Source organism: Sphingomonas sp. OTU376 (assembly GCF_038440415.1).
GTDB lineage: Bacteria > Pseudomonadota > Alphaproteobacteria > Sphingomonadales > Sphingomonadaceae > Sphingomonas > Sphingomonas kyeonggiensis_A.
The window spans coordinates 1-49068 of record NZ_JASATQ010000039.1 but is presented as its reverse complement, the minus strand read 5'-3'; the positions used below and the strand labels follow the sequence as shown (position 1 = coordinate 49068).

46 protein-coding genes and 1 pseudogene are annotated in these 49068 nt (G+C 67.9%); 34 read left to right on the top strand and 13 right to left on the bottom strand.

The features are described from left to right. Positions 1–94: 94 nt before the first annotated feature. Together AAHM44_RS16010 and AAHM44_RS16005 are read right to left on the bottom strand one after the other, a co-directional pair. On the bottom strand, positions 95–1891 hold the full coding sequence (locus AAHM44_RS16010) for an IlvD/Edd family dehydratase (protein ID WP_342250605.1): 1797 nt from the start codon (positions 1889–1891) through the stop codon (positions 95–97). A gap of 21 nt (positions 1892–1912) precedes the next feature. Further along, positions 1913–2194, bottom strand: a complete 282-nt coding sequence (locus AAHM44_RS16005; protein ID WP_269576601.1) for a hypothetical protein — start codon at positions 2192–2194, stop codon at positions 1913–1915. A 133-nt stretch (positions 2195–2327) separates the two neighbouring features. Between AAHM44_RS16005 and AAHM44_RS16000 the strand changes: the two genes are divergently transcribed. Then, positions 2328–3617 (top strand): sugar MFS transporter, encoded by a 1290-nt coding sequence (locus tag AAHM44_RS16000; RefSeq protein ID WP_342250604.1) that lies wholly within the window; start codon positions 2328–2330, stop codon positions 3615–3617. Between the two features lie 13 nt (positions 3618–3630). Here AAHM44_RS16000 and AAHM44_RS15995 read toward each other — a convergent pair whose 3' ends face one another. After that, positions 3631–4392 carry a FadR/GntR family transcriptional regulator gene (locus AAHM44_RS15995; RefSeq protein WP_342250603.1) on the bottom strand — a complete coding sequence of 254 codons (762 nt, stop codon included), beginning with the start codon at positions 4390–4392 and terminating at the stop codon, positions 3631–3633. A 131-nt stretch (positions 4393–4523) separates the two neighbouring features. Here AAHM44_RS15995 and araD1 point away from each other — a divergent pair, with 131 nt between their 5' ends. Beyond that, on the top strand, positions 4524–5519 hold the full coding sequence (gene araD1, locus AAHM44_RS15990) for an AraD1 family protein (RefSeq protein WP_342250602.1): 996 nt from the start codon (positions 4524–4526) through the stop codon (positions 5517–5519). A gap of 13 nt (positions 5520–5532) precedes the next feature. Here the strand turns inward: araD1 and AAHM44_RS15985 are convergent, their stop codons facing one another. Together AAHM44_RS15985 and AAHM44_RS15980 are read right to left on the bottom strand one after the other, a co-directional pair. After that, positions 5533–7128 (bottom strand): alpha-N-arabinofuranosidase, encoded by a 1596-nt coding sequence (locus tag AAHM44_RS15985; protein WP_342250601.1) that lies wholly within the window; start codon positions 7126–7128, stop codon positions 5533–5535. A 232-nt stretch (positions 7129–7360) separates the two neighbouring features. Continuing rightward, a complete protein-coding gene (locus tag AAHM44_RS15980; RefSeq protein ID WP_269575903.1) occupies positions 7361–9724 on the bottom strand; it encodes a putative bifunctional diguanylate cyclase/phosphodiesterase in 2364 nt (787 codons plus the stop codon). 385 nt (positions 9725–10109) lie between these two features. Here AAHM44_RS15980 and AAHM44_RS15975 point away from each other — a divergent pair, with 385 nt between their 5' ends. Together AAHM44_RS15975 and map are read left to right on the top strand one after the other, a co-directional pair. Then, positions 10110–10334 carry a ParD-like family protein gene (locus tag AAHM44_RS15975; RefSeq protein WP_342250600.1) on the top strand — a complete coding sequence of 75 codons (225 nt, stop codon included), beginning with the start codon at positions 10110–10112 and terminating at the stop codon, positions 10332–10334. Then, positions 10318–11106, top strand: coding sequence for a type I methionyl aminopeptidase (gene map / locus AAHM44_RS15970; protein WP_269575902.1), 789 nt, complete (start codon positions 10318–10320; stop codon positions 11104–11106). Before AAHM44_RS15975 ends, map begins: the two co-directional genes overlap by 17 nt. Before the next feature lie 324 nt (positions 11107–11430). Here map and AAHM44_RS15965 read toward each other — a convergent pair whose 3' ends face one another. Next, entirely contained in the window at positions 11431–13203 is a 1773-nt protein-coding gene (locus tag AAHM44_RS15965; RefSeq protein WP_269575901.1) for a fatty acyl-AMP ligase, read from the bottom strand. 120 nt (positions 13204–13323) lie between these two features. Here AAHM44_RS15965 and AAHM44_RS15960 point away from each other — a divergent pair, with 120 nt between their 5' ends. From AAHM44_RS15960 to AAHM44_RS15940, 5 genes and pseudogenes are all read left to right on the top strand, one after another. Continuing rightward, the gene (locus AAHM44_RS15960; RefSeq protein WP_269575900.1) at positions 13324–13857 is read left to right on the top strand and encodes a regulatory protein RecX; all 534 of its coding nucleotides are present in this window, start codon (positions 13324–13326) and stop codon (positions 13855–13857) included. A 66-nt stretch (positions 13858–13923) separates the two neighbouring features. After that, a complete protein-coding gene (locus tag AAHM44_RS15955; RefSeq protein ID WP_184170978.1) occupies positions 13924–14508 on the top strand; it encodes a cold-shock protein in 585 nt (194 codons plus the stop codon). 13 nt (positions 14509–14521) lie between these two features. Then, positions 14522–15004, top strand: a complete 483-nt coding sequence (locus AAHM44_RS15950) for a DUF192 domain-containing protein (protein ID WP_269575899.1) — start codon at positions 14522–14524, stop codon at positions 15002–15004. A 38-nt stretch (positions 15005–15042) separates the two neighbouring features. After that, positions 15043–15435, top strand: a complete 393-nt coding sequence (locus AAHM44_RS15945) for an NADH:ubiquinone oxidoreductase subunit NDUFA12 (RefSeq protein ID WP_184170984.1) — start codon at positions 15043–15045, stop codon at positions 15433–15435. Continuing rightward, positions 15432–15872: pseudogene (locus tag AAHM44_RS15940) on the top strand (DUF2155 domain-containing protein); the annotation flags it as partial. The gene AAHM44_RS15945 and the pseudogene AAHM44_RS15940, both read left to right, overlap by 4 nt. A 35-nt stretch (positions 15873–15907) precedes the next feature. On the opposite strand, the gene aat reads toward AAHM44_RS15940, so the two are convergent. The 3 genes from aat to AAHM44_RS15925 form a co-directional block, all read right to left on the bottom strand. Continuing rightward, positions 15908–16663 carry a leucyl/phenylalanyl-tRNA--protein transferase gene (aat, locus tag AAHM44_RS15935; protein WP_342250599.1) on the bottom strand — a complete coding sequence of 252 codons (756 nt, stop codon included), beginning with the start codon at positions 16661–16663 and terminating at the stop codon, positions 15908–15910. Beyond that, positions 16660–17394, bottom strand: a complete 735-nt coding sequence (locus AAHM44_RS15930) for a ParA family protein (RefSeq protein ID WP_342250598.1) — start codon at positions 17392–17394, stop codon at positions 16660–16662. The genes aat and AAHM44_RS15930 overlap by 4 nt, the downstream gene beginning before the upstream one ends. Positions 17395–17480: 86 nt before the next feature. After that, entirely contained in the window at positions 17481–17828 is a 348-nt protein-coding gene (locus AAHM44_RS15925) for a hypothetical protein (RefSeq protein WP_342250597.1), read from the bottom strand. A 390-nt stretch (positions 17829–18218) separates the two neighbouring features. Between AAHM44_RS15925 and AAHM44_RS15920 the strand changes: the two genes are divergently transcribed. Continuing rightward, on the top strand, positions 18219–18728 hold the full coding sequence (locus AAHM44_RS15920; protein ID WP_342250596.1) for a hypothetical protein: 510 nt from the start codon (positions 18219–18221) through the stop codon (positions 18726–18728). Positions 18729–18744: 16 nt separating this feature from the next. On the opposite strand, the gene AAHM44_RS15915 is transcribed toward AAHM44_RS15920, so the two are convergent. Then, positions 18745–19242 carry a DNA-deoxyinosine glycosylase gene (locus AAHM44_RS15915; protein ID WP_342250595.1) on the bottom strand — a complete coding sequence of 166 codons (498 nt, stop codon included), beginning with the start codon at positions 19240–19242 and terminating at the stop codon, positions 18745–18747. A gap of 22 nt (positions 19243–19264) precedes the next feature. Here AAHM44_RS15915 and AAHM44_RS15910 point away from each other — a divergent pair, with 22 nt between their 5' ends. Further along, entirely contained in the window at positions 19265–19600 is a 336-nt protein-coding gene (locus AAHM44_RS15910; protein ID WP_342250594.1) for a DUF962 domain-containing protein, read from the top strand. Here AAHM44_RS15910 and AAHM44_RS15905 read toward each other — a convergent pair. Further along, positions 19597–20064 (bottom strand): hypothetical protein, encoded by a 468-nt coding sequence (locus tag AAHM44_RS15905; protein WP_269575893.1) that lies wholly within the window; start codon positions 20062–20064, stop codon positions 19597–19599. The genes AAHM44_RS15910 and AAHM44_RS15905 overlap by 4 nt on opposite strands. A 133-nt stretch (positions 20065–20197) precedes the next feature. Further along, positions 20198–20401 carry a hypothetical protein gene (locus tag AAHM44_RS15900; RefSeq protein WP_269575892.1) on the bottom strand — a complete coding sequence of 68 codons (204 nt, stop codon included), beginning with the start codon at positions 20399–20401 and terminating at the stop codon, positions 20198–20200. Positions 20402–20569: 168 nt separating this feature from the next. Between AAHM44_RS15900 and AAHM44_RS15895 the strand changes: the two genes are divergently transcribed. From AAHM44_RS15895 to AAHM44_RS15800, 20 genes are all read left to right on the top strand, one after another. Beyond that, positions 20570–21562: a cysteine synthase A gene (locus AAHM44_RS15895; RefSeq protein WP_269575891.1), complete on the top strand. Its 993-nt coding sequence runs from the start codon at positions 20570–20572 to the stop codon at positions 21560–21562. Positions 21563–21619: 57 nt separating this feature from the next. Further along, a complete protein-coding gene (locus AAHM44_RS15890; RefSeq protein ID WP_269575890.1) occupies positions 21620–21928 on the top strand; it encodes a hypothetical protein in 309 nt (102 codons plus the stop codon). A gap of 799 nt (positions 21929–22727) precedes the next feature. Continuing rightward, complete coding sequence (locus AAHM44_RS15885) at positions 22728–23213, top strand: division/cell wall cluster transcriptional repressor MraZ (RefSeq protein WP_269575889.1); 486 nt, start codon at positions 22728–22730, stop codon at positions 23211–23213. A 32-nt stretch (positions 23214–23245) separates the two neighbouring features. After that, positions 23246–24163, top strand: a complete 918-nt coding sequence (rsmH, locus tag AAHM44_RS15880; protein ID WP_221416629.1) for a 16S rRNA (cytosine(1402)-N(4))-methyltransferase RsmH — start codon at positions 23246–23248, stop codon at positions 24161–24163. A 1-nt stretch (position 24164) separates the two neighbouring features. After that, positions 24165–24737 carry a hypothetical protein gene (locus AAHM44_RS15875; protein ID WP_184171021.1) on the top strand — a complete coding sequence of 191 codons (573 nt, stop codon included), beginning with the start codon at positions 24165–24167 and terminating at the stop codon, positions 24735–24737. Then, on the top strand, positions 24734–26449 hold the full coding sequence (locus tag AAHM44_RS15870) for a peptidoglycan D,D-transpeptidase FtsI family protein (RefSeq protein WP_269575888.1): 1716 nt from the start codon (positions 24734–24736) through the stop codon (positions 26447–26449). Before AAHM44_RS15875 ends, AAHM44_RS15870 begins: the two co-directional genes overlap by 4 nt. Continuing rightward, entirely contained in the window at positions 26446–27864 is a 1419-nt protein-coding gene (locus AAHM44_RS15865; protein WP_342250593.1) for a UDP-N-acetylmuramoyl-L-alanyl-D-glutamate--2,6-diaminopimelate ligase, read from the top strand. Before AAHM44_RS15870 ends, AAHM44_RS15865 begins: the two co-directional genes overlap by 4 nt. Next, positions 27861–29234 (top strand): UDP-N-acetylmuramoyl-tripeptide--D-alanyl-D-alanine ligase, encoded by a 1374-nt coding sequence (locus AAHM44_RS15860; RefSeq protein ID WP_269575886.1) that lies wholly within the window; start codon positions 27861–27863, stop codon positions 29232–29234. Before AAHM44_RS15865 ends, AAHM44_RS15860 begins: the two co-directional genes overlap by 4 nt. Then, on the top strand, positions 29234–30304 hold the full coding sequence (gene mraY, locus AAHM44_RS15855) for a phospho-N-acetylmuramoyl-pentapeptide-transferase (protein WP_342250592.1): 1071 nt from the start codon (positions 29234–29236) through the stop codon (positions 30302–30304). The genes AAHM44_RS15860 and mraY overlap by 1 nt, the downstream gene beginning before the upstream one ends. Beyond that, on the top strand, positions 30301–31641 hold the full coding sequence (murD, locus tag AAHM44_RS15850; protein WP_342250591.1) for a UDP-N-acetylmuramoyl-L-alanine--D-glutamate ligase: 1341 nt from the start codon (positions 30301–30303) through the stop codon (positions 31639–31641). The genes mraY and murD overlap by 4 nt, the downstream gene beginning before the upstream one ends. Then, complete coding sequence (locus AAHM44_RS15845; RefSeq protein WP_260396327.1) at positions 31638–32867, top strand: FtsW/RodA/SpoVE family cell cycle protein; 1230 nt, start codon at positions 31638–31640, stop codon at positions 32865–32867. Before murD ends, AAHM44_RS15845 begins: the two co-directional genes overlap by 4 nt. Then, entirely contained in the window at positions 32864–34015 is a 1152-nt protein-coding gene (gene murG, locus AAHM44_RS15840) for an undecaprenyldiphospho-muramoylpentapeptide beta-N-acetylglucosaminyltransferase (protein WP_184171038.1), read from the top strand. Before AAHM44_RS15845 ends, murG begins: the two co-directional genes overlap by 4 nt. Continuing rightward, positions 34012–35418 (top strand): UDP-N-acetylmuramate--L-alanine ligase, encoded by a 1407-nt coding sequence (gene murC / locus AAHM44_RS15835; RefSeq protein ID WP_342250590.1) that lies wholly within the window; start codon positions 34012–34014, stop codon positions 35416–35418. Before murG ends, murC begins: the two co-directional genes overlap by 4 nt. After that, on the top strand, positions 35373–36317 hold the full coding sequence (murB, locus tag AAHM44_RS15830; protein WP_342250589.1) for a UDP-N-acetylmuramate dehydrogenase: 945 nt from the start codon (positions 35373–35375) through the stop codon (positions 36315–36317). Before murC ends, murB begins: the two co-directional genes overlap by 46 nt. Then, positions 36314–37237: a D-alanine--D-alanine ligase gene (locus tag AAHM44_RS15825; RefSeq protein ID WP_311768534.1), complete on the top strand. Its 924-nt coding sequence runs from the start codon at positions 36314–36316 to the stop codon at positions 37235–37237. The genes murB and AAHM44_RS15825 overlap by 4 nt, the downstream gene beginning before the upstream one ends. Next, positions 37234–38127 carry a cell division protein FtsQ/DivIB gene (locus AAHM44_RS15820; protein ID WP_184171047.1) on the top strand — a complete coding sequence of 298 codons (894 nt, stop codon included), beginning with the start codon at positions 37234–37236 and terminating at the stop codon, positions 38125–38127. The genes AAHM44_RS15825 and AAHM44_RS15820 overlap by 4 nt, the downstream gene beginning before the upstream one ends. Positions 38128–38209: 82 nt before the next feature. Then, positions 38210–39472: a cell division protein FtsA gene (gene ftsA / locus AAHM44_RS15815; protein WP_184171050.1), complete on the top strand. Its 1263-nt coding sequence runs from the start codon at positions 38210–38212 to the stop codon at positions 39470–39472. A 115-nt stretch (positions 39473–39587) separates the two neighbouring features. After that, entirely contained in the window at positions 39588–41117 is a 1530-nt protein-coding gene (gene ftsZ / locus AAHM44_RS15810) for a cell division protein FtsZ (RefSeq protein WP_269575878.1), read from the top strand. 89 nt (positions 41118–41206) lie between these two features. Continuing rightward, positions 41207–43108 (top strand): SPOR domain-containing protein, encoded by a 1902-nt coding sequence (locus AAHM44_RS15805; protein ID WP_342250588.1) that lies wholly within the window; start codon positions 41207–41209, stop codon positions 43106–43108. Positions 43109–43252: 144 nt separating this feature from the next. Continuing rightward, the gene (locus AAHM44_RS15800) at positions 43253–44419 is read left to right on the top strand and encodes a deoxyguanosinetriphosphate triphosphohydrolase (RefSeq protein ID WP_342250587.1); all 1167 of its coding nucleotides are present in this window, start codon (positions 43253–43255) and stop codon (positions 44417–44419) included. A gap of 65 nt (positions 44420–44484) precedes the next feature. Here AAHM44_RS15800 and AAHM44_RS15795 read toward each other — a convergent pair whose 3' ends face one another. After that, the gene (locus AAHM44_RS15795) at positions 44485–44760 is read right to left on the bottom strand and encodes a hypothetical protein (RefSeq protein ID WP_184171063.1); all 276 of its coding nucleotides are present in this window, start codon (positions 44758–44760) and stop codon (positions 44485–44487) included. 227 nt (positions 44761–44987) lie between these two features. Here AAHM44_RS15795 and AAHM44_RS15790 point away from each other — a divergent pair, with 227 nt between their 5' ends. The 3 genes from AAHM44_RS15790 to AAHM44_RS15780 all read left to right on the top strand — a co-directional run bounded on the left by AAHM44_RS15790 (position 44988) and on the right by AAHM44_RS15780 (position 48996). Continuing rightward, positions 44988–46523, top strand: coding sequence for a DUF1800 domain-containing protein (locus tag AAHM44_RS15790; RefSeq protein ID WP_342250586.1), 1536 nt, complete (start codon positions 44988–44990; stop codon positions 46521–46523). A 4-nt stretch (positions 46524–46527) separates the two neighbouring features. Further along, complete coding sequence (locus tag AAHM44_RS15785; RefSeq protein ID WP_342250585.1) at positions 46528–47685, top strand: DUF1501 domain-containing protein; 1158 nt, start codon at positions 46528–46530, stop codon at positions 47683–47685. 339 nt (positions 47686–48024) lie between these two features. Continuing rightward, complete coding sequence (locus tag AAHM44_RS15780) at positions 48025–48996, top strand: poly(ethylene terephthalate) hydrolase family protein (RefSeq protein WP_342250584.1); 972 nt, start codon at positions 48025–48027, stop codon at positions 48994–48996. The last annotated feature ends 72 nt before the right edge of the window (positions 48997–49068 follow it).

Genomic DNA, 49068 nt, shown 5'->3' with positions numbered 1-49068 from the left:
GGGCCCCCCCCCCCCGCGGAGCAGCCATGGGAAGCGCGACGACGGCGGCGCGCATCCGCCGGCCGTCGCCGCATCCTTGCTGCAGGGCAGGGGGCTAGTGATTGTCGCGCGGCAGCCCCATGGTCTGGGCGATGCGCTGGAACTGCTCCGACCCTTCCAGGATCGCGCCGGTATCCAGCTGGCCCACCAGCGTGCGCTGGATCTGCTGCCAGGGCGTCTGCGCCGCGGGATAGGGATAGCCGCCCTCCGCCTCGAGCGCGGCGCGGCGCTCCGCCAGTTCCTCCGGCGGTACCAGCATCTCGGCGGTGCAGCGGCCCAGGTCGACGCGCACCCGGTCCCCGGTCCGCAGCAGCGCGAGGCCACCCATCGCCGCCGCTTCGGGCGCGGCATTGAGGATCGAGGGCGAGGCGGACGTGCCCGACTGGCGGCCGTCGCCGATGCAGGGCAGGGCATGGATGCCGGCGCGGATCAGATAGGCCGGCGGGCGCATGTTCACCACCTCGGCCGCGCCCGGATAGCCGATCGGCCCGGCCCCGCGCATCACCAGCAGGCTGTGTTCGGTGATGCCCAGCGCGGGATCGTCGATCCGGGCATGATAGTCTTCCGGCCCGTCGAACACGACGACCGGACCTTCGAACGCATTGGGGTCCTGCGGGTTCGAGAGATAGCGCCCGCGGAATTCCTCGCCGATCACGCTGGTCTTCATGATCGCGGCGTCGAACAGGTTGCCGCGCAGCACCAGGAAGCCCGAGGCTTCGGAAAGCGGACGGTCGAACGGCCGGATCACCGCCTCGTCCTCGATCTCGGCGGCGCGGCAATTCTCGCCGATTGTCTTGCCGTTGACGGTAAGCGCGCTCTCCGTGATCAGGCCGCGGCTGATGAGCTGCGCCACCACGGCGGGAACGCCGCCGGCGCGATAATAGTCCTCGCCCAGATATTCGCCGGCCGGCTGCAGGTTCACCAGCAGCGGCACGTCATGGCCATGTTCCTGCCAGTCGGCGATATCGAGCGAGACGCCGATATGGCGGGCGATCGCGTTGAGATGGATCGGCGCGTTGGTCGATCCGCCGATCGCCGAATTGACCACGATCGCGTTGAGGAACGCCTCGCGGGTCAGGATGTCGGAGGGCTTCAGGTCCTCGGCGACCATCTCCACGATGCGCTTGCCGGTGTGGTAGGCGGCTTCCTGCCGGTCGCGATAGGGGGCGGGGATGGCGGCGCTGCCCGGCAGCATCATGCCCAGCGCCTCGGCCAGGCTGTTCATCGTCGTCGCCGTGCCCATCGTGTTGCAATAGCCGGTCGAGGGCGCCGACGAGCTCACCAGCTTGATGAAGCCTTCATCATCGATCTCGCCGGCGGCCAGCATCTCGCGCGCCTTCCACACGATCGTGCCCGATCCGGTGCGCTCGCCGCGATGCCAGCCATTCAGCATCGGCCCGACCGATAGCGCGATCGCCGGGATGTTCACCGTCGCCGCCGCCATCAGGCAGGCAGGCGTGGTCTTGTCGCATCCGGTGGTGAGCACCACGCCGTCGATCGGATAGCCATAGAGCAGCTCGACCAGGCCCAGATAGGCAAGATTGCGGTCCAGCCCCGCGGTCGGTCGCTTGCCGGTCTCCTGGATCGGGTGCACCGGGAATTCGAGCGCGATGCCGCCCGCCTCGCGGATGCCTTCGCGGATGCGCTCCGCCAGCACCAGATGGTGGCGGTTGCACGGGCTCAGGTCCGATCCGGTCTGGGCGATGCCGATCACCGGCTTGCCCGAGCGCAGTTCCTTCAGGCTCAGTCCGAAGTTGAGATAGCGCTCGAGGTAGAGCGCGGTCATGTCGATATTCTCGGAATTGTCGAACCAGGCGCGGCTGCGCAGCTTGGGGAACGCGGAATCGGTCATCGGTAAGCCTTGTGTGCGTGCTCAATCCCGGCCCGAAGGCGCGGGGGTCGAGAAACGATAGAGGATCGGGTTGCGATAGGTCTGGCCGGGATCGAGCCGGGCGGAGCCGAATGCCGGCGGGTTCGGCGTGTCGGGAAACAGCTGCGGCGCGAGCGCGATGCCATGGGCGTTAGGCAGAGTTATTGCCTCGACCGCGCGCCCGTCCGACAGGGTGCCCAAGGCCTTTCGCTCCGCGGTGGCGGCATGCGCCACGCCCGGCATGGCCAGGGGAAGCGCCAGTGCGAGCGCGATGATCGGCTTCATTGCTCTCTCCGTCGGGCATATTCGCGATATGCGGCGCCATCGGTTGTTGACGCCCGATTGGCTAATCAATACTCCGACTAGAAAGCAAAGAGCAACCCGCGCCGGACAGGGCGGCATGAGAGGAATGAGAGCCATGGCATTGCCGCCGGGATCAACCGCGACCGTTGCGCATAACGACGTGGCGGGTGCGCCGCGCTACGGCCCGGCGCTTACGCTGCTCGCCTCGCTCTTCTTCATGTGGGGCTTCATCAGCGTCATCAACGGCACGCTGCTGCCGCACCTGCGCAGTGTGTTCGCGCTCAGCTATTTCGAGACCGGCCTGATCGAATCGGTATGGTTCATCGGCTATCTCCTGGCCTCGATCCCCGCGGCCAGGCTGATCGAGCGGATCGGCTATCAGCGCGCGCTCACCACGGGTCTCGCGGTGATGACGATCGGCTCGCTGGGCATGATCCTCGCCGCCTGGCAGGTCTCCTACTGGATCACCATTGCCTCGCTGTTCATCGTGTCGTGCGGGATCGCGCTGCTGCAGGTCGCGGCGAACCCCTATGTCGCGGTGATCGGCCCGCCCGAGAGTGCTGAATCCCGTCTCACCCTGGTGCAGGCGTTCAACACCACCGGTGACGTTCTGGCGATCCTGTTCGGCAAGTATCTGATCCTCGCGCGCACCACCGGCGGCACCACCGCGCAGGGCACCGAGCTCACCCACGCCCAGCGCATGGCCGACGCGCAGGCGACGGAATTGCCCTATCTGATCGTGGCGATCGTGCTCGCGATCCTCGCCTTCCTGATCGCACGGGCAAAGCTCCCGGCGCTCGGCGCCGCCACCCGGCGTGTCTCGGCCGAGGAGCGCCGCAGCCTGTCGCTCTTCCGCCACCGCAACCTCATTCTCGGTTGTGTCGGCATCGCGCTCTGCGTGCTCGCCGAGATCGGCGTCGGCAGCTATTTCATCAACTTCGTGTCGCAGCCCAGCGTCGCAAACCTCACCCAGGAGCATGCCGCCACCTATCTCACCCTGTTCTGGGGCGGGATGATGGTCGGTCGCTTCCTCGGCGCCGGGCTGATGCGCAAGATCGCGCCGGAGCGCGTGCTGGCGCTGTTCGCGCTGATCGCGATGGGCGGCTCGCTGGTCGCCGTGTTCGTGCCGGGGCCGGTGGCGATGTATGGCCTGATCACGGTCGGGCTGGGCATTTCGATCATGTTCCCGGCGATCTTCGCGCTGGCGATCCGCGGGCTCGGGCCGCTGACGGAGGAGGGTTCCGGGCTCCTCATCATGTCGATCGCGGGCGGCGCACTGGCCTCGATCCAGGGCAAGATCGCCGACGGCTATGGCCTGCACTGGGGCTTTCTCGTCACCGCCGCGTGCAGCCTCTATGTGCTCTTCTACGCGCTATGGGGCTCGCGCCCCACGCCGAGGGCCTGAGCCGGGCGCGGGCTTACATCGCCGAGCGTGTATCCTCGAGCGCCAGGTCGACCAGCGTGCGCATCGCCTGGCTGGCCGCATCCGCATCGCCCGCGACGATCGCGTCGAACACGCGGGCATGGTCGGGCAGCGGGTCGCGGGGCAGGGCGCGGGCGCGCTGCTTGAACTGGGTCGTCCAGTTCACCGCCGCGCCGATGCTCGCGCTCAGCGCGATCAGGGTGCTGTTGTGCGTCGCCTGGAGCAGCGCGTCGTGGAAGTCGCGGTCGGCGGCGCGGCCGGCTTCGGTCGCCAGCGTGTAGCGGCGCATCTTGGTCAGCGCGTCCTTCATCGCCTTGATGTCGGCCTTGTCGCGGCGCTCGGCCGCCAGGCGCGCGGCATTGGGCTCCACGATCGCGCGAAGCTCGAACAGGTCGCGGACGAAGTCGAGATCGGGCTCGCCCGAAAAGGCCCAGGCCAGCACGGCGGGGTCGAGCATGTTCCAGCGGCTGCGCGGCAGGACGCGCGTCCCGGCCTTGGGGCGGCTTTCGACCAGGCCCTTGGCCGTGAGCACCTGCACCGCTTCGCGATAGGCGCTGCGCGACACGTCGAGCGCCTCGGCGTTGGCGACTTCGCCGGTCAGCCGTTCGCCCGGGGCGATCCGTCCGGAGACGATCGCGGTGCCGAGATAATGGGCGACTGCACCCCGCAGGCGGCGGCCGGAACCCTTGGGAGACGGCGTCAATTGCACCGCGGAAGCCGCCGCGGGCGCTTGGGCCTCCTCCTCCTTCGATGCCATCCGGCGCATGCTCCCTTGTGACTGGCCGGTCTTATCCGCGCACATTCCGGCGCATGCAAGTTGCCTTTGGTGCGCGCCAATAATATGTCGGACTAATTATTGCCGCCCGCAGCGGTTGAAAGGGAGAGGACATGGCATTGCGACTGTTGCAGCATCGGGACCAGGACGGCACCCGGCGGGTGATCGCGGCGCGGCAGGACGGGGCCGGGTTCGTCGCCGGCGTGTCCGATGTCCGCGCGCTGGCGCTGCGGGCGATCGAGAGCGGCCGGTCGCTGGCGGAGGCGGTCGATGCGCTCGGCATTTCCGGCCAGGTCGATCTCGCGGCCGAGCTGGCGGCGGGGCGGCTGGTGGCGCCGATCGACCATCCCGATCCCGCGCACCTCGTCCTGGCCGGCACCGGCCTCACCCATCTCGGCTCGGCCGAGGGGCGCGACAAGATGCACCGCGATGCCGCCGCGGCCACCCACAAGACCGACAGCATGCGGATGTTCCTCGAGGGCGTCGAGGGCGGCAAGCCCGCCGCCGGCGCGGTCGGCCAGCAGCCGGAATGGTTCTACAAGGGCAACGGCACGCATCTCGCCGGCCCCGGCGAGGCGCTCGACATGCCCGGCTTCGCGCAGGACGGCGGCGAGGAGCCCGAGCTCGCCGGCATCTACCTGATCGGCCCGGACGGCACTCCCTGGCGGCTCGGCATCTGCCTCGCCAACGAGTTCAGCGACCATGTGACCGAGCGGCACAATTATCTCTGGCTCGCCCATTCGAAGCTGCGTCAGGCCGCACTTGGCCCGGAGCTGCTCGTCGGCGCGGTGCCCGGGGATGTGCGCGGCACCAGCCGGATCCTGCGCGACGGCGCGACGCTCTGGGAGAAGCCCTTCCTCTCGGGCGAGGCGAACATGTCGCACACGCTCGCCAATCTCGAGCATCACCACTTCAAATACCCGCTGTTCCGCACCCCCGGCGACGTCCACGTCCATTTCTTCGGCACCGCCACCCTCTCGTTCAGCGACGGTATCCGCACCGCGCCGGGCGACGTGTTCGAGATCGAGGCGGCGCCCTTCACCCTGCCGCTGCGCAACCCGCTGTCCCGCAGCGCCGATGCCGGCCATGTCGCGGTGCGGGCGCTCTGAGCGCGGCGGCGCCTCAGCCCTCGATCCGCACCACCACCACCGACTTGCCCGGCAGGTCGAGCAGCACGCCGCCCTTGTCCGCCTTGCCGGCAAAGGGCCTGGGCACCACCACTTCCGGCGCGTCGAAGCTGTTGACCGAGTCCACCCGCGGCGCGGTCAGCACTTCGCCGCGGGCGGCGCGCACCTGCAGGCCCGGGAAGCGCGCCGCGATCCGCGCCGGCCTGGCCGGATCGAGATTGGTCACCGCCAGCCATAGCCGGCCCGCCGTGTCGCGCACCGCGACCGCGTCGATCCGCGGCAGCTTGATGTCACCCTGGCTGTAGACGCCCGCGTCGAACGTCACCGGCACGAAGGTCGCGTCCTGGAAGGGCAGGTACATCCTGTAGAGGTGATAGGTCGGGGTAAGGACCATCTTCTCCTTGTCGGTGAGGATCATCGACTGGAGCACGTTCACCATCTGCGCGATGTTGGTCAGGCGGACGCGGTCCGCGTGCCGCGCGAAGATGTTGAGGTTGAGCGCGGCCAGGATCGCGTCGCGCATCGAGTTCTGCTGGCGCAGGAAGCCGGGATTGGTGCCCGGATCGGGCGCGAGCCAGGCGCCCCATTCGTCGACCGCGATCGCCACCTTCTTCGCGGGGTCGTACTTGTCCATGATCGCGGCGTTCTTCGCGATCGTCTCCTCCATGCCCAGCGTTTCCTTGAGCATCAGCGCGTAGCGGTCCTCGTCGAAGCCGGTGCTCGGCTGGGTGGTCGGCCAGCCGCCGCCGGTGGTGTAGCGATGCAGCGAGAGCCCCTCGATGCTCCATGCCCAGTCATGCGCCTTCCACGCCTTCATCACGCTTTCGGTATAGGCGAGATTGTCGTCGCCCGGCCCCACCGCGATGCGCTGCATCGCCCCGGGGCCGTCCGCCGCCTGGGCGGGGTTGTAGTTGCGCACGAAGCGGGCGAACGGCTTCATCACATCGACATAATGGTCGGGGCTCATCGCGCCGCCGCACGACCAGCTTTCGTTGCCGATGCCCAGATACTTCACCTTGTAGGGCGCGGCATGCCCGTTCGCGGCGCGCTCCTTGCCCGCCGTGGTCGCGGGATCGGCGGTCATATACTCGATCCATTCGGCGGCTTCCGCGACCGTGCCGGAGCCGAGGTTGACCGAGATATAGGCGTCGCTGCCGATCTGGTCGGCAAAGTCCATGAACTCGTCGGTGCCGAAGCTGTTGGGCTCGGTGGCGCCGCCCCAGTTCGAGTTGATCGTGACGCGCCGGTCCTTCGCCGGGCCGATGCCGTGGCGCCAGTGATATTCGTCGGCGAAGCAGCCGCCCGGCCAGCGCACGTTCGGTACCCGGATCGCGCGCAGCGCGGCGACCACGTCCTTGCGGATGCCGCGCACATTGGGGATCGGCGAGTCCTTGCCCACCCATACGCCGCCATAGATGCCGGTGCCGAGATGCTCTGCGAACTGGCCGAAGATGTTGCGGTCGATCTTGCTGCCCGGCCTGGCGCTGTCCACCGTCACTTCGATCGGGGCCGATGCATCCTTCTGCGCCAGCGCTGGCGACGCGGATGCAAGCAGCAGGGCGAGCGCGCCCGGACGGACAAGATCGAACATCGTGCCTCCCTCTCGTGATCTCTTCTTCCGGAAGGTGGTCCTTCTCGGCGACGATCAGGTTTTAGTCAGACAAAATATCAGGTCAAGCGGCCGGTTCGGGCAGCGCTATGGTGAGGATTTGGGAAGATCCAGCCACGAGCGTGGCGGGCGCGTGGCCATAATAGCCTGACTAAAGGGCTGTGGCGCGAACCGGGAGGTGCAATCGGGTGTCGCCGCCCGGGTCGCCAGTGGCTCAGGCCGCCGCCGTCTCGCCGCTGCTGGCCCGGGTCGCCAGCGCGCGTGCTTCCTGCACGGGCAGCGGGCGGCCGAAATAATAGCCCTGCACCTTGGTGCAGCCGAGCCGCTGGACCATGTGGTGCTCCTCCTCGGTCTCCACGCCCTCGGCCGTGGTCGCCATGCCCAGGCTGTCGGCCAGCGCCACCACCGCGCGGATGATCGCGATCGCTTCCTTGGTGCCCTTGGACGCGCCCTGCACGAAGCTGCGGTCGATCTTGATCGTGCTGAACCGGGTGTGCGCCAGATAGCCGAGCGAGGAATAGCCGGTGCCGAAATCGTCCAGGCTCAGCTTCACGCCCAGCTCCAGCACCTTCTCGAGCACATGGATCGCCTGGGTGCCCTCGCGCATGAACACGCTTTCGGTCACTTCCAGCTCCAGCCGCTCGGCCGGCAGGCCCGATTGGGCCAGCGCCTGCGCCACCATCGTGGCGAAGGCCGGCGAGTGGAGCTGCTCGGGGCTGACGTTCACCGCCACGCGGATATCCGAATCCCACTTGGCCGCTTCCTGGCAGGCGGTACGCAGCACCCATTCGCCGATCGCCGGGATCAGCCGGGCATCCTCGGCCAGCGGCACGAACTTGGCGGGAGAGACCACGCCGAACTCGGGATGCGTCCAGCGCAGCAGCGCCTCGAAGCCGCGCAGCGTGCCGTTGTCGGCCAGCACCACCGGCTGGTAGTTGAGGTGCATCTCGCCATTCTCGACCGCGCTGCGCAGCGCGATCTCGAGCACGCGGCGCTCCTCGGCGGCCATGTGCAGCTGCGGCTCATAGCTGTGATAGGCGCCGCCGCCGCTGTCCTTGGAGCGATAGAGCGCCAGATCGGCCGAGCGGATCAGCATCTCGGCGGTGCGCCCGTCGCGCGGGCCGACCGCGAGGCCGACCGAGGCGCCGATGAACAGCGTGTTCTGGTCGATCTCATAGGGGCGCGAGACCGTGTCGATGATCGCCTGGGCCAGCCGCTCGATGCCCGCCGTATCGGTCGCGTCGCGCACCACCACGGCGAACTCGTCGCCGCCCAGCCGCCCGACCATCTCGTTGTCGCTCATCAGCTGCTTGAGCCGTTCGGAAACGCGCATCAGCAGCCGGTCGCCCACCGGGTGGCCCAGCGTGTCGTTCACCGCCTTGAAGCGATCGAGGTCGATCATCATGAAGGCGCAGCGCGATCCCCATTTCTCGGCCTCGGCCATCGCCCGCGCCAGCGTTTCGTTGAGCAGCAGGCGATTGGGCAGCCCGGTCAGCGTGTCGAAGCGCGCCATCTTGCTGATCTGGTCGGCCGACTTGCGCGCCTCGGTCACGTCCGAGCCGACACCGCGGAAGCCGATGAAGCTGCCGCTTTCGTCGAAGCGCGGACTGGCGGACATTTCCCACCAGCGCTCCTCGCCGCTCACCAGCACCGGCAGCAGCAGGTCATGGAACGGCTCGCGGGTCTTCAGCCGCTCGGCGAGCTCGCGCAGGCCGGGTGCGAAATTGCCGTCTTCCCAGCTCGGGCCCGCCAGCACCTGCAGGAAGGGCATGCCGTTGATCGCCTTGGGATCGACCCCCAGCGACTTGGAGAAGCGCGGATTGGCGCGCGCCACGCGGCGCTGCGCATCGATCTCCCACAGCCAGTCGGCCTCGCCCTCGCGCTCGGTCTCGCGCAGCAGCAGGCTCAGCGTCTCGTCGCGGTCGGCGATCGCGATCTCGCCGGCGCGGATCACCACCAGCGCCTTGCCGCGCGCGAAGGTGGCCATCACCAGCAGCACGGTGAACAGCGCGGAAGCGGCGGCCAGCATCGGCGAGGCGATCAGCGACAGCGTCGTCACCAGCGCGGCGCCGGTGATCGAGACGAAGGTGATCGTGGCCATCGGCAGCGCGGCCATTGCCACGGCGCTGGCGGTCATCAGCAGCGACAGCACGATCCACAGGCCCAGCGCGGCGCTGGCATCGACCAGATGGCCGAAGGCGAGCGGCGGGATCGACCAGACCGCGCCCAGCGCGATCCCGTCGAACAGCGTGTCGCGCACATCGCCCAGCGACGCGGTAACCGCCTCGCGGTGGCGGCGGGCGAGCCGGCGAAAGGCGACGGCGGCACCGGCGGCGGCGACCAGCGCGCTCCACCCGGCGAGCTGCCACAGCGGCACCAGCGGCGCCAGGATCATGGTGACCAGCGACGCGCCGATCACATTCGCAGCGAGCATGAACAGCGCCAGCTGGCTGCCCGCATGGAGCTGGGCGGCACGGATCGGCCCCCAGTCGGTCGTGTCCGCCGGGTCGTACAGGCCCAGAAGCGCACGCGCATCGATGCGCGGCCGGGCGAATTGGGATGTCGTCTGGCTAGTCACCCGGCCACGGTAGCCCAACGTTGGTTGACGAGTGGTTAGGGTGGGGCGGGGGGAGGGGAATTTCCTGCGGCCAATCCAATTCTTCCGCCGGTTCCCCGGCGAAGGCCGGGGCCCAGTCGCAACGAACCCTCGAAGGCGCGGGAAACCTCACGAAAGACATGGCAACTGGACCCCGGCCTTCGCCGGGGAACGGCTAAACCGCGTCCTTTCCCTCCGTCATCCCCGCGCAGGCGGGGATCCATTGCCGCTGAACGTCGTGAGACTCATCCCCGTCATCCGGAATGGATCCCCGCCTGCGCGGGGATGACGGGGAAAGGGAAACCCCTTGGCATCCAAATCTACAAAACATATACGATACATATACGAATCATATACGGACTTCCAAATGGGCATCGTGAACATCGAGGAAGACCTGCACGACCAGCTCCGCCGCGCGAGCAAGGTCGGCTGCCGGTCGATCAACGCGCAGGCGGCCTTCTGGATCAAGATCGGCATGTTGTGCGAGACCAACCCGACGCTGAGCTTCAACGAGATTGTCGAGCGCGAGCTGCGTGCCGCGGGCGTCTCTCCCCAACCGCTGGCAGTGGTGCGGCATGACGAAGCAGCCTGAGGAACTGGCGCTGATGGCCGAATCCGGCCGTCTGCTGGCCTCGGTGTTCGAGATGCTCGATCGCACCGTGCTCGCCGGCATGTCGACGCTCGAGATCGACGCGCTGGTCGAGCGGTTCATCACCGAGGACCTCCAGGCCCGGCCGGCGAGCAAGGGCCAGTACGGCTATGGCTATGTGCTCAACAGCTCGGTCAACCAGGTGGTCTGCCACGGCGTGCCGTCGGAGGCCGACGTCCTGCGCGACGGCGATATCGTCAATCTCGACATCACGCTGGAGAAGAACGGGTTCATCGCCGATTCGAGCAAGACCTATCTGATCGGCGAGGTCGCGCCGGCCGCCCGGCGGCTGGTCCAGGCGACCTATGAGGCGATGTGGCACGGCATCCGCACCGTGCGCCCCGGCGCGCGGTTGGGCGATATCGGCTGGGCGATCGAGCGCCATGCCAAGCGGAACGGCTATTCGGTGGTCCGCGAATATTGCGGCCACGGCATCGGCCGCGAGATGCATGAGGAGCCGCAGATCCTCCATTTCGGCAAGCCGGGCACCGGCATGATGCTGCGCGAGGGCATGGTGTTCACGATCGAGCCGATGCTCAACCGCGGCCGTCGCGGGGTGCGGACGGAGGCCGATGGCTGGACCGTGGTAACCCAGGACGGCTCGCTCTCCGCCCAGTTCGAGCACACCGTCGCGGTGACCGCGACCGGCGTCCAGGTCCTAACCCTGCGCCCGGACGAGCGCGGCGTGTTCGAACGGATGCGGCGCGCGGCGTAGGGGAAGGGGCGACTCTATCCCCGTCATCCCCGCGAAGGCGGGGATCCATTGCCGCTGAACGCAGTGAGACTCATCTCAACCAGCCAGAATGGATCCCTGCCTTCGCGGGGATGACGCGCTGTGTGCCGCGTGCTGCCTTGCAATGTAGGATTTCGCCTGCTTGGCTCACGCAGCCGGGCGAACCACCCGGCCGCTCCTTGACCCCGTCAACCGGCTATTCCGCGGAAACCGCCCGGAAGCGGCTTCCCGAACCCTGATTCCACCAGCCGCCGGTCGAGGGTTCGAATCCCTCGCCCTGCGCGGCCCGTGTCGTGATCTGCAAAATCAGGCGGCGAGCGCGTAGGGCTTGATCTCGCCGTTGAGGTAGAGGTTGCGGGCCTTGGCGCGGCTGAGCTTGCCCGAGCTGGTGCGCGGCAGGGTGCGCGGCGGCACGAGCTCGATCACGCAGTTCATGCCCGTCACCGAGCGGACGCGCTCGCGGATCTCGTCGCGCAGGCGCAGGCGCTCGGCTTCGTCCGAGGTGCGGCACTGGACCAGCACCGCAGGCGTCTCTTCGCCGCCCGGGGTGGTGATCGCGAAGGCGGCCACGTCGCCCTGCTTGAACGCCGGCAGCTGCTCCACGGCCCATTCGATATCCTGGGGCCAGTGGTTCTTGCCGTTGATGATGATCATGTCCTTGGCGCGGCCAACGATGTAGATATAGCCGTCCGACATGTAGCCCATGTCGCCGGTATCCAGCCAGCCGTCCTTGAGGCAGGCATCGGTCGCTTCCTGGTCGCGGAAATAGCCGACCATGACCGACGGGCCCTTGCACCAGACCTTGCCGATCGCCTTCTCGGGCAACGGCGTACCGTCCTCCTCGCGGATTTCGATCGTCATGTCGCGCGCCGGAACGCCGCAATTGACGATGGCGCGGAAACGCTGCGGGCGGTCGCCGCGAGCGACTTCGCCACCCGAAAGCTGGGTCTCTTCGACCAGCTCGACCATGATGCCTTCGCCCGGCGGCATGATCGACACGGCGAGGGTGGCTTCCGCCAGGCCGTAGCTCGGCAGGAAGGCAGTCGCCTTGAAGCCCGCATCGGCGAACGCGTCGACGAACGACTGCATCACGTCGGGGCGGATCATGTCGGCGCCGTTCCCGGCGACGCGCCAGCGGCTCAGGTCGAAGCGCTCGCTCGCCTTGGTCTGGCTCGACATGCGGCGGGCGCAGATGTCGTAGCCGAAGGTCGGCGAATAGCTGAGCGTGTTGCCCGGGTTGCGGCTGATGAGGTCGAGCCAGGCGAGCGGGCGCCGGGCGAAGTCCTCGGTCTTGAGATAATCGGTCGAAACCTGGTTGGCGACGACCGAGAGCAGGCAGCCGACCAGGCCCATGTCATGGTACCAGGGCAGCCACGAGACGCAGCGGTCGCCATCGGTCACGTTCATGCCGTGGCTGTGCGCCGCCAGGTTGTTGAGCAGCGCATGGTGGGTGATGACCACACCGTGCGGGAAGCGGGTCGAACCGCTCGAATATTGGAGATAGGCGATGTCGCTGGTCTTCGCCTCGGGCAGTTCCACCGGCACCGCGTCGCGCTGGACGAACTCGGACCAGTCGACGCCCGGCACGTTGCGGCCGCGCGCCGCCTCGGCGCACATCGCGCCGATCTCGGGCGGGTAGAGCAGCATCGAGGGATCGCAGCTCTGCAGCTGGACGGTCAGCTGGTCGATGTAAGACTGGGCGCCGCCGAAGCTGGTCGGCAGCGGCAGCGGCACCGGCCAGGCGCCGGCATAGACCACGCCGAAGAAGAGCGAGGCGAATTCGGCGCCCGTCTCCGCGATCAGCGCGATGCGATCCTCGGGCTTCACGCCCGCGGCGATCAGGCGATGGGCCTGCTTCAGCGCATCCTCGCGAAGCTCCGCGAAGGGATAGGGGCGCACGAGGTTGCCGCGCGCATCGTGGAAGTTGAGCCCACGTACGCCCTGAGCAGCGTAATCGAGCGCATCGCCCAGCGTATCGAAATCCGCAAGGCGACGCGGCAGGCTGTCATCGGTAGGCGTAGGCGCGAGCGTTCCCGCTTCCTTTTCTGCCTCTAGCGATCCCGTAACGTCCAATACCATTCTTTATTCCGTGCCCCTGCGTGGTAGCCAACGTCGTGCCCCCACGACATTTTTTTGAGGCTAGCCTCTGCTACGCACTATCGTTCAAAATCGGTTGCCACTGTGGCACAATCATGGCGCATGCCTGACCCGAGACGCCCCCTGCCACCGCTGAATAGCGCCGATCTGGAGCGTTTCGCGCTCCGCTATGTCGAACGTTACGCTACGACAAGAGCTAAACTGACGGCGTACCTGTCCCGAAAGCTGCGTGAGCGGGGCTGGGACGGAGAAAAATCGCCCGATCCGGAAGGGCTGGCAGAGCGGATGGCCGAACTCGGTTATGTCAATGACAGGCTCTATGCCGAATCGAAGGCGGGATCGATGGCGCGGCGCGGCCTGGGCGCGCGCAGGGTGCGGGAGGCCCTGCGCTTTGCCGGGGTGGAGGCCGAGGATGCCGAGGCGCTGGCGCCCGCGATAGAGGCGGACGGCGTCTCGAGCGCGATCACGTTCGCGCGGCGCAAGCGGATTGGTCCCTATGGCCGGGAACTCGCCGATCGGCCGCTCCAGGAAAAGCAGATGGCGGCGATGATCCGGGCCGGGCATTCGCCCGGGCTGGCTCGCGCGATCGTCCGCATGGCCCCGGGGGATGACCCGGAAGACACACTCCGGAAATGAATCGCACAAAGGCAATTCCATTTATGGAAAATACTATGTTAATGACGTCCTTCGGGGGACAGGAAAATGCGTGCTGACCAACAGGTTGCGCAGAAGGACTATACTGACACGCCGGACGAAAACGGGGGAATTGGCGGGGACCGGATGGACGAAGGTCAGGTCTTTGCCGGTGTCGTGAAATGGTTCGACGTTACGCGGGGGTTCGGCTTTCTAGTGGCCGATGATGCCGCCGTGGGCGACATTCTTATCCATTTCACCGTGCTTCAGGAACATGGCCGGCGCTCGCTGCCCGAGGGGGCTCGGGTCGAGTGCACTGCCGTGAAGCGCCAGCGCGGGCTGCAGGCGCGCGAGATCATCTCCATCGACCTGAGCGAAGCGGTCGAGGCGCCCAAGCGCCCGGCCGAGCGCACCGACCGGGTGAAGCTGATCGAGACCGCCGGGCCGTTCGAGCCGGTGGAGGTGAAGTGGTTCAATCGCCTCAAGGGCTATGGATTCCTGGTGCGCGGGTCCGACTCGGCCGATATATTCGTCCATATGGAGACGCTGCGCCGTGCTGATATCGAGGAGGTCGAACCCGGCCAGCCGCTCAGCGCACGCATCGTCGATGGCGAAAAAGGGCCGCTTGCCGTGGCGGTCGAAAGGACCAGCTAGTCAGATGAAGTGCATGCGTGGGTTGGGAGCGGCGCTCGCCGCTTCGGTGTTGCTTGTCTCGGGTGCCTGCCAGGGAGCGGCGGAGACCGGCCCCGCGGCAGTTCAGGCGGCGAAGAAGATCGACGTCATCGTCGAGAGCGCCAATGGCCCGCATGTCTTCCATGTCGAAGTGGCGAGGACTTCGGCCGAGCAGGAGCGGGGGCTGATGTTCCGCACCAACATCCCGCAGGACGGCGGGATGATCTTCACGCCCTATCCGGCCGAGGGCGAGCCGCGCGAGGCGAGCTTCTGGATGAAGAACACGCCGACCGCGCTCGACATCATCTTCATCCGCGCCGACGGCAGCATCGCCCGGATCGGCGAGAATGCGGTGCCCTTCTCCGAGGACAATGTGAAATCGGGCGAGCCGGTGGCCGCCGTGCTCGAGATCAATGCCGGCGTTTCGGCAAAACTGGGCATCAAGGCGGGCGACAAGGTGCATTGGGCGAAGCAGTAAGCATTGCCTCGCCCCGCGCTCCTCGCTAATCCGCGCCCATGGGCCTCAATCTCAATCCCTTCACCTGGTGGAACGGCGCCACCTTCGGCACCTGGATCGCTCTGCGCAGCAAGACGCAGGTCGGCGAAGACCATATGGGCAACCTCTATTATGAGGGCGGCAAGGACCCCAACGGCATCACGCGCCGCTGGGTGATCTATAACGGCTCGAACGATGCGAGCCGCGTGCCGCCGGAATGGTTCAGCTGGCTCCACCACCAGATCGATTCGGTGCCCGACCAGGCACTGCCGGCACCCAAGGCATGGGAAATTCCCGGCGAAGTGAACCTGACCGGTTCGCAGCTCGCCTATCGCCCGAGCGGCGCGCTGGAAAAGGGCGGCCATCGTGCCCGCGCCACCGGCGACTACGAGGCCTGGACCCCCGGCGCATGATGCGTCGCCCCGCTGGAGCCGTCGCGGCCGGGCTGCTGCTCGCCCTCGGCGCATGCTCGGGCGGGGGCGGCAAGGATGCGACCAAGAACACCGCCTCCGACGAGATCGTCACGACTGGCGGTCGCGACTCGGGCGGCCAGCCTGCGGACGTGATCACGGTCGATCGTGACGGCAAGGCGATAGAGGATGCCTCGGCGACGCCGATGAAGGACCGCGTCGCGGTGCTCGGCATCCTCAACAAGCGCAATGGCGAAGCGCGCGAGTTCAAGCTTAAGCCCGGCCAGGCCGTGCGCATCGGCGATGTGATCGTCCGCCTCAGGGCCTGCGACAAGACCGCGCCCTGGGAAGCGGACCAGCTCACCGGCGCGTTCGTCCAGGTGGATGTGCTCGAAGTCGACAAGAAATGGCACCGCGTCCATTCGGGCTGGCTGTTCGCCGAGCGCCCGGCGCTCAACGTCGTCCAGCACCCGATCTACGATGTCTGGCCCAAGAGCTGCGCGATGACCTTCCGCGACAGCGGGCCGGACACGGTGCCGGCTCCGGCCGCGGGCGGCAGCGGATCGGGCAACGCATCGAGCGCGAAGAAGTCGCCATCGACCGAAGGCGCACCCGTTGAGAGCCCCGCGGCCGAATCGCCGAGCGCTGCGCCCAGCAACGCGACATAATCGTCACGCGGGATCTCGATCGCGCCGAGCGTCGAGAGATGCTCGGTGATGAACTGGCAATCCAACAGGGTGAACCCGCCGGCCGCCAGCCGGGCGACAAGGTGCGCGAAGGCGACCTTGGATGCGTTGGGTACGCGTGTGACCATCGATTCGCCGAAGAAGGCCCGGCCGAGCGCCAAGCCGTAGAGGCCTCCGGCGAGCGTGTCGCCGTCCCAGCATTCTACCGAATGGGCGAAGCCGCGACGGTGCAGCTCGAGGAAGACGCGCTCGATCGGGCCGTTGATCCAGGTATCGGGACGGTCGGCGGCGCTTTCGGCGCAGAGCCGGATGATTCGCTCGAACGCGGTGTCCACGGTCAGCCGGAAGCGGCCCGACTGGATGACCTTGCGGAGCGAGCGCGAGAAGTGGAAGCCGTCGAGCGGCAGCACCCCGCGCAGCTTGGGTTCGACCCAATAGACGGTGGCGGCGGTGCGGTGATCGGCCATCGGGAACACGCCCATGGCATAGGCGCGCAGCACCAGGTCGGGGTCGAGTTCCTGTTGCGGCGGCTGGGCGCGGCTCAACGTTTCTTGCCCGTGATTCGGCGCTCGATCGCTTGCCACAGCGCGGCAAAGGCCTGGGCGCCCGGACTGCGCGGCGCGAAGCTGCCCACCGCGGCGCGGCGTACGCTCATCGATTCGACGATGCTCGCCATCGGGATCACCGGCCAGTCGGGATGCGCCGCCACTGCCTCGACATGCAGCTTGCGCCGGCGATCGACCATCGAATGCACCGGCATCAGCGACACCTTGCCGCCCTTGCGCGCGAGGTGCGCCGAGACTTCCTCGAAGGCGCGGGTGGAAAGCGGGGAGGGGATCACCGGCACGACGATCAGGTCGGCGGCGCGCATCACCTGCTCGCTGGTCTCGGTCAGTCCCGGCGGGCAATCGAGCAGCACCCGGTCATAGGCCTTGTCCAGCTCGCCCAGCAGCTTGGCCAGCCGCTTCTTCTTGTCGAGCTCGTGGAAGGTGAGGTCGAGGCCGCGCAGCGAAGTGTCGGCGCCGATCAGGTCGAGCCGCTCGATGCCGGTATGCTGGACCAGCTTGGTGGGGGCGATATCCTTGGTGAAGATCGCCTGTGCCTGGTCGCGGGTCTTGCCCTCGGGCTCGACGAGATAGGTCGAGGCGGCCTGCGGATCGAGATCCCAGAGCAGCGTGCGCCGGGCCGACAATGTGGCCGATGCCCAGGCCAGGTTCACGGCAAGCGTCGTTTTCCCGACGCCGCCCTTCAGGCTGTAGATCGCCACCGTCGCCAATGCGCTCTCCTCTTGCGGCTAGCCTTGCATGAAAAAGGGCCGGCGGGAATGCCCGCCGGCCCTTGATGAAACACTGGATGCCGCGATCAGGCGTGGCAGGCGCGCGAGCCCTTGCCGGGAACTTCGATCGTGGCGTTCTTCGAGGTACCGGTGACCTTGTAGCCGCCGTCGGCGACGAAGGGCTGGCCGGCTTCCGGCGCCTTGAGCAGGGTGCCCGGGCCGTCCTTGGTTTCCTTGATCAGGACCATCTTGGCGCCCTGATAGAAGTCGGCGAACACGACGCTGTTGTCCTTGCAGCGCATCGAGACCGAGGCCTCGATCGACGGCGGCAGCTCGACCTTGGGGGCGTTCTTCAGGGCTTCAGCCTGGGGATCCGGAGCGGTGCCAGAGACTTCCTCGGGCTTGTTCTCACAGGCAGCGAGCGAAAGGAGCACTGCGGCGGCGGCAAAAAAGGGGGCTTTCTTCATAACGGACTGGAGCTTTCGTTCACCATGCAAGAATCGTCAAGCGATTCGTGATATAGAGTTACATATCGATTGTGCGCTGCGACATGACATCCGTAATGTTGCGAAGTCATGGCAGACACCGATGTCATTCATGGAATTCACTCATTTCCGGAATACGTCCAAAAGCGATCTTTGTGCCTGTACGGTCGATTCTGCCGCCATGCAGCGCATTCGCGGGCAAGTATCGCAGCCGATTTCCGGTTAATAGGGGCCGTCGAGTCGATCCGGATGCGGCAACCAAGACCAAGACCTGGCGGCGCTCCATGGCTTGACCACCGCAGGCGCCCTGCGCAGGGTCGCGGCGAGGGAGAATGATCAATGCGGGCACTCGCCATTGTCGCGCTGCTCATGCTGGCGGCCTGCGGATCGACGGAAAAGGCGGAGGAGCCCAAGGCTGCGCCGAGCCCAAGGGGGGCGCATCTTGGCGATGTGTCCCTCAACAAGCCGCTGCGCGCGACCGACAATGCCTTGACCTGGTCGCTGGAAGTCGCCCCGGGGTCGATCACCCTCACGCGCTTTGCCGGGCGCGGGAGCGAAGGCGATGTCTCGCAATTCTATCCGGTCTCGCCACAGGTGCGCGATGACAAGGCCGTATGGCAGACCAAGGATACGCTCGGCCAGCCGGTAACGATCACCTTCACCAATGCGCGCTGCACCGAAGGTGGGGAGCCGGTGATCGAGCGCCCGCTGACCGCGGAGCTGAAGATCGCCGACAAGGTCTTCCACGGCTGCGCGGGCGTGCGGCCGGTGGACGGGCTGAATTCGGCATCCGATGCCGGGAACGCGTCGGCGGACAAGGCCGCGGACGATGCGGGGAATGCGCACTGAGCCTTTGAGCGACCCATCAGGCGAGCAGCGGCCTCAGCGCCTCCCAATGCGGGAGCTTCTTTTCGAAGCCGATCGTGTGGAGCGGGCTCGACGAGGGCAGGGCGACGATCGTGTAGCGTGCGGCCACGGCGCCAAGCTGCTTCGATCCGGTGCGGAATGCGGTCCCGCCGTTGAACGCGATGGCGCGCAGATCGGGCAGGGTGGCGGCGAGGGCGGCGATGTCATGCCCTTCGACATCGCGCAGTGCGGCATCGGTGCTGCCGGTGCGCCGCGCGCTGGCAACCACGTCCCACAGGCCGATATGCGCGTCGAGCAGCGCGGTGAGGCGGTCGGGATAGTCCAGCGCAGCCAGGTCGCGCCCCGCCGCGGGGGAGATCAGGCGCCAGAACTGGTTCTGCGGATGGGCATAATAACGCTGTTCGGCCAGCGAGCGCTCCCCGGGGAGCGAGCCGAGGACTAGCAGGCGGGTGCAGGCGTCGACCATGGGAGGGAAGCTGTGCTTGCGCGGATCCATCAAGCCGCGTTAGCCTGACGTCATGGCAGGCACCATCACCACCTATCGCGAATTCTGGCCCTTCTATCTGCGCGAGCATGGGAAGCCGTGGACGCGGAGCATGCACTATGTCGGCACGATCCTGACCCTGTGGTTCCTGCTGCTCGCGCTGGGCGGCGCGGGCTGGTGGTGGTGGCTGGCGATCCCGCTGGCGGGCTATGGCTTTGCCTGGGCGGCACATTTCGGCGTCGAGAAGAACCGGCCGGCGACCTTCACCTATCCGCTCTGGTCGCTGGTCTCGGACTATCGGATGTTCTTCCTGTGGTTCGGCGGCCGGCTCGACGCGCATCTCGCCCGGGCGGGCGTGGCGACGGCCTAGCCCTCCGCCAGCACCCTGCCGCCAAGACGCGCCAGCGCACCGCCCAGCGGGCTGCACGGATAGGGCATCGGTTCGGACAGGAAGATCAGGTCGGCGGCGCCGTCATGCTCGGAGGCGAGCGCGGCGATGGGCTCGGCGATCTCGAAATGCAGCTCGGTGGAGGGGTGGGCGTCGGTCTCGGCCTGCCAGCGGGCGTGGCGAATGCCTGCGGTCCAGAGCGACACGCCGCGGCCTTCGATCGAGACGAAACCCAGTTCGCGCGCCTTGGTAGCGGCGCGAAGGAGGCGGCCGCCATCGGCGCAGTCGAGGTCGAGCATGCGAACCGAGCGGTGGCCATGGTTGCGGAATTCGAGCAGCGCTTTCGCGATCCGCGCGTCGCAGGGGCCGTGTCGCGATCCTCCAGGTTCGGTCGACAGGCCGGCGCGGCGCAGCAGCCCGCCGAGCGAGAATTGGGTGGCAGTCATTGTTTCTTCTCCTGGGAATTCATGGGGGTCCTCAGCGACAGGGATCCCTGAATCCGGCGGTGGGATGGGGCGTGTCGTTCACCGGAAGCCGGACGAGCAGCGCGCAGGCGAGCGCGAGCAAGGCGGTCATGCATCAGTGCGACAGGATCGAGTGAAGCGGGGTGGTGGCGAGCACCATGCGGGCGCCGGGAAAGGCGCGGCACTCTGACAGGGCGAAGCGGATGGCCGCGTCGCGCGAGCGGAACAGCCCTTCGAGCTGGCCCTCCTCCTCCTGCACGACCCAGTGGCCTTCGGTATCCTGGCCGACACGCAGGACATGTTCGGAACGCGAAACCATATGCACTCCTCAAGTGAACGGAGCGCGAGATAGGGTGGGGGTGCGTTAAGCTTCGAGACGAATTTCGCGTGGGCGCATAAGCGTTTCGTAAAGGCGTAAAAGCGGGACTTGGCGGCGATGTGCCAGCGCTTGCTTGCGGTATCGGCCAATCCCCTCCATCTAGCCGCCATGCATGCGACATCCGACACGCTGGCGCTCATCGGCAACACGCCGCTGGTGCGCCTGAAGGGGCCGAGCGAGGCCACTGGCTGCGACATCTACGGCAAGTGCGAATTCGCCAATCCCGGCGCCTCGGTGAAGGATCGCGCTGCGCTGTTCATCGTCAACGATGCCGAGGAGCGCGGGCTGATCCAGCCGGGCGGGTGCATCGTCGAGGGTACGGCCGGCAACACCGGCATCGGGCTGGCGCTGGTCGCCAATGCCAAGGGCTATCGCACGATCATCGTGATGCCCGAGACGCAGAGCCGCGAGAAGATGGACACGCTGCGCGCGCTCGGTGCCGAGCTCGTCCTGGTGCCGGCGGCGCCCTATTCGAACCCCGGCCATTTCGTCCACACCTCGCGGCGCATCGCCGAGGAGACGGCCAACGCGATCTGGGCCAACCAGTTCGACAACACCGCCAATCGCAAGGCCCATATCCACGGCACCGCCGAGGAGATCTGGGCTCAGATGGATGGCCGGATCGACGGTTTCACCTGCTCGGCAGGTACCGGCGGCACGATCGCCGGCGTGGGCCTGGGCCTCAAGGCGAAGGACGAGAAGGTGTGCATCGCGTTGAGCGACCCGCATGGCGCCGCGCTGTACAACTACTACCAATGCGGCGAGCTTCGGGCCGAGGGCAGCTCGGTTGCCGAGGGCATCGGCCAGGGGCGGATCACCGGCAACCTGGAAGGCGCGCCGATCGATGCGCAGTTCCGCATTTCCGACGAGGAAGGCCTGGAATGGGTCGAGCGGTTGCTCAAGGAGGAGGGGCTGTGCCTTGGCCTGTCCTCGGGCATCAACGTAGCCGGCGCCGTCCGGCTGGCCAGGGAGCTTGGCCCGGGCAAGCGGATCGCGACGATCCTGTGCGATACCGGATTCCGTTACCTTTCAACGCTGTACAACGCCGAATGGTTAACCGCCAAGGGATTGCCGGTGCCGGAGTGGCTCGCCGAGGCGTGAACGACCTGTCTTGGCAACGGGGCAGTTCGGCGTTACATTTATGCAACAGATATGAGCGTGGGTTCGCCTGATACCGCCCATACGATCCAGCGCGTGCGCGTTGGTCTTACGGGGCTCGCCATTGTGGCGGTGATGATTGCGCTCGCCAGCGCGATCGGTAACTGGCGCACGCGGGACACGGCTGTTTCCGCGATCGGCGGCGCCAATGTGAGCGTCGTGGCCAACATGACCGCCGTCGGCAACTCGCTTGGCGAGAAGATCAAGGACGAGCCGCTCGCCGAACTGGGTGCCGCGCCCAGCACCACCACCACCGAGAAGACCGACCCGGCCGAGGCTGCGCCGCAGCAGAATGGCGAGTCGCGCTAGCGTTTTTGCATTTCACGACACGGCGCGCGCAGGGGGAGGGATTCGAACTTCCCGGCGACGGCGTGCGCAATCCCGCTTTCGCGGAACCGGTTTTGGCGGTTCTCGCGCGTGTTTCCCTCTCGACGGTTTAAAGGTGCGGCGGGGTGTCGCCCCGGCGGTGTGAGGCAAGCAGGCGGAATCCTACATTGCAAGGGCTTTGCCCCTTGGAGGTTCGAGAGGTTCTCGCGCCTGACCTGGGTCGCCGAGACTGGGCCCCGGCCTTCGCCGGGGAACTGGTGGAGTGGAGACGGGCGCGCGTCCGCTATCCACAATTTCCTTGCCTCGTCCGCGCAAAACGCCTTGAATCCTGCTGAAACTGGTTAAGCGGCGCGGGTTTTCGTGGCGACTCGCAGGATTTCTGCGGTTTCCGGAAGATGTGCGCCCGACCGCTCCTTGGGAGCCCCATGCCAGGCGGATGCGGGAAAACGGGGAAATCGCGCCACTTGGGCGGTTTTCCCGGGATCCGGCGGGATTGGGCCCCACTTTCAGGAATATCCCCTAGCGGATGTGGATTATGCGTAGCGACCTACCGGAACAGAAGCGAACAAAAGACGATTCTAAGCAAAACATGGCTTGAAATTGGCGCCGAGTGGGGCAAATTCCCGCTCAATCCCCAATTCTCCCGTTGAATCCCCGAGCATTTCTGCTAAAAAGAATGCTTAAGAGGGGGCACGCCCTTTTTCCGTCAGTTCAAAAGCGCCGGAGCGGCCGTGGGGGTTGATTCCGGAGGCGGGAAAGTCGTGCCCATTGGGGTAATGGCGTGGCGGACAGGGAGCTCTTCGAGGGATTTGCGCTCCAGGCGGTCGACCAGAAGGGTCGCGTCGCCATCCCCGCAGACCTGCGCGCCGCCGCCGAGCGCAATTCCGACATCCGCCAGATCGTCGTCGGCCTGCATCCTTACGATCCGTGCCTGTCGGCGCATGACCTCTCCTGGTCCAAGGAGAAGTATGATCGCCTCGACCGCAAGGAGCAGCAGGCAGCCGATCGTGGCGAGGACGCCGACCCGCGCGCCAAGCGCCGCGCCTTCGGCCAGGTCGAAAAGGCCCCGTTCGACGATTCCGGCCGCTTCGTGATCCCGCCCTTCTTCAAGATGAAGGCCGGCATCCAGAAATGGGCGCTGTTCTACGGCAGCGGCGAAACCTTCGACATCTGGGCGCCCGAGCGCCTGATGAACGATCCCGACGCGGACCCCACGCTGCGCGAGATCTGCGAATATCTGTGCCAGGCCAAGGGAGTGACGCTGTGAGCTCCCCGACCGAGCCCCACATTCCCGTGCTGATGACCGAAGTGGTCGACGGCCTCGCCCCCGTGCCCGGCGAGCGCCATGTCGACTGCACCTTCGGCGCAGGCGGCTACACCAACGCCATCCTCGAGCGGGGTGCCGAGGTGGCCGCCTTCGATCGCGACCCCCGTGCGATCGAAGGCGGCCAAACCCTCGTCGCGGCGTCGGGCGGGCGGCTGGTGCTGATCGAGGCGCCGTTCAGCCAGCTCGAGGGCGAGCTGGAGCGGCGCGGGCTGGTGCCCGTCGACGGTGTGACCATGGATATCGGCGTATCGTCGATGCAGCTCGACCAGGCCGAGCGCGGCTTCTCCTTCCAGCAGGAAGGGCCGCTCGACATGCGCATGGCCGGCGAGGGGATGACCGCGGCGGAATGGCTGAACTCGGCCGACGAGGGCGAGATCGCCGACGTGATCTATCAATATGGCGAGGAGCCGCGCTCGCGCCGCGTCGCCAGCGCGATCGTCCGCGCGCGCCCGCTGACCACGACGACCGAACTGGCCAATGTCGTCCGCAAGGCGCTGGGCCACAAACCGCACGACAAGAAGGACCCGTCGACCCGGACCTTCCAGGCGGTGCGCATCTTCATCAACCGCGAGCTCGACGAGCTGGCGGAAGGCCTGGCCGCGGCCGAGCGCGTGCTCAAGCCCGGCGGTCGGCTGGCGGTGGTGACCTTCCACAGCCTGGAAGACCGGGTGGTGAAGCGGTTCCTGCGCGAGCGCAGCGGCAGCGAGCCCGCCGGCTCGCGCCATCGCCCGGCAATGGCCCCGGTAGCCGCGCCCAGTTTCGAACCTCCCGCCAAGGCCGTGCGCCCGAGCGACGAGGAGGTTGCCCGTAATCCGCGTGCCCGTTCGGCGACGCTGCGCGTGGCGCGGCGGACCGCCGCGGCACCGTGGTCCAGTGAAGGAGTAGCGTAAGATGGCCGTTCAGAGCTTCAAGGGACTGGGGTGGCTCCTCTGCGCCGTTGTGGTGGCGCCGGCGTGCTACATGGTCAATTCGCACGGTGCGGCCGAGCAGGCCCGGCTCAACGCGATGAAGATCGCGATCCTGCAGGCGCAGAAGGACATTCGCGGGCTGGAAACCGAGTTCCAGACGCGGGCCAACCTGGCGCAGATCGAGCGCTGGAACGGCGACGTGCTGGCGCTTGCCGCGCCGACGTCCGGCCAGTATCTGGCGAGCGAGACGGCGCTGGCCAGCCTCGACCAGCCCGCCCAGATGCAGAACGCCGCGCTGATCGTTCCGACCGGCGCGCCTTCGGCTCAGCCTGCCGCAGCAGTGGCGACGGCAGCGGCGGCTCCGGTGCAGGCGACGCCTGCGCCGGCCCAGGCCGTTTCGGGCAAGAGCGTGGCGCAGCAGGACCGGGAACTTCACGACCTCATGAAGAAGGCTGACAAGCGCGCAGTGGCGATGGTGGACAAGGGCGTGCTCAGCACCTCGACCATCGACGACCTGAAGAAGCTTGCGCAGCGCGAGAAGCTGGCACTCCGTTGATCGTCGTCGTCGCCCCGCCGGCCCGCAAGGGCCGTACGGGCGATGCCCGTCAGGCGCTTGTCGCCACCGCCCAGGTGCGGTTGATGATCCTGTCGATCCTGTTCGGCTTCGGCATGCTGGTGGTGATCGGCAAGCTGGCCTTCCTGGCGGTATGGGCCGAGCCGGCGACGGCGCGCGAGATCGCGACCAGCCTGGTGCCGCCGCGCGGCGACATCACCGACCGCAGGGGCGCGCCGCTGGCCCGCTCGATCGACAGCTGGACGATCGCGATCCACCCGAACCAGGTGATCGGGGACAAGGCCGAGCTTGCCAAGAAGCTGGCCGAGCTGATCCCCGAGCAGAGCGCCGAGAAGTATTTCGCGATCCTCAAATCGGGCAGCAGCTTCGCGTTCCTGAAGCGCCGGGCGATGCCCGAGCTGGTTGCCCAGGTGAACGAGCTGGGCCAGCCGGCGATCGAGTTCCAGCGCGAGAACGACCGGCTCTATCCGCAATCGACGCTGGCGGCGCACGTGCTCGGCTATATCGATAGCACCGGCCATGGCCGCTACGGCATGGAGCGGGTGCTCGATGCGCAGCTGAGCGATCCGGCGCGGCGCGGCCAGCCGGTGGCGCTCTCGCTCGACCTGCGCGTGCAGGCGGCGCTGGAGAATGAACTCGGCACGGCGATGACGCAGCTGCAGGCGCGCGGCGCCGCCGGCGTGATCCTGGACGTGCAGACCGGCGAAGTGATTGCAATGACTTCGCTGCCGGCCTTCAATCCCAATGCGATCGACGGGCCGCCGCCGCGCAACAATGTGACGCAGAGCGTCTATGAGCTGGGATCGACCTTCAAGCCGATCGCCGTGGCGGCCGCGATCGACACCGGCACGATCACCTCGATGGCGCGCCGCTTCGATGCGACGGTGCCGCTGCAGGTGGGCCGCTTCAAGATCCATGACGATCCGGGCGACGAGCAGTTCCGCTGGCTCAACATCCCCGAGACGCTGATCTATTCGTCGAACATCGCCACCGCGCGCATCGCCGACGAGCTGGGCGCGGCGAAGATGCAGGAGATCTTCCGCCGCTTCGAATTCGACCAGCGGCCGAAGATCGAGCTCGACGCGAGCGCCAAGCCGCTCTGGCCGGCGAGCTGGGGGCGGATCACGGTGATGACCACCGCCTATGGCCATGGCATCGCGGTGACGCCGCTGCATCTCGCCACGGCCTATGCGGCGATGGTGAATGGCGGGATCCTGTATCCGGCGACGCTGCGAAAGGTGGATGCGGCGCATCCGCCCCAGGGCAAGCGCGTGCTCAAGCAGGAGACCAGCGACCGGATGCGCCAGCTGCTGCGGCTGATCGTGCTCAAGGGCACCGGCCGCAAGGGCGAGGCCCCGGGCTTCCGCATCGGCGGCAAGACCGGCACGGCGGAGGCGGCCGCCGGCGGTGGTTATGACAAGAGTCGCAACGTTTCGACGTTTGCGGCGGCTTTCCCGATCGACGCGCCGCGCTATGTCATGATCGCAATGCTCGATTCGCCCAAGTCCAACCCCTCGATCGGCGTGTACCGCACGACCGCTGCCTGGACCGTGGCGCCCGTCGTCGCGCGGGTGGTGGGGCGCACCGGCTCGCTGCTGGGCGTGGTGCCGGATGCGAACCGCGATATTGACGAGCGCGAGCTGTTGCCGCTGATCTGGGCGGGGCCGGACGCCGACAAGAAGGATCCCGAATGAAACTGGGCGCGCTGACGGGAGGCGGGGAAGACGCCGTCGTCACCGGATTTGCCATCGACCATCGCAAGGTCGCCCCCGGAACCATATTCGGCGCGTTCGAAGGGGCGCGCTTCAACGGCGAGGACTTCATCGCCGATGCCGTGAAGGCCGGTGCCGTCGCCATTGTCGCCCGGCCGGGCGCGAAGGTGGAAGGCGTGTTGCATATCGCCGACGACAATCCGCGCGAGAAGTTCGCCCGGCTGGCGGCGGCGTTCTTCGCGCCGTTCCCGGGGACCGCGGTGGCGGTGACCGGGACCAACGGCAAGACCTCGACCGTCGAGATGACCCGGCAGCTGTGGCGGATGCGCGGCTTCCATGCCGCCTCGATCGGCACGCTGGGGGTGACCACGGCGGACGATACGGTTTCGACGGGCCTGACCACGCCGGATATCGTGACCTTCCTCTCCAACGTCGCCGGGCTGGCGCGCGAGGGCGTGAGCCATGTCGCGTTCGAGGCTTCGTCGCACGGGCTCTCGCAATACCGGACCGAGGGGCTGCCGGTGAAGGCGGCGGCGTTCACCAACCTCAGTCGCGACCACCTCGACTATCACGGCGACATGGAAACCTATTTCCACGCCAAGATGCGGCTGTTCGCCGATGTGCTCGACCTGGACGGCGGCACCGCGGTGGTGTGGGCGGACGATCCCAATGCGCCGCGGATCGAGGACCTGGCGCGGCAGCGGGGCAACAAGCTGGTCACGGTGGGCGAGCATGGCTCGACGCTGCGGCTGGTGGGTCGCGAGCCGACCCTGCTCGGCCAGGGACTGACGATCGAGGCCGAGGGCCAGACCTACAAGGTGAATTTGCCGCTGATCGGCGCGTACCAGGCAGCCAATGCGCTGGTCGCGGCCGGGCTGGTGGTGGCGACTGGCGGGGACGTGGCGCAGACGCTGAGCGATCTCAGCCGGCTGCAGCCGGTGCGCGGGCGGCTCGAGCGCGCGGTGATCACCAAGGTCGGCGCGCCGGTCTATGTCGATTACGCGCATACCCCGGATGCGCTGGAGGCGGCGATCGCGGCGCTCAAGCCGCATACCAGGGGCAGGCTGATCATCGTGTTCGGCGCGGGCGGCGACCGCGATACCGGCAAGCGCGCCCCGATGGGGCAGGCGGCGACGGCGGGTGCCGACGTGGTGATCGTCACCGACGACAATCCGCGCTCCGAGGATCCGGCGGCGATCCGCGCCCAGGTGCTCGAAGGGGCGCCGGGGGCGATCGAGATCGGCGAGCGCCGCGAAGCGATCAAGGCGGCGATCGACATGGCGGGCAGCGAGGACATCGTGCTGGTCGCCGGCAAGGGGCATGAGCAGGGCCAGATCGTCGGCGACATGGTGCTGCCGTTCGACGATGTCAGCGTGGCGCGGGAGAGCGCGGCGTGAGGCTGTGGACCGCAGACGAGATCGCCGGGGCGACCGGCGGCACGGCTTCGGCGGACTTCGAAGTCTCGGGCGTTGCCTTTGACTCGCGCGAAGTGGGGCAGGGGGATCTGTTTCTCGCGCTCAAGGGCGAGACCACCGACGGGCACAAATTCCTCGACCAGACCTTCGCCCAGGGGGCGGCGGGGGCGGTGGTGTCGCAGGCGACTGCGTTCCCGCACGTGCTGGTGGCGGACACGGTCGCGGCGCTCGATGCGCTGGGTACGGCGGCGCGGGCGCGGATGCAGGGCAAGGTGATCGGCGTCACCGGCTCGGTCGGCAAGACCGGGACCAAGGAAGCGCTGTTCGCGGCGCTCGAGCGCAATGCCCCGGGCGAGGCGCATCGCTCGGTCAAGAGCTACAACAACCATACCGGCGTGCCGCTGAGCCTGGCGCGGATGCCGCGGAATACGCGCTACGGCGTGTTCGAGATGGGGATGAACCATGCGGGCGAGCTGGCGGCGCTGACCCGGCTGGTGCGGCCGCATGTCGCCATCGTCACCACGATCGCGCCGGCGCATATGGGCTTCTTCGCCAGCGAGGAAGCGATCGCCGACGCCAAGGGCGAGATCTTCCAGGGGCTGGAGCCGGGCGGCACCGCGATCGTGCCGTTCGACAGCCCGCACCGCGAGCGGCTGATCGAGGCTGCCAGGCCCTACGCGGCGAAGATCGTCACCTTCGGGCTGGGCGAGGGCGCGGATTACCGCGCGGTCGAGACGATGCGGACGCGGACGGGGGGCACCTTCGTCACCGCGCGCTTCGGGCAGCGCGAGCTGAGCTTCACGCTGTCGCAGCCGGGGGCGCACTGGGTCTCCAATGCGATGGCGATCCTCGCCGCGGTCGATGCGGTGGGCGCCGATCTGGAGCTGGCCGGGCTGGCGCTCGCCGAGCTGGGCGGGCTGGCCGGGCGCGGGGCGCGGCTCAATGTGCCGGTGCGCGGCGGCACCGCGCTGGTGATCGACGAGAGCTACAACGCCAACCCCGCCTCGATGCGCGCGACGCTGGCGGTGCTGGCGCAGGAGCCGGGCCGCAAGCTGGCGGTGCTCGGCGAGATGCGCGAGCTGGGCGAGCATTCGGATGCCTTCCACGCCGAATTGTCGGGCCCGATCGAGGCGGCGGGCGTCGAATCCGTCATTCTGGTCGGTGAAGCGATGGCGCCGCTCGCACAGGCGCTTGAGGGCGCGGTCGATTTCGTCCATGTGCCCGACGCGGCGACCGCGCTGGGCAGGCTCGATGACATGCTCCAGGCCGGGGACGCCGTTCTCATAAAAGGCTCTAACGGCGTGCGGCTCGGGTCGGTCGTTGCGGCGTTGGCGGAAAGGGCACCTGCCTGATGTTGTACTGGATCGCAGAGCTGCTCGGCTTCCCCGGCGTGTTCAACCTGTTCCGTTATTTGTCGTTCCGCACCGGCGGCGCGGTGGCGACGGCGCTGCTGATCGGCCTTGTCATCGGCCCGAAGTTCATCGGCTGGCTGCGCGTCCGCCAGGGCAAGGGGCAGCCGATCCGCGACGACGGCCCGCAGAGCCACCTCGCCAAGCGCGGCACGCCGACCATGGGCGGCCTGATGATCCTGACCAGCCTGATGCTGTCGCTGCTGCTGTGGATGGACCTGCGCAACCCCTATGTCTGGGCCTGCATGTTCGTCACCTTCGGCTTCGGCATGATCGGCTTCCTCGACGACTATGACAAGGTGCGGAAGCAGAAGACCGCGGGCGTATCGGGCAAGGTGCGGCTGATCGGCGAGTTCGCGATCGCGGGCATCGCCGCGGCGATCATCTGCTCGCAGAACGGCACCCAGCTCTACGTGCCCTTCTTCAGCAGCTTCCACCCCGACATCAGCTATTTCTACATCGCCTTCGCCGCCTTCGTGATCGTCGCGTTCGGCAATGCGGTGAACCTGACCGACGGGCTCGACGGTCTGGCGACGATGCCGGTGGTGATCGCCAGCATGGCGTTCATGCTGATCGCCTACCTGGCGGGCAACAAGATCTACGCCGTCTATCTCGGCATCCCGCACGTGCCCGGCGCCGGCGACCTGGCGATCTTCTGCGGCGCGATGGTCGGCGCAGGGCTCGCCTTCCTGTGGTTCAACGCGCCCCCGGCGGCGGTGTTCATGGGCGATACCGGCAGCCTCGCGCTCGGCGGCGCGCTCGGCACGATCGCCGTGACCACGCACCACGAGCTGGTGCTCGGCATCATCGGCGGCCTGTTCGTGATGGAGGCGCTCAGCGTCATCATCCAGGTGTTCTTCTACAAGCGCACCGGCAAGCGCATCTTCCGGATGGCGCCGATCCACCACCATTTCGAGCAGCTCGGCTGGTCGGAGCCGACGGTCGTGATCCGCTTCTGGATCATCGCCTTCGTGCTGGCGCTGGCGGGCCTCGCGACGCTCAAGCTGCGGTGATCACCAGCACGTCCTGGCGCGGCAAACGCTATGCGGTGCTCGGGCTTGCGCGCTCGGGCGCGGCGACGGCGCATGCCTTGCTGGCGAGCGGGGCGGAAGTTGTGGCCTGGGACAGCAATGAGGCGGCGCGGGCCAAATTGGCTCCCGGTCTCGGTGAGACGCTGCCCCACCCCAACCCCTCCCCCGAAGGGGAGGGGCTTGAGATTGCTGATCCGCTGGAGATCGATCTCGCGGGCTTTGCCGGCGTCGCCGTTTCTCCGGGCGTGCCGCTGAATACGCATCCGATCGCGGCGAAGGCGGCGGAAGCCGGCGTCCCCATCATCGGCGACATCGAGCTGTTCGCCGAAGCCCGTGCCGAGATGCCGGCGCACCGCGTGGTCGGGATCACCGGGACCAACGGCAAGTCGACCACCACGGCGCTGATCCACCATATCATCGAGACCGCCGGCATCCCGACGCGGATGGGCGGCAATATCGGGCTGCCGATCCTGGGGCAGGACCCGCTTCCCGAAGGCGGCGTCTATGTGCTGGAGCTTTCGAGCTACCAGATCGACCTGACCCACAGCCTCGACTGCGACGTCGCGGTGCTGCTCAACATCACCCCCGACCATCTCGACCGCTATGACGGGTTTCTGGCCTATGCGGCGTCGAAGGCGCGGCTGTTCGCGATGCAGGCCAAGGGGCATGCCGCGATCATCGGCATCGGTGACGAGCCCTCGGCGGCCATTGCGCAGCAGGTTGCCGCCGCGGGCCGCAGCGAGGACCTGACCCGGATCGCGCCGGGCATCTGCATGGACCAGTCGCGCTGGCCGGCCCTGCAGGGGCCGCACAACGCCCAGAACGCGCTCGCCGCCATCGCTGCCTGCCAGGCGCTCGGCATCGAGCAGGCCGCGATCGACAAGGGGCTGGAGAGCTTCCCCGGCCTGCCGCACCGCATGGAGCGGGTGAAGACCGTGAACGGCGTGCTGTTCATCAACGACAGCAAGGCGACCAACGCGGATTCCACCGCGCCGGCGCTCTCGGCCTATCCGAAGATCCACTGGATCCTGGGGGGCAAGGCCAAGACCGACGATCTCGATGCCTGCCGGCCGGGCTTCAGCCATGTAGTGAAGGCGTACACGATCGGCGATGCGGGCGAGATGTTCGCGAAGCTGCTCGAAGGCGAGATGCCGGTCGAGCGATCGGGCACGCTCGATGTCGCGGTGAAGGCCGCCGCCGCCAATGCCCAGCCGGGCGAAGTGGTGCTGCTGTCGCCCGCCTGTGCGTCGTTCGACCAGTTCAAGGACTATGAAGCCCGGGGCCAGGCCTTCCGCGACGCGGTGGAGGCACTGGGATGAACGACACGATGCCGCAGGAAGCGGAGCCCGAGGCCCGCCGCCGCGGCTCGCCACAACTCGGCCGCGCGAGCAAGACGCGCGCCGGCATGTGGTTCTGGGAAGTCGATCGCGTGCTGCTCACGCTGGCGCTGCTGCTGATCGCGATCGGTCTGGTTGCGGTCGCCGCGGCCTCGCCCGCGACCGCGCGCCGCTATTCGGACGCCAGCCATGTGATGGCGCCGATGTATTATTTTTGGCGACAGCTGGTGTGGGTGTGCATCTGCGTGCCTGTGCTCGTCACCGTGTCGATGCTGCCGGTCACGCTTGCCAGGCGGCTTGCGCTGATCGGGGCGGCGATATTCCTCGCCTGCCTCGCGCTGGTGCCGATCATCGGGCACGAGGTGAACGGCGCCAAGCGCTGGATCGGCGTCGGCATCTCCGAATTCCAGCCTTCCGAGTTCCTCAAGCCGCTGTTCATCGTTGCGACCGCCTGGATGCTGAGCTTCCGCGCCAAGGATCCGCAGCTGCCGGTGCTGTTCGTCACCGGCGGGCTGACCGCGCTGATCGGCGTGCTGCTGATGCTGCAACCGGACTTCGGCCAGACGATCGTGTTCGCCAGCGTGTGGATCATCCTGCTGATGATCTCGGGCATTTCCCCGGCGGCGATTGCCGGGCTGTTCGGCACCGCCGTCGCCGGCGTGATCGCGGCCTATCTGTTCTACGGCACGGCGCGCACCCGCATCGACAACTTCCTGTTTCCCACCAAGGACGCCGCCCTTGCCGAGCGCTACCAGGTGGAGATGGCGCATGACACGCTGACCGCCGGCGGGCTGCTCGGGCGCGGGCCCGGCAACGGCATCATGAAGTTCAAGCTGCCGGAAGGGCATACCGACTATATCTTCTCGGTGATCGGCGAGGAGTTCGGGCTGATCGCCTGCATCGTGATCGCGCTGCTGTATCTCGCCATCGTGATCCGCGTGCTGATGAAGCTGCTCGACGAGGAAGACGCCTTCCGCCTGCTCGCCGCGGCGGGGCTGGCGGCCCAGTTCGGCGTGCAATCGCTGATCAACATGGCGGTGAACACCGGCATCGCCCCGTCCAAGGGCATGACGCTGCCCTTCATTTCCTATGGCGGATCGTCGATGATCGCGCTGGCGATCGGCTATGGGTTGCTTCTCGCCTTCACGCGGCGAAACCCGTATCTGAAGCGCTCGCCCTATACCGGCCGCTGGAGCACCAACGCATGAGTCAGTCCCGAAGCTATGTCCTCGCAGCCGGCGGCACCGGTGGGCATATGGTGCCCGCTGCCGCCCTGGCAGCGGAACTGGCCGAGCGGGGCCATCATGTGGCGCTGGTGAGCGACGACCGTGGCGTGCGCTTCCCGGGCCTGTTCGACGGCGTCGAGACACATGTGCTGCCGGCCGGACGGCTGGGCGGCGGGCCGCTCGGCTATATCCGCGCGGCGGGCAAGATCATGGCCGGGCGCTCGATGGCGCTGCGGCTCTACAAGGAAATCCAGCCTTCGGCGGTGATCGGGTTCGGCGGCTATCCCGCGCTGCCCTCGCTGCTCGCGGCGTTCCGGGCCGGCGTGCCGACGATCATCCATGAGCAGAATGCGGTGCTCGGCCGGGTGAACCGTTTCGTTGCGGGACGCGTCGATGCGATCGCGACGTCGTACGAGCAGGTCGACCGGATGAAGCCGGGCTGGCAAGCCAAGGCGCATCTCGTCGGCAATCCGGTGCGCGAGGCGGTGCTCAACCTGCGCAACCGGCCCTATCCGCTGCTCGAGGAGGACGGCATCTTCCGCGTGCTCGTCACCGGCGGCAGCCAGGGCGCGACCGTGCTGAGCCAGGTGGTGCCGGATGGCCTGGCGCTGCTGCCCGTCCATTTCCGCCGCCGCCTGCAGGTGACCCACCAGGCGCGCGTGGAGGATATCGAGACGGTGCGCGCCAAGTATCAGGCGCATGGCATCCCGGCCGACGTCTCCACCTATATCACCGACATGCCCGAGGCGCTGGCCTGGGCGCATATCGTGATCGCGCGGGCAGGGGCCTCGACCATTGCCGAGCTGACCGCGGCGGGCCGCCCGGCGATCCTGGTGCCGCTGCCCAGCGCGACCGACGATCACCAGACCGCCAATGCGCGCGAGATCACCGCCGCCGGCGGCGCGCGGACGATCTCGCAAAAGGGCTTCACCGCCGCCGAGCTGGCCAAGCAGATCCAGAAGCTCGGGCTCGACACGGTGGGCCTTGAGAATGCAGCGGCGCGGGCGCGCAGCGTGGGCCGTCCCAACGCCACGCGCGACCTTGCCGATCTCGTCGAATCCATCGATGCGCCCGAAGCCCCGATCAAGGGCCAGCGCATCTCCATGCAGGGAAGGCCAGCGTTCGCATGAAGGGTGTCGCGAAGGACATCGGTACCATCCATTTCGTCGGTATCGGCGGCATCGGCATGTCGGGCATTGCCGAGGTGATGCACAATCTCGGCTATTCGGTGCAGGGATCGGACGTGGCCGAGGGCTATGTCGTGCAGGGGCTGCGCAGCCGCGGCATTCCGGTGACCATCGGCCACAAGGCGGAGAATCTGGGCGATGCTTCGGTGGTGGTCGTCTCCACCGCGATCGTGCGCACCAATCCCGAGGTCGAGGCCGCCTATCAGCGCCGCATCCCCGTGGTGCGCCGCGCCGAGATGCTGGCCGAGCTGATGCGGCTGAAGTCCACCGTCGCGGTGGCCGGCACGCACGGCAAGACGACGACGACCTCGATGGTCGCGGCGCTGCTCGATGCCGGCGGGGTGGACCCGACCGTGATCAACGGCGGCATCATCAACCAGTACGGCTCGAACGCGCGGCTGGGCGACAGCGAGTGGATGGTGGTCGAGGCCGATGAGAGCGACGGCAGCTTCCTGCGGCTCGACGGCACCTATGCGATCGTCACCAATATCGATCCCGAGCATCTCGACCATTATGGCTCGTTCGATGCGGTGAAGGATGCGTTCGTCGAGTTCGTCGAGAATGTGCCCTTCTACGGCGCGGCCCTGCTGTGCCTCGATCATCCCGAAGTGCAGGCGATCATCCCGCGCGTGCGCGACCGGCGGATCGTGACCTATGGTTTCGCGGCTTCGGCCGATGTGCGCGGCGTCAATGTGACGCCGCATCATGGCGGCAACCGCTTCGAGGCGATCATCCGCAACCGCGACGGCACCACCCGCTCGATCGAGGGGATCGAGCTGCCGATGCCGGGCCGCCACAACGTCCAGAACGCGCTGGCCGCGATCGGCGTGGCGCTCGAGCTGGGCATTCCCGATGCGACGATCCAGCAGGGCTTCGCCAAGTTCGGCGGGGTGAAGCGCCGCTTCACCAAGGTCGGCGAAGTGAACGGGGCGACGATCATCGACGATTACGGCCACCACCCGGTGGAGATCCGCGCGGTGCTGGCGGCGGCGCGCGAGAGCGCCGAGGGCAGGGTGATCGCGGTGGTGCAGCCGCACCGCTTCACGCGCCTGAAGAACCTGATGGACGAGTTCGCCCAGGCCTTCAACGACGCCGACATGGTCTATGTCACGCCGGTCTATGCGGCGGGCGAGCTGCCGCTCGAGGGCGTGAGCGCCGAGGCGCTGGTCGAGAATGTCCAGCGGCGCGGGCATCGCTCGGTCGCGGCGGTGGAGAATGAGGACGGGCTGGCGCGGGCGCTTGCGGGCGTGGTGCAGCCCAAGGACATGGTGATCTGCCTGGGCGCGGGCGACATCACGAAATGGGCGGCGAACCTGGCCGGCGCGATCGAGGAAGCGCGGGCGTGAACCAGGCGGCTGCCGCGCTCTCTCCCGTGCGCGGAAAACTGACTGCGGATGCGCCGCTGGCGCCGCTCGTCTGGTTCAAGAGCGGCGGCGCGGCGCAGTGGCTGTTCGAGCCGGCCGATGCCGGGGATCTGGCCGATTTCCTCGCCGGGCTCGATTCCGACGTGCCGGTGATGGGGCTCGGGCTGGGCTCGAACATGATCGTGCGCGACGGCGGCGTGCCGGGCGTGGTCGTGCGGCTGGGCAAGGCCTTTGCCGGGGTCGAACAGCTCGATGCGACGACCCTGCGCTGCGGCGGCGGGGCTTCGGGCATTCTGGTTTCTTCGAAGGCGCGCGATGCCGGGATCGGCGGGGTGGAGTTCCTGCGCTCGATCCCCGGCACGGTCGGCGGGTTCGTGCGGATGAACGGCGGCGCCTATGGCCGCGAGGTCAAGGACGTGCTGGTCGAATGCGAGGTCGTGCTGCGATCGGGCGAGCGCCGGGTGCTGGCGCTGGCGGATCTCGGCTATACCTATCGGCACAGCGCGCTGCCCGAGGGCGCGATCGTGATCTCGGCGACCTTCCGCGGGCATGGCGAGGAACCGGCGGTGATCCAGGCAGAGATGGACCGCATCGCGGCGGCGCGCGAGGAGTCGCAGCCGCTGCGCTCCAAGACCGGCGGCTCGACCTTCAAGAACCCGGACGGGCACAAGGCCTGGGCGCTGATCGACGCGGCCGGCTGCCGGGGGCTGATGCGCGGCGATGCGCAGGTCAGCGAAAAACACTGCAATTTCCTGCTCAATCTGGGCAATGCTAGCTCCGCCGACATCGAGGCGCTGGGCGAGGACGTCCGCGCGAAGGTGAAGGCGCAGTCGGGTGTGGAGCTGGAGTGGGAAATCCAGCGGATAGGGGTTGGCAAGTGAAGTCGTTGCACGTCGCAGTTCTCATGGGTGGCTGGTCGGCCGAGCGCGAGGTGTCGCTGATGTCCGGTGCGGGCATCGCCGACGCGCTGGAGGGGCTGGGCCACAAGGTCACGCGGATCGACATGGATCGCGACGTCGCCCTGAAGATCGCCGAGGCGAAGCCCGATGTGGTGTTCAACGCGCTGCATGGCACGCCGGGCGAGGACGGCACGGTGCAGGGCATGCTCGACCTGATGGGCGTGCGCTACACGCATTCCGGGCTGGTCACCTCGGTGATCGCGATCGACAAGCAGCTTACCAAGCAGGCGCTGGTGCCGCACGGCATCCCGATGCCCGGCGGACGGATGGTCAAGACCGAGGACCTCCACCGCGAGGACCCGCTGCCGCGCCCCTATGTGCTGAAGCCGGTGAACGAGGGCTCGTCGGTGGGCGTGGCGATCGTCACCAAGGAAGGCAATTACGGCAACCCGATCGCGCCGGACGCGCGCGGGCCGTGGCAGGAGTTCGACGAGCTGCTCGCCGAGCCGTTCATCCGCGGGCGCGAGCTGACCACGGCGGTGCTCGCGGGCGAGGCGCTGGGGGTGACCGAGCTCAAGCCCAAGAGCGGCTTCTATGATTACGACGCCAAGTACACCGACGGGCTGACCGAGCATGTCTATCCGGCGCAGATCCCCGACGAGATCACCGAGGCGTGCAAGCGCATCGCGCTCGAGGCGCACAAGCTGCTCGGCTGCAAGGGCACCTCGCGCTCGGATTTCCGCTGGGACGACAGCATGGGGATCGAGGGGCTGTTCCTGCTCGAGGTGAATACCCAGCCGGGCATGACGCCGCTGAGCCTGGTGCCCGAGCAGGCGCGCCACCTGGGCATCTCCTATCCCGAGCTGTGCCAGCGCATCGTCGACGAGGCCTTGAGCGGATGAGCCGGCAGCCCGCCAAGCGGACGGCCACCCGTCGCGGGGCGAAGCCGGTAGCGAAACGCAAGCAGCAGCCGCGCAAGAAGCAGCCGGGCCTGATGGACCAGGCGCTGGCCGCGCTGCCGTTCGACCAGGCGACGCTCACGCGCATGGCGACCTGGGGGATTGTCGGCATCTTCGGGATCGGCGCGATCACCGTCGCGACCTGGTTCGGCATCCCGCAGATCATCGGCACGGGGGCCGCGCAGGCTGTGGGCGATGCCGGGCTGCGGGTGGACACGATCCAGATCAACGGGCTCAAGCGGATGAACCGCATGACCGTGTACCAGCAGGTGCTCGACCAGAATTCGCGCGCGATGCCGCTGGTCGACCTTGGCCAGGTCCGTGCCAAGCTGCTTGCCTATCCCTGGATCAAGGATGCGCGTGTTTCACGTCGGCTGCCCGACAAGCTGCTGATCGACATCGTCGAGCGCGAGCCTGCGGCGATCTGGCAGAACCATGGCCAGCTGATGCTGATCGACCCGACCGGCGTGCCGCTGGAGCCGGTGTCGCGCGAAGCGATGCCGGACCTGCCGCTGCTGATCGGCGACGGCGCCAACAACCAGGAGCCCGCGCGCCGCGACCTGATGGACAGCGCGCCCGCGCTCAAGCCGCTGGTCCGCGCCGCCACCTGGGTGGGCAATCGCCGCTGGGATATCATCTTCGATACCGGCGAGAAGCTCCAGCTGCCCGAGGGCGACAAGGAAGCGAAGGACGCGCTCAAGACCTTCGCCGAGAAGGATGGGGCGTATCGGCTGCTCGGCCGCGGAAACCTGGGGTTCGACATGCGCGACCCCGATAATCTGGTCGTCCGCCGGCCCGCCGCGATCGGCGCGCCGCCCGCGACGGGATTATGAGTAACACCGTAGTTGTAATCAGGGCAAAATCCTGATTCATATGGTGAATTGAGTATTAAGCGTTTTTTCGAATGAGGGGCAGATGGCGAAGGTAGCACCGGAAGGGCTGATCACGGCATTGGACGTGGGGTCGTCCAAGGTCTCGGCGCTGATCGCGCAGCGGTCCGACGACGGCACTTTGGTGGTGCTCGGCACCGGCCAGCGCGAGAGCCGAGGCGTCAAGCGCGGCTATGTCGCCGACATGCACGCGACCGAACTCGCCATCCGCGAAGCGGTGGAGCAGGCCGAGCGCATCGCCGGCCAGAACATCGAAGACGTGTGGGTGAGCTTCTCCGCCGGTGGCCTGATCTCGGACATCGTCCGGCTTGAATCGGATCTCGGCGGCCACCGCATCGAGCAGAACGACATCGACGAGCTGCTCCGCGCCGGCCGCGACGCGATCGACCCGCAGGGCAAGATGGTGCTCCACGCCCAGCCGACCCGCTACACGGTCGACGGCCTTGCCGGCGTGCGCCGTCCCCTCGGGCTGCATGCCGAGCGCCTGGGCGTCGACATCCATGTCGTCGCGACCGACGGCGCGCCGGTGCGCAATCTCGATCACTGCGTCCGCTCGGCGCATCTCGAAGTCCGCTCGATCATCGCCGCGCCGGTGGCGACGGGGCTGGCCTGCCTGACCGACGAAGAGCGCGAGCTCGGTGTCGCGCTGGTCGAGATCGGCGCGGGCGTGACCAATGTCTCGGTCTTCTCGCAGGGCGTGCTTTCGGGCCTCGCCTCGATCCCGATGGGCTCGGCCGACATCACCGACGATATCGCCTCGTCCTTCGGCACCGCGCGTGCCTGGGCCGAGCGCACCAAGTGCTTCCATGGCTCGGCGAACCTGAGCCCGCGCGACAATCATGAGATGATCGATGTCGTGCCGGCGATCCCCGATGACGGCACCGAAGGCCCGCGCATCACCAAGGCGCAGCTCAACGCGATCATCCGCAAGCGGCTGGAGCGGCTGATGGGCGAGATCCAGAAGGAGCTGAAGAAGCTGAGCTTCGAGGATCCGGCCGGCCGCCAGATCGTCCTGACCGGCGGCGGTGCCGAGCTGAAGGGCGTCGCCGATTACGCCCAGCAGTTCCTGGGCAGCGCGGTGCGCGTCGGCCGGCCCAAGGGGCTGGTGGCGCTGCCGGAAGCGCATGCCGGCCCGGCCTTCGCCACGCTGGCGGGCCTGGCGCGCTTCGCCGCGGCCAACCCGATCGACCTGCGCACGCTGGAGCCCAGTCGGCACCAGATGGTCACCCGGACCAACCCGGGAGCCCTGTTCCAGCGGCTAATCGCGGCATTCCGGGCAAATTATTAGAAGAAATGCGTTGGTAACTTCGCGTTCCCTCTAGAGTCGCCCTCCGCGTTCGTGCAGAACGGGCGACAGATTACGCGTTCGTGACAGGCCACCCGGACGCAGGGAGACTAAGGCGATGAGTATCGATTTCCTTCCGCCCGACGTGGACGAGCTGACCCCCAAGATCACCGTAGTCGGTGTGGGCGGCGCGGGCGGCAACGCGATCGCGAACATGATCCGCGCGGACGTGCAGGGCGTCGACTTCATTGTCGCCAACACCGATGCGCAGGCGCTCAAGCAGTCGAGCGCGGGCCACCGCATCCAGCTCGGCGCCAAGATCACCCAGGGCCTGGGTGCCGGCAGCCGTCCCGAGATCGGCCGCGCCGCCGCCGAAGAGACGATCGACAACGTCCAGAAGGCGCTTGAGGGCGCCCACATGGTGTTCATCGCTGCCGGTATGGGCGGCGGCACCGGTACCGGCGCCGCGCCGGTCATCGCCAAGGCGGCCCGCGACATGGGCATCCTGACGGTGGGCGTGGTCACCCGGCCGTTCGCCTTCGAGGGCAAGCGCCGTGCGGCTTCGGCCGAGGCAGGCATCAACGAACTGCAGAAGTACGTCGATACCCTGATCGTCATCCCGAACCAGAACCTCTTCCTGATCGCCAATGCGAACACGACCTTCAAGGAAGCGTTCGAGATGGCCGACGAGGTGCTGCAGCAGGGCGTGCGCGGCATCACCGACCTGATGGTCATGCCGGGCCTCATCAACCTCGACTTCGCCGACGTCCGTTCGGTGATGCAGGAGATGGGCAAGGCGATGATGGGCACCGGCGAGGCCGAGGGCGACGACCGCGCGCTCATCGCCGCGCAGAAGGCGATCGCCAATCCGCTGCTGGACGGCGTGAGCATGAACGGCGCCAAGGGCGTGATCGTCTCGATCACCGGCGGCGAGGACATGCGCCTGCTCGAAGTCGACGAAGCCGCCAACCATATCCGCGAGCTGGTCGATCCGGACGCGAACATCATCTGGGGCTCGGCCTTCAATCCGGAGCTCGAGGGCAAGATCCGCGTCTCGGTCGTCGCGACCGGCATCGATGCGGAAGCGCAGCCGGTGGCCGCGCCGCGCGCCGCCGAGCAGCCGCGCGTCTTCTCCTTCTCGACCCCGCGCCGCACCACGGCCGACCCGGCGCCTGCCGCCGCGCCGGAGCCCGAAGCTGCGCCAGAGCCGGTAGCCGAGGAAGCACCGCTCGCACCGCCGGTTCCCGAGGCCTATGAGCCCGTCGCCGAGGAGCCCGTGTCGCTCTCGCCGCCGGTGCCCGAAGCCTATGAGCCCGAGCCGCAGCCGGCCGCGCCGGTCCAGTCTAACTGGGTCGATGACGGCAAGGACGAGGACGAACTGGTCCTCGGTGCCGACAGCCTGGTGCCCGAAGCGCCCGTCGCCCCGATCGACGAGCCTGCCGCGACGCCGACCACGCGCCGCCGCTGGCTGACCGGCGGGGACGAGGAAGAAGCCTCGCCGCTGGTCGAGAAGCCGGCGAAGAAGAGCGGCGGCACGCTGTTCGAGCGCATGGCGATGGCCTCGCGCGGTGCCTCCAAGTCGGATGACGATGCGGACAAGGATCCGCTCGACATTCCGCGCTTCCTGCGCAGCCAGAACAACCAGTAAGCCATTCGTCGCCGGCCGGTCTCGCTTCGGCGAACCGTGCCGGCGCCGTCATTGGCGGTTCAGCGCAATTGCGCGCAGGTGGCGGGGACATGAACCGGAATCGCTTTATCGGCATCGCTGTGCTGGCCTTTGCGGCCGCGCAGGCCATGCCCGCCTTCGCCCAGACCGAAGTCGTCGCCCAGGCCAATCCCGATGCGGACCGGCTGGCCAACGACATCCGCATGCTCGCCAGCGATCCGCGCGACCTGGCGACCCTGGTCGATGCCGGCATGACCAGCGCGCGGCTGGGCGATACCTCCGCCGCGCTTGCCTTTTTCCAGCGCGCCGAGACGATCAATGCCGGCGATCCGCGCATTGCCGCGGGGCGGGCGATGGTGCTGGTGCGGCTCGAGCGGCCGGGCGAGGCGCTGCGCCTGTTCCAGACGGCCGAGGCGGGCGGGCTGGCGCCGCGCGCCTATGCCGCCGATCGCGGCTTCGCCTATGACCTGCTCGGCCAGCCCGGGCTTGCCCAGCGCGACTACAAGCTCGCGCTCGCCGGCGACCGCGACGATGCCGAGACGATCCGCCGCTATGCGCTGTCTCTGGGTATCACCGGCGACAAGGACGAGGCGATGCGCGTGCTCGATCCGCTGCTCCGCCGCAGCGATCGTGCCGCCTGGCGTGCGCGCGCCTTCATCCTGGCGATGAACGGCGACACGGCGGGGGCGGAGAAGATCGCCTCGAGCATGATGCCGGGCACCATGGGCCAGTCGCTGATCCCGTTCTTCCGCCGGCTTGGCGGGCTGAACCCGGCGGACCGCGCCTTTGCGGTACATTTCGGCGAGCTGTCGCCGACCCAGGCGCGGCTTGCCGATGCGCGGATGGCGCCTGACCTGCCGCGCTATGTGCCGGCGCCTCGCCCGGTGCAGATGGCCGCGGTCGCCCAGCCGGTGGCGCCCGCGCCCGAGCCCAAGGGCAGGGACCGCCGCTCGCGCAGGGATCGCGAGCGTGACGAGAAGCTTGCCGCCGTCGCCGCGGCGCGTCCGGTGCCCGCGCCGGTGCAGCAGCCGGTGGCGGACGAGAACCTGCCGCCGCCGCCGCGCTTCGTGGCGCCGCCGGCCGAGATCGTGCAGCCGATCCCGCAGCCGAAGCGCGAGGAGGAGCCGAGCGAGACCAGCGAGCGGCCGGTGCCGGCGCCGGTTCGTCCCACGCCCACGCCTGCGCCGGTGCGGATGGCTGCTGCCTCGCCGGCGCCTGTCCGCCCGGCGCCTGCGCCGACCCCCGCGGTGCCCACGCCGACACCGGCGCCCGCCCCGGTCACGCTCGCCAAAGCCGAGCCGGTGGTGCAGCCCGTACGACAGCCGCCGCGCCCCGAGCCCACGCCGCCGGGCCCGGCCAAGGTGGGGCAGGAGGATTCGGTGCTCGCCGCGATCGTCGGCGGGATCACCATTCCGGCCGAGGAACTCGCGACCGTCACCGCGACGCCGACCGATCCGGTGCCCGCCGCCGCGCCCGAACCCGCTCCGGCGCGCGTTGCCGAGGCGAAGCCGGTGCCGCCGGTGAAGCCCAAGCCCGAGCCGGTCGTTGCCAAGCCCGATCCCAAGAAGCCGGACCCCAAGGCCAAGCCCGATCCCAAGGCCAAGACGTCGCCCGAGGACGCGAAGAAGGGCGGCAAGCCCGATCCGAAGGACGCCAAGGCGAAGAAGCCCGATCCCAAGAAGCCGGATCCGGCCAAGACCGATCCGAGCCGCATCTGGGTGCAGGTCGCCGGCGGCGCCAACCCGGATACGCTGGCCAAGGCCTGGAAGGGCGTGGTCGCCAAGGCGCCGGCGCTGATGAAGGGCAAGGGCGCCTGGACCACGCCGCTGCGCGCCACCAACCGCGTGCTCGCCGGCCCGTTCAAGACCAGCGCCGAGGCACAGGCCTTTGTCAACGCGCTGGGCAAGGAAGGCGTCTCGGGCTTCGTCTTCACCAGCGAGGCCGGGCAGAAGGTGACGAAATTGGCGCTGTGATCGGACGTTCGGCTTGCTCCAATACTTCGTCACCCTGAACCTGTTTCAGGGTCCAACGTGCCTCAAGCGGTATCGCGTGGGGAGATTTGGATGCTGAAACAAGTTCAGCATGACGGGAGAGATCTGGACTGTTAGGGCACCCGCGTGAAAGCGATTTCCTCCTGGGCCTCCACGCCTGAAGCCAGCCGCGGCCGTCTCCATCCCGAGCCCGGCGGCACCGCCCGGGGCCCGCGCGACGCCTTTCAGCGCGACCGCGACCGGATCATCCACTCGATCAGCTTCCGGCGTCTGCGCCACAAGACCCAGGTGTTCATGGCGCCCGACGGCGACCATTTCCGGGTGCGGCTCACCCATAGCCTGGAGGTCGCGCAGATCGGCCGGGCGATCGCGCGGACGCTCGGGCTCAACGAGGACCTGACCGAGGCTTTGTGCCTGGCGCACGACATCGGCCATCCGCCCTTCGGCCATGCCGGCGAGAAGGCGCTGGGCGAGGCGCTGGCCGGGCAGGGCGGGTTCGACCATAACGGCAACACACTGCGCACCCTGACCACGATCGAACGGCCCTATCCGGCCTGGGACGGGCTCAACCTGACCTGGGACACGCTGGAGGGGCTGGCCAAGCATAACGGCCCGATCGCGCACCCGGAGTGGGCGCTGGCAGAGGCGGATGCGGCGTTCCCGCTCGAGCTGGAGAGCTGGGCCTCGCTCGAGGCGCAGGTCGCCGCGATCGCCGACGATATCGCCTATGACAATCACGACATCGATGACGGGCTGCGGGCCGGGCTGCTCCAGCTCGACCAGCTGTTCGAGCTGCCGATGGTCGCCGAGGGCTGGCGACAGGTGGAAGCTAAGTTCCCCGGCTGCGAGCGGCGGCGGCTGATCAGCGAGCTGATCCGCGCGCAGATCGGGCTGATGGTCAACGACCTGATCGACGCGACCCGCAAGCGCATCGCCGAGAGTGGCGTCGAGACGGTGGCCGACGTGCGCGCGGCGGGGCGGGTGCTCGCCCATTTCTCCGACGGGATGCGAGAGGCGGAGCGCGGGCTGAAGCGCTTCATGTACGCCAATCTCTACCACCATCCGAGCCAGCTCGCCGCGGCGGACGCGGCGCATAAAGTGGTGGCAGGGCTGTTCGCCACCTATCGCGACGATCCCGCGCTGATGCCGGCCGAATGGGCCGGGGCGCTGCCCGAGGCGGAACCCGCGCGCAGCCGCCACATCGCCGACTTCATCGCCGGCATGACCGATCGCTACGCCATCGCCCGCTACAAGCAGCTGGTCGGCACGATCGACCTGCCCGAAGGCTTCTGAACACAAGAAAGGCCGGAGCGTTGCCGCCCCGGCCTTTCGTTCAGCCCCAGAGGGAGGGGGCTAGCTCAGCGTGCGGCCAGGACCGCGCCGCTCTTGTCCTTCGGCGCGCGGAACGAGACGCGGGTGTCGTTGACGTAACCGTCGACCCAGCCGTTCTTCACGTTCAGGCGGAATTCGCCGCCCTTGTTGGTGCGGCCTTCGAGCACCTGGACCTTGTCCTTGCTGGTGACCGAATAGGTATAGGTCACGCCTTCATGGGTGAAGCTGCGCTCGCCGGCGATCGCGGCGGGGGCGGTGAAGGCGAGAGTGGCGGCGGCAGCCGCGAAAAGGAACTTCGTCACGATCTTTCTCCTTATTGATAAAGAAGCCAGATCAGCATCCAATATGTTCTGTTCTTGCGCCGAGTTATGTTGCGACGCAGCAAAAGCATCAATCGCAAAGGAAGTTGGGCCCAGTTGCAGAAAACGCAACCGATGAAACGGTGCATGCAGGCGACGAGCCGAAAGCCTGGCAAACTTCTGCGACACTTGGGACGTATTCCGGAGAAATACCGTTACAGGGGAGTCGCATGTCGGACGCCAGTATCGCGCGAAACCGCTTCGGGCTCGGCGCCAGGCCGGGCGAGGATGTAGGGAGCGATCCCGGCAAATGGCTCGCCGGGCAGATCGCCGCCTTTGATCCGCGACCCCAGGCGATCGCCGCCCAGGCTTCCAGCGCGCAGGTCGCAAGCGAGCTTGCCGATTTCTATGAGCGCCAGCGGCTCCTCCGGCTGGAAAACCCCAAGCCGAGACCCGCTGCCGCGGCGCCCGCCAAACCAGCCGGCGCGCAGCCGGCGATGGCCGAGGGCATGGCGATGCAGGACATGCAGGCGGCGGCACCGGCGATGCAGGGCGGCCCGGCAGCCAAGCCGGTCTATCAGGGCGAGGATGCCGCGATGATCGCCCGGCGCGAAGCGCGGCGGGTGCAGCAACAGGCCTATGTCGGCATGGTCTCGGCCCGGGCGCTGACCGCAATCACCTCGCCGACGCCCTTCGCCGAGCGGCTCGTCCATTTCTGGGCGAACCATTTCGCCGTCTCCGCCGACAAGCTCGAGCTGGTCGGTCTTTCGGGCACGATGGAGTTCGAGGCGATCCGCCCGCATGTGATGGGCAAGTTCGGCGACATGCTGAACGCGGTCGAGCGCCACCCGGCGATGCTGCTCTATCTCGACCAGGCGGTGTCGGTCGGCCCCAACAGCGCAGTGGCGCAGCGCCAGCGCGGGCGGCGCAGCGGCCTCAACGAGAATCTGGCGCGCGAGATCATGGAGCTCCACACGCTCGGCGTGCGCAGCGTCTACACCCAGGCGGACGTCACCGAATTCGCCCGGGCGATGACCGGTTTCACCGTGGCGGGTATCGGGCGTGGGCCCGGCGCGCGCTATGTCGGTGCCGTAGATGGCCAGCCGGGCAGCTTCCTGTTCGCCGACCGGATGCACGAGCCGGGCACCCGCACGATCCTGGGCAGGCAATGGAGCGCGCAAGGCGAAGAGCAGGCGAGCGAAGTGCTCGACTATCTCGCCACCCATCCGGCGACGGCGAAGCATATCGCCACCAAGCTCGCCCGCCATTTCGCCAGCGACGATCCGCCTGCGCCGCTGGTCGCGCGGCTGCAAAAGGCTTTCCTGTCCTCGGGCGGCGATCTGCCGACCGTGTACCGCGCGCTGATCGCCTCGCCGGAGTGCTGGTCGCCGACGCCGGCCAAGTTCAAGTCGCCCTGGGAATGGTCGATTTCGGCGATGCGCGCGCTCGGCACGCAGCAGGTCCAGCCCCAGGCGGTGAACGGCCTGATGGGCCAGCTCGGCCAGCCGACCTGGAAGCCGGGATCGCCGGCGGGCTGGGACGATGTCGCCGGTGCCTGGGCCGGGCCGGACGCGGTGATGCGCCGGGTCGAGGCGGCCGAGCGCATGGCCGCCCGCGCCAAGGATACGATCGACGCCCGCGCCCGCGCCGCCGAACTGTTTCCCGGCACGCTTACCCCCTCGACCACGCAGTCGATCGCGCGTGCCGAGAGCCCGGGCCAGGGCCTCGCCCTGATGCTCGTCTCGCCCGAATTCATGCGGAGGTGATCCGATGACCGCACTTTCCCGTCGCAACTTCGTGGGCCTGGGCGCTTCCGCCATGCTCGCCACCGCCTTCGGCTCGCGCATCGCCTTTGCCCGCGCGGCGACCGACCGGCGCTTCGTCTTCATCATCCAGCGCGGTGCGGCGGATGGCCTGCATACCGTCGCGCCGGTGGGCGATCCTGCCTATGCCGGGCAGCGTGGGGCGCTGGCGGAGGAGTTCGCGGCGGCGCCGAAGCTCAACGACATGTTCGCGCTGCATCCGGCGATGAAGAATGTGATGGGCCTGTACGGCGCCGAGCAGGCGCTGTTCCTCCATGCCGTCGCCTCGCCCTATCGCGACCGCTCGCATTTCGATGGGCAGAACGTGCTCGAGACCGGCGGTACCTCGGCCTATCAGCTCAAGGACGGCTGGCTGAACCGGCTGCTGACCATGCTGCCCGCCGACGACAAGGCGATCGCGTTGGCCGCGACCGTGCCGATGGCGCTGCGCGGGCCGGTGGAGGTGGCGAGCTATGCGCCCTCGTCACTGCCCGACGCTTCGGACGATCTGCTCGCCCGGGTGAGCCAGATGTACCAGGGCGACGCCCAGCTTCACGGCATCTGGGAGCAGGCGACCGCCACTCGCATGCTGACCGGCGACCTTGCCTCGAACAACGGCAAGAACGCTGCCGACACCGGCACGCTCACCGCGAAGATGCTCGCGGCGCCGGGCGGGTCGCGCATCGCGATGATCGAGACCGGCGGCTGGGACACCCATGCCGGGCAGAAGGGGCGACTGCAGGGCCAGCTCAACGGGCTCGACCAGATGATCGGCGCGCTCAGGACGGGGCTGGGGCCGCTGTGGAGCAACACGGTGGTGCTGGTCGCCACCGAGTTCGGCCGCACGGTGAAGGTCAACGGCACCCAGGGTACCGATCACGGCACCGGTTCGGTCGCGATGCTGATGGGCGGCGCGGTCAACGGGGGCAGGGTGCTTGCCGACTGGCCGGGCCTGGCGGATGCGGCGCTCTATGAAAGCCGCGACCTCAAGCCGACGCTGGGGCTAGACGCGGTGATCGGCTCGACGCTGGCCACCCATTTCGACCTGTCGCCGCAGACCGCGGCGCGCAAGCTGTTTCCCGATGTGCAGATAGCCAGGCCGTTGCAGGACCTGCTGCGCGCCTGAACCGGCGGCTCGCCGGAGATCCGGCGGGCGCTCTTCTCTCGCATGAAGTGCTTTGGGTTCGGTCGGCCACGGCCGAGCGGGCTAGCGGCTGTCTGGCAGCGCTGTAACTTACATACATACATTCTTGATTGCATGTAAATGTGCGGCTAGCCTTTGGTCACCGGCGGAGACCGGGATCGGGAGAGGATATCACTGCATCAAAGCCCAGGGGGCCGGTGCGCCATACGCCAAAACCAGCTTCTGCTCGCCACTCCGCGCGGCCGAACCGTTCGGTCCGGCACCAATTCGCCGCCACCGATACGGTTCGAAGGAGAAAACGATAAACGCAAGGAGAGGCAGATGAAGCGACTATCCCGAGCGATATGCATCACGCTGGTTTCGGCCACCGCATTGGCGGCGGCCATGCCCGCGGCCGCGCAGTCCGTCCCCAACGCGCCGACCGGTCCGGTCGAGACGCAATATTACGCCAATGGCGCCTATGCGACGACCCAGACGCGCTCCACCGTCGCCTGCGATTCCAAGGGCAACCAGTGCGATGTCTTCTATCCGACCAACATCGCCTCGCTGAACACCCGCCTGCCGCTGGTGCTGTGGGCCAACGGCACCGGCTCCACCGCGGACAATTATCCCAACTGGCTGAAGCATCTCGCGAGCTGGGGCTTCGTCGTGGTGGCGACACGCGACCAGCAGACCGGCTATGGCAACACCGTCCTGGATTCGCTCGCCTATATGCAGGCGCAGGATACCAACCCGGCCAGCCCCTTCTACCAGCGCATCGATTTCGCGCATGTCGGCGCGGCGGGGCATTCGCAGGGGGCGTCCGGCGCCGCCAATGCGATGTTCCACTCGGGCGGCGTGATCAAGACCACGGTGACGTTCGAGCTGCCGAACCAGAACTGGTGCAATCCGGCAGACAATTGCCTGCTCACGCCCACGCTGACCGGCGGATCGGGGTCGATCTTCTATGTCAGCGGCACCGCCGACAGCCTGATCGCGCCGGATACGCAGAGCGGCGGCACCCAGCTCAACTCGCAGACCGCCTGGTACAACGCCACGCCTTCCACGATGCTCAAGGCCAAGGGGCTGCTGAAGGGCGCCAACCATAACGACATCACCGGCACGCCGGGTTGCGGCCTGCTCGGCTTCCTGAAGGCCTGCGCCAATGGCGTGTACGGCTATCTGGGCTATCCGACGGCCTGGCTCGCCTGGCAGCTGAAGGGGGATGCCGTGGCGGGGGGCGCGTTCAAGACCGGGACGGGTGAGTTCTTCACCGCGAATGCCTGGCAGGGACGGGTCTCCAACATTCCCTGATCGCCCTGGTGGGGGGGGGGGGGGGGGGGGGGGGGGGGGGGGGGGGGGGGGGGGGGGGGGGGGGGGGGGGGG

Excerpts from the sequence above, each read along its gene's own strand:
- AAHM44_RS16010 (WP_342250605.1), bottom strand. The coding sequence starts at position 1,891 with ATGACCGATTCCGCGTTCCCCAAGCTGCGCAGCCGCGCCTGGTTCGAC.
- AAHM44_RS16005 (WP_269576601.1), bottom strand. The coding sequence starts at position 2,194 with ATGAAGCCGATCATCGCGCTCGCACTGGCGCTTCCCCTGGCCATGCCG.
- AAHM44_RS16000 (WP_342250604.1), top strand. The coding sequence starts at position 2,328 with ATGGCATTGCCGCCGGGATCAACCGCGACCGTTGCGCATAACGACGTG.
- AAHM44_RS15995 (WP_342250603.1), bottom strand. The coding sequence starts at position 4,392 with ATGGCATCGAAGGAGGAGGAGGCCCAAGCGCCCGCGGCGGCTTCCGCG.
- araD1 (WP_342250602.1), top strand. The coding sequence starts at position 4,524 with ATGGCATTGCGACTGTTGCAGCATCGGGACCAGGACGGCACCCGGCGG.
- AAHM44_RS15985 (WP_342250601.1), bottom strand. The coding sequence starts at position 7,128 with ATGTTCGATCTTGTCCGTCCGGGCGCGCTCGCCCTGCTGCTTGCATCC.
- AAHM44_RS15975 (WP_342250600.1), top strand. The coding sequence starts at position 10,110 with ATGGGCATCGTGAACATCGAGGAAGACCTGCACGACCAGCTCCGCCGC.
- map (WP_269575902.1), top strand. The coding sequence starts at position 10,318 with ATGACGAAGCAGCCTGAGGAACTGGCGCTGATGGCCGAATCCGGCCGT.
- AAHM44_RS15965 (WP_269575901.1), bottom strand. The coding sequence starts at position 13,203 with ATGGTATTGGACGTTACGGGATCGCTAGAGGCAGAAAAGGAAGCGGGA.
- AAHM44_RS15960 (WP_269575900.1), top strand. The coding sequence starts at position 13,324 with ATGCCTGACCCGAGACGCCCCCTGCCACCGCTGAATAGCGCCGATCTG.
- AAHM44_RS15955 (WP_184170978.1), top strand. The coding sequence starts at position 13,924 with ATGCGTGCTGACCAACAGGTTGCGCAGAAGGACTATACTGACACGCCG.
- AAHM44_RS15950 (WP_269575899.1), top strand. The coding sequence starts at position 14,522 with ATGCGTGGGTTGGGAGCGGCGCTCGCCGCTTCGGTGTTGCTTGTCTCG.
- AAHM44_RS15945 (WP_184170984.1), top strand. The coding sequence starts at position 15,043 with ATGGGCCTCAATCTCAATCCCTTCACCTGGTGGAACGGCGCCACCTTC.
- AAHM44_RS15920 (WP_342250596.1), top strand. The coding sequence starts at position 18,219 with ATGCGGGCACTCGCCATTGTCGCGCTGCTCATGCTGGCGGCCTGCGGA.
- AAHM44_RS15915 (WP_342250595.1), bottom strand. The coding sequence starts at position 19,242 with ATGGATCCGCGCAAGCACAGCTTCCCTCCCATGGTCGACGCCTGCACC.
- AAHM44_RS15910 (WP_342250594.1), top strand. The coding sequence starts at position 19,265 with ATGGCAGGCACCATCACCACCTATCGCGAATTCTGGCCCTTCTATCTG.
- AAHM44_RS15905 (WP_269575893.1), bottom strand. The coding sequence starts at position 20,064 with ATGACTGCCACCCAATTCTCGCTCGGCGGGCTGCTGCGCCGCGCCGGC.
- AAHM44_RS15900 (WP_269575892.1), bottom strand. The coding sequence starts at position 20,401 with ATGGTTTCGCGTTCCGAACATGTCCTGCGTGTCGGCCAGGATACCGAA.
- AAHM44_RS15895 (WP_269575891.1), top strand. The coding sequence starts at position 20,570 with ATGCATGCGACATCCGACACGCTGGCGCTCATCGGCAACACGCCGCTG.
- rsmH (WP_221416629.1), top strand. The coding sequence starts at position 23,246 with ATGACCGAAGTGGTCGACGGCCTCGCCCCCGTGCCCGGCGAGCGCCAT.
- AAHM44_RS15875 (WP_184171021.1), top strand. The coding sequence starts at position 24,165 with ATGGCCGTTCAGAGCTTCAAGGGACTGGGGTGGCTCCTCTGCGCCGTT.
- AAHM44_RS15865 (WP_342250593.1), top strand. The coding sequence starts at position 26,446 with ATGAAACTGGGCGCGCTGACGGGAGGCGGGGAAGACGCCGTCGTCACC.
- mraY (WP_342250592.1), top strand. The coding sequence starts at position 29,234 with ATGTTGTACTGGATCGCAGAGCTGCTCGGCTTCCCCGGCGTGTTCAAC.
- AAHM44_RS15845 (WP_260396327.1), top strand. The coding sequence starts at position 31,638 with ATGAACGACACGATGCCGCAGGAAGCGGAGCCCGAGGCCCGCCGCCGC.
- murG (WP_184171038.1), top strand. The coding sequence starts at position 32,864 with ATGAGTCAGTCCCGAAGCTATGTCCTCGCAGCCGGCGGCACCGGTGGG.
- murC (WP_342250590.1), top strand. The coding sequence starts at position 34,012 with ATGAAGGGTGTCGCGAAGGACATCGGTACCATCCATTTCGTCGGTATC.
- murB (WP_342250589.1), top strand. The coding sequence starts at position 35,373 with ATGGGCGGCGAACCTGGCCGGCGCGATCGAGGAAGCGCGGGCGTGAAC.
- AAHM44_RS15820 (WP_184171047.1), top strand. The coding sequence starts at position 37,234 with ATGAGCCGGCAGCCCGCCAAGCGGACGGCCACCCGTCGCGGGGCGAAG.
- ftsA (WP_184171050.1), top strand. The coding sequence starts at position 38,210 with ATGGCGAAGGTAGCACCGGAAGGGCTGATCACGGCATTGGACGTGGGG.
- ftsZ (WP_269575878.1), top strand. The coding sequence starts at position 39,588 with ATGAGTATCGATTTCCTTCCGCCCGACGTGGACGAGCTGACCCCCAAG.
- AAHM44_RS15805 (WP_342250588.1), top strand. The coding sequence starts at position 41,207 with ATGAACCGGAATCGCTTTATCGGCATCGCTGTGCTGGCCTTTGCGGCC.
- AAHM44_RS15790 (WP_342250586.1), top strand. The coding sequence starts at position 44,988 with ATGTCGGACGCCAGTATCGCGCGAAACCGCTTCGGGCTCGGCGCCAGG.
- AAHM44_RS15785 (WP_342250585.1), top strand. The coding sequence starts at position 46,528 with ATGACCGCACTTTCCCGTCGCAACTTCGTGGGCCTGGGCGCTTCCGCC.
- AAHM44_RS15780 (WP_342250584.1), top strand. The coding sequence starts at position 48,025 with ATGAAGCGACTATCCCGAGCGATATGCATCACGCTGGTTTCGGCCACC.